This window comes from Aliagarivorans marinus DSM 23064 (assembly GCF_000429485.1).
Lineage (GTDB): Bacteria > Pseudomonadota > Gammaproteobacteria > Enterobacterales > Celerinatantimonadaceae > Aliagarivorans > Aliagarivorans marinus.
In genome coordinates, this window is sequence record NZ_AUBY01000023.1 from 1 (window position 1) to 56,244 (window position 56,244).

The following is a 56,244-nucleotide window of genomic DNA, read 5'->3' on the forward strand; positions in this document are numbered from 1 at the left end:
CCTGAGTGTTTCAGAGTATGTAGGCTTCGTGAAAGGAAGAACCGCGATTAGGTTGTTTGCGAAGTTTCCTTACTTGAGAAAGAAGAAACTGTGGGGTAATCACTTTTGGGAAAGAGGGTACTTCGTTGACTCCGTTGGGGCGAACGAAGACATAATCAGGCGGTATGTCAGGCATCAAGACAAGGTAGAGAAAGAAGAGCAAGAACGCCAGATGTCACTAGAAATGCAGTAGTATAGGTGAGCCCCCTTCTAGGGGGCCGTGTCAAAGCCACCTGCTCAGCAGGTGGATTTTTTACTGGGCGGAAAGCGTGTTCGCTTAGTAGTAGGAGTGCTCGCCCGCTTGGTGTTCGGTAATATCGCGCACGCCGGTTAGCTCACCCGGGAACATTTCCAGCAGCTGCTTCTCAATGCCCTCTTTAAGGGTCACATCGACCATCGAGCAGCCATTACAACCGCCGCCGAACTGCAGTACCACAACGCCTTCGTCGGTCAGCTCCAGCACGGTCACGTTACCGCCGTGGGCTGCCAGGTTGGGGTTAACCTGCGATTGAATCACGTACTCAACACGTTCGATCAGCGGCGCGTCGTCGTCGACCTTACGCATCTTAGCGTTAGGCGCTTTCAAGGTTAGCTGCGAGCCCACCTTATCGGTGACGAAGTCAATCTCAGCGTCTTCCAAGAACGGCGCGCTGGCGGTATCGATCATCGCATCAAAGCCGTTGAATGGCACCTTGATATCGTCTTGGTCGATGGAATCGGGTGGGCAGTAAGATACACCACACTCGGCATTAGCGGTGCCGGGGTTTACCACGAATACGCGGATCTGGGTACCTTCAGGCTGTTGCTCCAAGAGTTTGGCAAAGTGTTCCTGAGCTGTCTCAGAGATGGTGATCATATTTACCTCTAATACCTGAGTAGTTTACTTGGGTTTAATTGTACTGGTTTTGCCAGAGCAGGGCTAGCGAAGATTATTTAGGGGTACGGGCGATAGCCCATACCTCAACGCGCTGCACGCCGGCCTGCTTGAGCTGCTGTGCTAATACGTCTGCAGTACTGCAAGTGGTCACCACGTCATCGATCAGGATTACGGATTCAGGTAGGTCGCCTTTAAGTAAGCGGAAGCTGCGGCCCAATGCGCGGCGGCGGGCACGCCCCGAGAGCTTCACTTGGGCCTTGCCAAGGCGGTGACGGCGAAACAGGCTGCGCAGTGGTTGCCGGTGGTAGCGAGCAAGTTCGCGCGCCAGCAGTTCGCTTTGGTTAAAGCCGCGCCGCCACTGCTTCCAGCAATGCTGCGGTACGAAGGTGAATTCTATACGCTCACTTGGAAGGTGCTGAGCGCAGTGCTGCCACAACAAGTGGGCAAGCGGTCGAGCCAAGTGTTGTTGACCGCCGTATTTAAAGCGTTTGATCAGTGTATCCAAGGGCCACTGGTAATCACCCAGTACCCGCACCTTGTCGAAGTGGCGCGGGTAGCGTTGGCACTCGCCACAGATACCTGCTGTGCCCATCTCGATGGCGCAGCACTCGCAGCGCGCCAGTCGCTCCGGCTCTAGCAGTTTCAGGCAGCTATAACATATCCCCGCCGAGAGTTTCGCTGAGGCCCCATCCACAGGTTGATGACAAACGCTGCAGCGCAGCGCCGTCTGTAGATGATGATTCAAACTCAGCCTGAGGCTAGGTAACATAGATGTTTTCTCCTCTAGCATGCAGTGTAGATGACAGCGTTACATAGTGAAGTACAAGGAAGCGGGCCCGACTTAGTGTTGCTCCACGGTTGGGGCATGAACGGGGCGATTTGGCACAGTGTCGAAGCGCGTTTGGCCGAACATTATCGGATCCATATCGTGGACTTGCCGGGCTTTGGCCACAGCCCATGGGATAGCTCGCTGAGTCACCTCAGTGACATCGCCCTGCAGGTGCGCAACGTGGTGCCAGAGCATGCAGTATGGATGGGCTGGTCGCTCGGTGGATTGGTGGCCAAGCAGGCCTGCCTGGATTTCGGGTCGCAGATCCGCGCCCTTATCACTGTTGCCAGCAGCGCTCATTTTGTGGCGAAAGAGAACTGGCCGGGCATCAAGCCCGAGGTGCTTAAAGGCTTCTCGGCCGGGCTACAGGCGGATTTCTCGAAAACGCTGCGGCAGTTTTTAGCGATTCAGGCGATGGGCAGTGCCAATGCCAAGCAAGATATTAAGTTACTGCGCCAGCAGCTGGAGAGCCGCCCGCAACCGCAGCTGCAAGCTTTAGAGCTAGGGTTGAACCTATTGCAGGAGAGCGACCTGCGCGCTCGCCTCTCCGAGATTGTGGTGCCGTGGCTGCAGATCTTCGGCCACAGCGATAGCCTGGTGCCACGGCAAGCCCGCGAATCCCATGGCGCGCTGCATGGCAATATCGAGCAGTGCGTCCTGCGCGGCTCCTCCCACGCGCCCTTTGTGAGCGAACCTGAGCAGTTCTGCGTAGAGGTAAATACCTTCCTCAGATGGGTACTGGTTTAACACTAATCCACATAAGTAACGGAGCATTCTTGCTGGTTAAAATCATTGATGACAGCGTCAGCGCTTTTGTAATTAGCCCACTAGTTACTGCAAGCGCTTCCTCGTCCTCAATGATTTTCTCTGCGCAATAACTGATCAGTTACCTATCTGGATTGGTGTATAAATGAACATCTTGCTAGAATTAAAGGTCGGTAGGTTATTTTTCTGGAGGGCTTATGCGGGTTGATGCGGGAAGCAGTGGCTTTCAAATCATCCAGAAAGCCAGTCAAACGGTCACCCAATCAGCGCAGAATCTCGCTGAAGTGGCGGCTGGGCGCGAGCCTCAGCAAGGCGAAGTGGTTAAGTCCTTGGTCGATATGACCCAAGCCGAGCTCTACGCCAAGGCGGGCGCTAAGGTCATCCAGACCGAATCCGCCATGATGGGCAGCATACTGGATATCGAAGCCTGATGAATATTAACGTCACCTTACCCAATGTGTTTCCGAACACCCTGCAGGTGCCCACCGAGTCTGCTCGGCGCGACAACCTGCAACGGGAGGTGATTGCCCAGCCCAAAGAAAGCCAAGCCTACAACCGCGAGCGTGAGGTAGGCTCCGATCAAGACCGCTCCAAGCCCCGCCAAGTTCTGCAGCACACCCAACAAGAAGGTCAGCACGAGCGAATCAATCCGCGCGAGCAAGAGCAGCGTCAGGCTCAAGATCGCCAACAAGGCGAGCAACGCGGTGAACAGCAAGGCCAGCAAGAGCAACAAGGTCAGCAGCGCCAGCAAGGCCAGCAGCAAGGCTTTAGCGATACTGAGCAGCAGAAACTCGCCGAGCTAAAAGCCCGCGATCGCGAGGTGCGCACCCACGAGCAGCAACACCAAGCGGTGGGTGGCCAGTATGCCAGTGCACCGAGCTACGAGTTTGAGCGTGGCCCCGATGGTAAGCAGTATGCGGTAGGGGGCGAGGTCAGCATCAGCACCTCCGAGATCCCCAACGATCCCGAGGCGACCATCGCCAAGATGCAGCAGGTGGAGCGCGCAGCCCTTGCTCCCGCCCAGCCATCCAGCCAAGACCGCCAAGTAGCGGCTCAGGCCCGTGGAACCCAGATCGAAGCGCGCCAAGAGCTGCAAGCTATGCAGCGTGAGGAACAAGGCGAGCAGCTACAGCACTCACAAGCGCCGCGGCTGTTCCCCTCTGATGAGCAGCCGTCTACATTGGTTCCTGGATCGCAGCCGAGCGATGTCAGTGGCCTGCAGCCAGATGAGAAGCAGCGGGTATTAGCCGGAGAGTTACGCCAGCGCTATCCCGACCTCAGCGAGCAGATGCAGCAACGCCAGCAAAGTATCTCCCAGCGTTATCAAAGCACCGGGCAGTTCCGCCCAGAGAGCATCCTCTCCCTGAGCGCTTAGTCCTTACCCTCTCTATTTCCTTTTTGCGTTAGCAAAGGCATCGGCAAAGGCCGAGTTGAGCTGAGCCGGTTTGTTGCCGCCTGAGCGCTGGCCTTGATGGCGACTCGCCCCGCCATGTGGCTTGTTGCTGCGCCGTGGCTGGGCACTGGCATTACTGCCGCCGCTTTGCACTTCGTCGTCCATTCGCATACTCAGGCCGATGCGTTTGCGCGGCACGTCCACTTCCATCACCTTGACCTTGACCACATCGCCGGCCTTTACCACTTGGTGTGGATCCTTGACGAACTGATGCGACAGGGCCGAGATATGAACCAGACCATCTTGGTGCACGCCGATATCCACAAAGGCACCGAAGTTGGTGACATTGGTAACCACGCCTTCTAAGCGCATGCCGGTCTTGAGGTCTTTAAGGGTTTCTACTCCATCCTTAAACTCGGCGGTGGTGAACTCAGGGCGCGGGTCGCGGCCGGGCTTTTTCAGCTCGCTGATGATGTCTTTGACCGTCGGCAGACCGAAGTTGTCATCGGTAAACTGCTGGGGATCGAGCTTGTTCAGCACGCTGTCGTTGGCTACCAGTTGCTGGATGTCCAGCTGGCAGTGCGAGGCAATTGCCTTGACCACTGGGTAGGCCTCAGGGTGCACCGCCGAGCCATCCAGCGCATTGTTGCCGCCATTGATTCGCAAAAAGCCGGCACTTTGCTCGAAGGCTTTAGGGCCAAGGCGCGCTACCTTTTTGATCTGGCTGCGGTTGGCAAAGGCGCCGTTCTCGTCGCGGTAGGCCACGATATTGTCGGCGATGGTTTGGTTGAGGCCGGCCACCCGGCTAAGTAGCGGCGCGGAGGCGGTATTCAGATCCACCCCTACGGCGTTTACACAGTCTTCCACCACGGTATCTAGCTGTTGGCTTAGCTGAGTCTGGCTAACATCGTGCTGGTACTGGCCAACGCCGATGGATTTAGGGTCGATCTTCACCAGCTCGGCCAGCGGGTCTTGCAGGCGACGGGCAATCGATACTGCACCGCGTATGCTTACGTCCAGATCCGGGAATTCTTTGGCGGCCAGCTCCGAGGCGGAGTAGACCGAGGCGCCGGCTTCGCTGACCATCAGCTTTTTCAGCTTAGGGATCTGCAGCAGTGTCAGTAGCTCTTTGGCAAGCTTATCGGTCTCCCGAGAGGCGGTGCCGTTACCGATGCTGATCAGCTCAACATCGTGGCGTTTCACCAGCTCGGCAAGGGTCGCCAAACTGGCCTGCCATTGGTTTTTCGGTGCGTGCGGGTAGATGGTGGCCATATCAACCAGCTTACCGGTGGCATCGACCACTGCGACTTTCACTCCGGTACGCAGGCCGGGATCGAGCCCCATGGTGGCCTTGGTGCCTGCCGGTGCGGCCATCAGCAGATCGTTAAGGTTGCGCGAGAATACATCGATAGCGGCGGTTTCGGCGCGCTCGCGCAGTGCGTTTAATAGCTCGGTCTCCAGCGAGAGCTTGAGCTTCACCCGCCAGGTCCATTGCACTACGCTGGCCAGCCAGGCATCGGCGGGACGTTGCTGTTGGCGGATCCCGGTGTGCTCGGCAATCAGGTATTCCGCCGGGTGAGAAGCGCCTTCTTCGCCGATCACAAGGTTAAGCTGTAACACCCCCTCGTTGCGGCCGCGTAGCATGGCTAACGCGCGGTGCGATGGCACCTTGCTTAGCGCTTCGCGATAGTCGAAGTAGTCCTGGAACTTCTGGCCGTTTTGCTCTTGTCCGGGGACTACGCTGCTTTGAAGCTCACCGTCGCGATTGAGCAAGGCGCGTAAGCCTGCCAGCAAGCCGGCATCCATGGCAAAGCGCTCCATCAGGATAAACTTGGCACCGTCGAGGCAGGCCTTGCTGTCGGCGAATCCGGCTTCGGCATCGATAAACGATTGGGCTTCGCTTTCCGGGTTAAGCTCTGGCTGTGCAAACAGGCGATCCGCCAGCGGCTCTAACCCGGCCTCAATGGCGATCTGCCCCTTGGTACGGCGTTTCGGCTTATAGGGGAGGTACAGGTCTTCCAGCTCGGTCTTGCTTTCGCAGTCGCTGATTTGCTTTCGCAGCGCGTCGCTGAGTTTGCCTTGTTCATCGATGGATTTGAGGATGGTCTCGCGGCGTGCCTGTAGTTCGCGCAGGTAGCTGAGGCGTTGCTCCAGCTTACGTAGCTGGGTGTCATCCAAGCCGCCGGTCACCTCTTTACGGTAACGGGCAACAAAGGGAACGGTGGCGCCTTCATCAAGCAGCTGGGTGGCTGCGTTGACTTGTTGGGCCTTGGCGCCGATCTCCTCGGCGATGATCTTGGCGATGTCTTGCATGATGCTTATCTGTCTAAACCCTTCACTGGGCGGGGGCATCTATCATAGTGGCTTTGCCCGGCGCTGCAAGCCTGCTGCTTGGCTCTTGTTGTGTGCTTACACAAAAACTTCACCTAGTGACGAATAACCTGTGATAGCGTTTTCCCTTCAAAAGTCTGTCATTCGGCCTAAGCCATCCACCAGAAATCGGGGTTCTACGGGTAATTACCGCGTACTTATAAAATTATCTGTGGCTATATTGATCTTTTGGGGTAAACGTTTACACTTTGCGATAGTGATCACAGCGGCGAGCTTAGGTAGGCTGATAGAATTGGCCTCAATACTAGGGTACAGAGCCCTTGGAGGTCGTAGTTTTTGACCTTACTAATTAACAGGAGTGGACTGTGAAAGTTCTGGTAACGGGTGGAATGGGCTATATCGGTAGCCACACATGTATTCAAATGATTGAAGCCGGCATGCAGCCGATCATCGTGGACAACCTGTGCAACAGTAAAGCGACCGTGCTGGCGCGCGTCGAGAAACTGAGTGGCGTACAGCCGCTGTTCTATCAGGGCGATATCCGTGACCGCGAGTTGCTCAAGCGCATCTTCAGCGAGCACGACATCGACTCGGTGATCCACTTTGCCGGTTTGAAGGCGGTGGGTGAATCAGTGGCCAAGCCGCTGGAATACTACGACAACAACGTGCACGGCTCTTTGGTACTGGCGGAAGTGATGCGTGATGCGGGCGTGAAAAGTATCGTATTCTCCTCTTCGGCCACCGTCTATGGCGACCCGGAAGAGATCCCGATTAAAGAGACCACCGCAGTGGGCGCAACCACCAACCCTTACGGCCGCAGTAAGTACATGGTGGAAGAGTGCTTCCGCGATATGCAGCACGCCGACCCTGAGTGGAGCGTGACCTTGCTGCGCTACTTTAACCCGGTTGGCTCGCACCCATCAGGGGATTTGGGCGAAGACCCACAAGGTATTCCTAACAACCTTATGCCGTTTATCGCCCAGGTGGCGGTAGGTCGCCGTGAGCAGCTATCCGTGTTCGGTGACGATTACCCAACCGTAGATGGCACCGGTGTACGCGATTACATCCACGTGATGGATCTGGCCGACGGCCACGTTGCGGCCCTCAAAGCTGTAGGTGCCAAACAAGGTCTGCACATCTACAACCTGGGTACCGGCCAAGGCAGCAGTGTACTGCAGATGGTAGAGGCCTTTGCTCAGGCTAGTGGCCAGCCGATCCCTTATCAAATTTGTCCGCGCCGCCCCGGTGATATCGCCGAGTGCTGGGCAGACCCAAGTAAAGCTGAAGCCGATCTCGGTTGGAAGGCCACCCGCAGCGTTGCGGATATGGCCGCCGATACCTGGCGTTGGCAATCCAATAACCCTCAAGGCTATCCCGATAGCGAAGACTAGTTTTAGGTAGAAGTATGTCATTAGATACAGAGTTCGATGCGACAGAACATCCGCATCGCCGATACAACCCGCTTACCGGGCAATATGTACTGGTGTCTCCGCACCGGGCCAAGCGCCCATGGCAGGGGCAGGATGAAGCGCCAGAAGAGTCAGAAGCTAAGTCCTACGATAGCGAATGTTTCCTGTGTGCAGGTAACACCCGGGTATCTGGTGACGTAAACCCAGACTACAAAGGCACCTTTGTTTTCAGTAACGACTTTGCTGCCCTGCAGCAAGATACCCCCGACGTGCCAGAGAGTGGTGACCCGCTGTTTCGCGCTGAAAGTGCTCGCGGCCTGAGCCGGGTGCTGTGTTTCTCTGAAGATCACAGCCGCACCCTGCCAGAGCTGAGCGTACCCGCGATCCGTGGTGTTGTTGATACCTGGGACGAGCAAGTCTCTGAGCTGGGTAAAGACTACCTATGGGTACAGGCGTTTGAGAACAAAGGTGCGATGATGGGCTGTTCGCAGCCGCATCCGCATGGCCAGATCTGGGCCAACAGCTTCTTGCCAAACGAGATTGCCCGTAAAGACGTATTGCTGCGTGAATACTACGAGCAAAACCAGCGCAACCTGCTGGAAGACTACGTCGCTCGCGAGATGGAAGACGGTGCCCGCACCGTGGTGGAGACCGAACACTGGCTGGCAGTGGTACCGTACTGGGCGGCTTGGCCGTTCGAAACCATGCTGATGCCTAAAGCCACCGCGCGCCGTTTTGAAGACCTGAGCGAAGCGCAGCGCGACGACTTAGCGCTGGCACTGAAAAAGCTGACTTCACGCTACGACAACCTATTCAAGTGCTCATTCCCATACTCTATGGGCTGGCACTATGCGCCGTTTTTCAAAGATGGCGAAGGCATTGAACACTGGCAGCTGCATGCCTTGTTCTACCCACCACTACTGCGCTCAGCCAGCGTACGTAAGTTTATGGTGGGCTACGAGATGTTGGCAGAAAGCCAGCGTGACCTCACCCCAGAACAAGCTGCTGATCGCCTGCGTGCGGTTAGCGATGTGCATTACAAAGATCAATAGGTCGTATCATGAGCAAGCAACAACAACTGGTTAACGCTGTATCCAGCAGCTTTGAAAAAGCGTTCAGCTATGCCCCAGCCAGCCTGATCCAGGCGCCGGGCCGAGTCAACCTGATCGGTGAGCACACTGACTACAACGACGGCTTTGTACTGCCTTGTGCCATTGACTATCAAGCGGTCGTTGCGGCTAGCCGCCGTGATGACAAGGTGGTGCGTGTTGTATCGGTGGATTATGACGATGCCCAAGACGAGTTCCGCCTTGACCAAGAGATTGAGTTTGTCGAAGGCAAGATGTGGGCAAACTACATCCGCGGTGTGGTGAAGTGTCTGTTGGCCCGTGGCTACCAGTTCGCTGGCGCCGATATCTCGGTGAGCGGTAACGTGCCACAGGGCGCAGGCCTGAGCTCGTCCGCTGCGCTGGAAGTGGTGATCGGCCAAACCTTCAAGACCTTGTACAACCTGAGCATCAGCCAGCAAGAGATTGCCCTTAACGGCCAGCAGGCTGAGAACGAGTTTGTGGGCTGTAACTGCGGCATCATGGACCAGCTGATCTCAGCCGAAGGCAAGCAAGACCATGCCCTGCTGATCGACTGCCGTAGCTTGGAAACTCGCCCGGTAGCCATGCCTACCGATCTGGCGGTGATGATCATCAACTCCAACAAGAAGCGCGGCTTGGTAGACAGCGAGTACAACACTCGCCGTGAGCAGTGTGAAGAAGCCGCCCGCTACTTCAAGGTGAAAGCGCTGCGTGATGTGACCCTCGAGCAGTTGGAAGCCGCCAAGTCAGAGATCTCTGAGCTGGTGTACAAGCGCGCTCGCCACGTTATCACCGAGAACACCCGCACCGAGCAAGCCGCCGATGCGCTGGCCAAGGGTGACAAGGTTGTGATGGCGAGTCTGATGGCTGAGTCGCACGCATCGATGCGCGATGACTTTGAAATCACCGTTAGCGAGATCGATACCTTGGTAGAGATCGTCAAAGACGTAGCCGGCGAAGATGGCGGCGTGCGTATGACCGGCGGCGGCTTTGGTGGCTGCGTGGTATCGCTACTGCCACTGGATAAAGTCGAAGCTGCGCAGCAGGCTATCGAGCAACACTATTTTGCTAAGACTGGCTTGAAAGCCGACATCTACGTATGTCAGGCCAAAGACGGTGCTGGTGAAATCTAAAGCCTTGGGAGCTATACCCCAACCCTAATTAGCAATCCTAGTTGTTTACGCTACCCACTTTGGGTAGCGTTTTTTTTACCCATCGCTTTTTTGTTACCATGGCGGCGGAAATGTAACCGGGGGATACCTATGTATTTTGTTTGTTCAGATATTCACGGCGACGCTGCGGCGCTTAAGCTAGCCCTTGAGCGCTTCGAGCAAAGCGGTGCGCGTTATCTGTTGAGTCTGGGAGATTTGCTTAACCACGGCCCGCGTAATCCCTTGCCCGAGCATTATCGGCCTCTGGAATGTGCCGAGATGCTTAACCAGTATCGTAAGCAGATCATTGCTGTGCGCGGCAACTGCGACAGCGAGGTGGATCAAGCGCTGTGTGAGTTTCCGATACTCAGCGAGTACAACCAGCTGCTAGTGGGAGAGCGCCGCCTGTTCTGTTGTCACGGTCACACCTATAAAGCCGATAAGCTGCCACCGCTGAGCGAGGGCGATGTGTTTGCCTCGGGCCACACCCATGTGCCAGTGGCAGAAAAACAGCAGTCGCTGTACCTGTTTAACCCAGGTTCTATCTCGATGCCGCGCCAGCAGTGGGCCGCCAGCTATGGGCTGATTGATGAGCAGGGTATGCGCGTTTGCAGCTTGGAGGATGGCAAGGAGTTGCTGTCCTGCGCCTTTTAGTTTTAGGGCGATAGCTTGCGGGAAATAAAAAGGGCGCCACTGGGCGCCCTTATCGATCAACGTCGCGCTTAGAACGCGTAGATCAGGTTAATACCGCCGCCGCTCTCTTCACGCTTGCCAGCGCCAAGGTCGTTCAGGTTGTAGCGGTTAAGTTCGATAGAGGCAATCAGGCCATTGGCGATGGCGTATGACAGACCACCGGCTACGATGTCGCGGTTACCGTGGGCATTCACACGGGTATCATCGAAATCAATGCTCGAGTAGTAGAAGAACGGACGCAGACCGTTGCTCATGTTGTACTCAACCCAGATATCCCAGGCATCGGCATCGGCCCACTCGCCGTGACCGAAGTTGTACAGGTCGGCTTGATGGATCTTATCACCCATGGTGTAGGCACCGGCCACACGCAGGCCTGCCAGCTGGTATTCACCGGCAAAAGTCAGGGCGCGCTGCTTGTCGCCATCAATCAAGCCTTGGTTGTCGCTGCCGCTAACACGCACTTTGTTCTCAACAAAAGCCACACCCAAGCTCAGGCCAAACTGGCTGTCGTAGCTTAGTGAGGCACCGTAGTTGTTCTTGCGCGAGATATCACCGGTGTAGCCATCGGCGGCAAAGCCATAGTGAGCAGCAATGTTGAAATCGGCAACGCTCATGCGGTAGGCCATCAGGTTGTCACCACGACCGGTTGCGGCGAATGCACCGTCGGCACCTTCTGAGTAGATAGGCGTTGCATCTGGGTCGATGAGAATCATGTTGTCCATGTAACGGGCAACGTCGTGGTAGGCTGACCACTGCTTACCGAAGCTCAGGCGGCCCAGCTCTTCGTGGCTGGCTTCAACAAAGGCCAAGCGGTTACGGAAGTTGCTGCTGGACGAGTTTGGTGAGTTAGAGAACTGATCCCACTCAAATTTTCCACTTAGTACCCAGTTGTCACCCATTTGGCGGTGTGCTGCCAGGTTTAAAATGCTACGGTTCAGGCTTAGCTGAGTGTCATCGTGGTAAAACTGGTTGTGTGCGTCCAACACAAGTACGCCACCTAGTTCCAGACTGTTTTGCTCGTCTTGGTAGATGACTTGTGCGTGCGCTTGGCTAGCCAGTACTGCGCCGGCTACCACTGCAGAAAGTGCGTTAAGTTTCATGTTACTTAGTTCTTTATCTTGGTTTGTGGATGTGTTGCGGGGTTGTGTCCCGTTATTAAGCCATATATTGAACAATAAAACTACATAATGGCTATGTTTTAGTTGTGAGTGATGTCTACATCACTTTTGGCCGAGCAGGATCAGGTCCGTGCCTCTGGCAGCACCGTAGAGAGAAACACATAAGAGAGAGTGATTAATGCGTACGTCGATCGTGACCCGCGAGGGCTTTGAGCGGCTCAAACAAGAGCTGGACTGGCTGTGGAAAGAGGAACGCCCCGAGGTGACCAAGAAAGTGGCCTGGGCGGCTAGCCTTGGCGACCGCAGTGAGAACGCCGACTATCAATATAACAAAAAGCGCCTGCGTGAAATTGACCGCCGGGTGCGTTACTTGCGCAAGACACTGGAGAAGGTCAAGGTGGTCGACTATTCGCCTGTACAGGAAGGTAAAGTGTTCTTCGGTGCGTGGGTCGATATTGAAAATGAGCAGGGCGAGCAGCGCAGCTTTCGAATTGTTGGCTACGATGAGATCTTCGGGCGCAACGACTATATCTCGGTGGACTCGCCGATGGCGCGGGCGCTGCTGCAAAAGGAAGTGGATGATGAAGTGATCGTACGCACCCCGGAAGGCGAGAAAGAGTGGTGGGTGGTGGCGATCAGTTATAAGCGGGAGCAGTGACGCTCTATTTATGAATTATTTTCAAGTTGACCTAGGTGCAACTTAAATTTCGTTGACAATAAAAAGGCGGTTCCGCATATTTGGATGTATGGACGTCTATATGTCTTGTAAGACGCGTGCGGTAAATGGAGAAAGCAATGGGATATGCACAACACATCGAGTCACTAAACCAAAACCTCAGCGAACTGGGGAACGACATCAATGTCTCTTTTGAGTTTTTTCCGCCTACCACTGAGTCCATGGAAAACACCCTGTGGAATTCAATCGAACGCCTGCAAACCCTGCAGCCCTCGTTTGTCTCGGTCACCTATGGCGCCAACTCTGGAACCCGTGACCGCACCCATAACGTTATCAAGCAAATCAAAGAGCGCACCGGCCTGAATGCGGCGCCTCACCTGACTTGTATCGATTCCACCCCGGACGAGCTAAAGCAGATCGCTCAAGACTACTGGGACAATGGTATTCGCAACATTGTGGCCTTGCGCGGCGACCTGCCAGACGGTGCCAGCAAACCTGATATGTATGCCAATGATTTGGTCAGCCTGCTTAAAGGCGTGGCGGATTTCGATATCTCAGTGGCCGCCTACCCCGAGGTACACCCTGAGGCGAAGAGCGCCCAAGCTGACTTGCTGGCGTTAAAGCGTAAGATGGATGCGGGCGCTAACCGGGCGATTACCCAGTTCTTCTTCGATGTTGAGAGCTACCTACGTTTTCGCGACCGTTGTGCGGCGATTGGCATTGAAGGTGAGATTGTGCCGGGGATCTTGCCAGTGTCCAACTACAAGACCCTGTTGAAGTTCTCCTCGTTTGCTAACGTGAAGATCCCCAACTGGATGCATCAGCAGTTCCAAGGTCTGGACGATGATCAAACCACCCGCAACTTGGTGGGCGCCAGCATCGCCATCGATCAGGTGAAGGTGCTATCGCGTGAAGGGGTGAAGGATTTCCACTTCTACACCCTAAACCGCGCCGAGCTGAGCTATGCCATTTGCCACACTTTGGGTGTGCGTCCGCAAACTGCATAAGCCTCGAAAACTATTAAAAAGCCGCCTGTTGGGGCGGCTTTTTGACAACTGCGGTTAGCTCCGCCGACCTAAGCGCAGCAGCAACATACCTGCGCCTAATAGCAGCACGCTGGTAGGCTCTGGCACGCTGCTCGCTTCCAGATCAAACACCCAGCTGTCGCCATTACTGAACTCGATAACGATGTTGTCCAGCGCCCCCATAAAGCTATCACCCCAGGCTGAGCCGGTGGAAAAGGCGATCCCTAGTAGCTTCTCGCTGGCATAGTCGACCTCGGCCAGTGAGTTGACGCCATCGTCGCTATAGCCCGGGTCGAGCAACTCATCCCAAGTGGGGGCGGTGTAGCTGCCGGCGGCAGGATAGTCATAGACGCGTAGTTGGTTGGTACCGGCGTCGGTGCTCCAAGTGGTCCAGCTATCCGCAGTGCTATCGATATTGATGGCGTAAAAAGGATCGAGGTTAAGTCGGTTGCCGTACCAACCCGCGCCGTCGTTACTGCCATCGGCTTGGGTGTAGAGCGACAGGTAGAAGTCATTCTCCGAGCTGTTGTGGCTGATGGGTTTATTGGTATCAAAGCGCACCGCGCTGATATCGCCCAACATAATGCTGCTAGCGGGGTCGAAGTTCAGCCAGCCAAACGATTTTGCGCCGGGAGTGCCGAAGCTGGTGGCTTGCCACGAGCTATCGCCGATGGAACCGCCGGGCTGTGCTGCTACGTTGTCGAATAATGACGAATCGTCAAGGGTGGTAATGGTGGTGGCGAGACTTGGTAAACTGCAGGCCAAAATCCCAAGGACAACAAGTTTTCTTAGTTGTTTCATCTGCCTATCCTTAGTTAGATGGTTCTTCTCAGAGCTCGGATTCGAGCATCTTGCGTTATTCGTAAAGCAATACTTACACCAACTAAAAAAATGTTTTAAAACAGCGACTTTTACTGATTAATTGCGTTTTATGTAAAGCGGGCTGACAGTTAATACTCAATTACTGTGAGATAAGTCTCAGGAATACAGCGACATAGCAAAATCGGGAAAGGCGAAAACGAGGGCAAGCAACAGACGACAGTGGTCGGCTGTTGCTTATAGGCAGGGGAATAGTTGCTTAAGTAAAGAGGGCTTAGGCGGTCTCGGCCTCTTGCTCGGGCACCTCGGCGTTGGCCAAGTGCTTGATACAGGCTCGTAGCAGTTGGATCCGCGGCAGTACCCGTTCAATTGCGATGCACTCTTCCGGCGAGTTAAGGTTTTGCCCCACTGCGCCCAGACCATCGACACAGGCAAGGCCATGTGCGGCGACTAAGTTGGCATTGGAGCTCTTATCGCCACTGCGCCATTTAGTGGTTTGTCCGAGGTTCTCAGCGGCTTGCTCGAGCTCTTCACAGAAGCTTTGATTGCTGGCGTTATTAAAGGCCGGTTTGTAGGCCTTGCGATCTAACACGATGTGCATCTGTTCCACACTTGGTGACTGGCTCCACTGGCGCAGCTGTTGATCGAGCTGTTGGTAGTAGTGGTTACTGGTAAAGCGCAGCTCAAACTTCATCTGGCAATGCTCAGCAACTTGGTTAGTCTTCTCACCGCCGGCCACATAGCCAACGTTGACATCGATATTCGGCCATTGCTGTGCCAGTTGTTCCAGTTTGACCACCCACTGGCCCATCTCGCTGATGGCGCTGCATTTGCGTTTACCAACCTTAGCGGCGTGGGCTGATTGACCGGTGAAGTCCACCTGGTAGCGCGCCATACCGCGTCGCCCATTGATTAAGCAGCCGCCCATGGTACCGGTATCCAGAACCATGCAACGCTTGGCGCGCTTGGCCAGTTTATTCAGCATGGTGTGAGAGTAGCGCGAGCTGACATGCTTATCGGGACAGATCAGGATGGCGATGGACAACTCGGCCAGATCGCTGGGATCGGTGCTGCGTAGTGCGTGTAGCAGGTTGACTAAGCCGGCTTTGCTATCGGCGATGCCGGGGCCATAGGCAAACTCGCCTGCGATGGACATCGGGCGGCGAAAGGCGGTGCCCTCGCTGTAACTGGTATCCACGTGCCCGAGGATTAGCAGGTCGATGGGGCCGTTGTTTACTTGATTAGAAATCACCAAGCCCGGCCCGGCCTTGCCGCAACCATAACGTCGCACCTGCCAGCCGATGTTTTCGAACTTCTGCTGCACCAGCTGGGTAACACGTTCGATGCCGGTGATGTTATAGGTGCCGCAGTCGATATTGACCAGAGGGCGCAACTCGTCGAGGTATTCGCTGATATCAAACTTCATAGCATGTCCTTGCACTGAGATGAAATACTGAAGGACCGTTGCTGTTTGCGCGAAAGCGAGGTGGCGGCGAGTGCGGCCCGAAACAGCCTATAGTCCGTTTAGCGCCGTATAGATAAACGGTTGCACGGCTGCTGGCAGCGCGTGTCCGGTGCGGCGCAATTCTGCTTCCAGATATATTGAACTGCGTTGTTGATATCCATATAAAATTTGTGGACTTTTGATTTAGCGCAGTTTGCGAGGGGCAAAATCCTTAAGTCTGCGAGCGAGTCGACAAAATTACGTTTAATAAAAACAAAGAGGCCGTCACAAGGACGGCCTCTGGTTTCTCTGTAGCTAACTAAGTAGCCGCTCCGGCTTAACCGGTGTTACGCATACCTGCAGCGATGCCAGCGATGCTTACCATCAATGCTTGGTCAACCAGCGGGTGCAGCTCGTCGGCTTTACGCGAACGGTTCAGTAGCTCAACCTGCAGCACGTGTAGCGGGTCGATGTATGGTGCACGGGCCTTCAGGGCTTGTTCAACCCAAGGCTGTTCGGCCAAAAGCTTCTCAGCGCCAGTTAGGGTCAGCAGGTGCTCTTCTGCTTTAGCCAGACGCTCACGCAGATCCACACCCAGGCGATGCAGCTCAGGCTCAACCAGACGCTCTTCGTAGATCTCAGACAGCCAGCTGTCTGCTTTCACGAATACCATTTCCAGCATCGCCAGACGGGCTTCAAAGAACGGCCATTGGCGCATCTCTTTGAACACATCTTGCTTGCCATCTTCGATTAGCTGGCGCAGTGCGGTCTCGCTACCCAGCCATGCTGGCAATAGCAGACGGTTCTGTGACCAAGAGAAGATCCATGGAATGGCACGTAGGCTCTCTACACCGCCATCGGCACGACGCTTGGCTGGTCGACTACCCAGAGGCAGCTTGCCTAGCTCTTGCTCTGGCGTTGCTGAGCGGAAGTAAGGCACGAACTGCTCTTCACCACGTACTACGCCGCGGTAGGCATCACAGGAGGTCTCAGCAACCTGATCCATAATGTCGCGCCACTCTTGCTTAGGCTCGATTGGCGGCAGCAGGTTCGCTTCCAAAATCGCGCTGGCGTACAAGCTTAGGCTGTTCAGGGCCACTTTTGGCAGGCCGAACTTAAAGCGGATCATCTCGCCTTGCTCAGTCACGCGCAGGCCGCCTTTTAGCGAGCCCGGAGGCTGTGACAACAGTGCGGCGTGCGCAGGCGCGCCACCACGACCGATAGTACCGCCACGGCCATGGAACAAGGTCAGTTTGATCTGCTGGTTATCGCAGATGCTTACCAGCGCTTCCATCGCGCGGTATTGTGCCCAGGCCGCAGCTAGAACACCGGCATCTTTGGCTGAATCCGAATAACCAATCATTACGTGCTGGTGGCCATCAATGTAGCCGCGGTACCAGTCAACCGATAGCAGTTTGCTCATGGTGGCCGGCGCGTTATTCAAATCCTCTTCGGTTTCGAACAGCGGAGCAACCGGCAGACGGAACGGACAACCAGCTTCTTTAAGCAGCAGTTGTACCGACAGTACGTCTGATGGCTCGGCAGCCATAGAGATAATGTAGATACCCAGCGCTTCGCGGCGCTGCTTGGCGATCACCTTACAGGTGTCCAGTACCTCTTGTACTGACTCACTTGGCTCCCAGTCGCGTGGTAGCAGCGGGCGCTTAGAGTTCAGCTCTTGCAGCAAGAAGCTTTGCTTGTCGGTCTCGGTCCACTGTGCGTAATCGCCCAGACCCAGGTAGCGAGTGATCTCAGATACCGCTTCGGTGTGGCGAGAGGCATCTTGGCGGATATCCAGACGCAGCAGGTTAATGCCAAAGCACGAGATACGACGCAGCAGATCCAGCAGGGTGCCGTCGGCGATGATGCCCATACCGGCATCGTGCAGGCTGTCGTAGCACAGCTCCAGCGGCTCACGCAGCTGTTCGTTGCTCACGATAAGATCGCGTGCTTCGGTGTACTGGCCTTTCAGCTTGGCGGTCAGATAGTCGTGGGTTTCTTGTAGCTCGGCGCGCAGTACCTTCAGTACGGCACGGTAAGGCTCGTCGTGGTTGTCGGTTTGTGACAGCAGCGCTTCGCTGGCATCGCTCATCGACAGCTCTTTCACCAGGTGCTTCACCTCCTCCAGGTAAAGGTCGGTGGCTACCCAGCGGCTCGATAGCAAGACTTCTTCGGTCACCTTGGCGGTTACGAATGGGTTACCGTCACGGTCACCACCCATCCAAGAAGAGAAGATTACCGGAGCGGCATCCAGCGGCAGGCGCATATCAAAGCGCTGTTGCAGCTTGCTGTCGAACTGGCGGATAAACTCTGGCACGGCGTGCCATAGTGAGTTCTCGATAACCGCAAAGCCCCACTTCGCTTCATCGACTGGGGTTGGGCGGATCTTACGGATTTCGTCGGTGTGCCACGCTTGGTTAATCAGTGCTTCCAAGCGGGTTAGGATCTGTTCGCGCTCTTGTTCTGGCAGGTCCAGCTCCAGCCAATCCAAGCAATCGTTCATTTGTACGTGCTTGTTAATCAGCGTGCGACGGGTCACCTCGGTTGGGTGAGCAGTCAGTACCACTTCGATGCTCAGCTTAGACACCGCTTCGCGGATCTCGGCTTCGCTGAGGTTCTCGCCCTGTAGCTTCTGGAATAGCTCGTCGACGGGGTCGGCCACTGCCACGCCTTTATCGCAGTTGCGCGAGATGGTGTGGAACTGTTCAGCCACGTTGGCCAGGTTCAGAAACTGGCTGAATGCTCGGGTTACCGGCAGCAGCTCTTCATCGCTGAGGTTACGCAGCAGATCGACTAGCTGCTCACGAGCGGCATCATCGCCTTCATGAGACTTCTTAGACAACTGGCGAATGGCTTCAATTTTTTCTAGAAACTCTTCACCAAGATGACTTTTGATGGTGTTGCCCAGCAATTGACCAAGCAACTTAACATTACCGCGCAAAGACGCGTTCACTTCCTGAGTAGTCGGTTGACTCATTGTGTATCCCCAAGTTTTTGCTATCTAAGGTTATTTTTGAAATTTAATAACGTAAATAGCGGGTATTTTCGTGTCCCAACATACATAAACCGCATTTCGCAGTCAAAATTGATGAAACTTACTTACAGATATTTTGATAATAATCAAAGCTCAATATAGAACCAATTCAGTCCCTTAGTGGGACAAAGTATCGACAAATCTAAAAATATAATAATTCACTTTTAATGCATATTTAGCTGTGTATACTAGAGCCTATATTTTCACTATTCTGGTGCATTGTGACGGGTAATCGTGAACAATGTCCAGAGTATACGGGTTTAGCAAAACGGACTTAAACAATGTTAAAGGCAGCGGTTGTTGGAGCCAGCGGATATACCGGCGCTGAGCTAGCCAAATTCCTCAACAAACATCCTTATATAGAGCTAAGTGGCTTGTACGTATCGAAAAACAGTGCCGATGCCGGTAAGCCACTTTCGCAGTTACATGGTCAGCTATTGGGTCAGGTAGATCTTCCGGTTTTACCTCTCGATCCAGCAGATATCTCTGAGTTATTTGCTGATATCGACATAGTGTTGTTGGCAACCGCCCACGAGGTGAGCCACGACATCGCCCATGCATTTTTATCCGTTGGCTGCCAGGTGTTTGACCTAAGCGGTGCCTTCCGTGTTAATGACCCAGATTTTTATCAGCGTTTTTATGGCTTTGAACATCGCTACCCGGCCCTGCTAGAGCAGGCGGTGTATGGCCTGGCTGAATGGAATAGTGAATATGTTAATAAAGCGCAGCTGATTGCGGTGCCCGGCTGCTACCCCACCGCCTCGCTGATCGCGCTTAAGCCACTGGCCGAGGCGGGCTTTATTGTGGGTAAGCCGGTGATTAACGCCACCAGTGGCGTAAGTGGTGCGGGTCGCAAAGCATCGCTGACCAGCAGCTTCTGCGAAGTGAGTTTGAACCCTTACGGCGTGTTCAACCATCGTCACCAGCCGGAAATCGCCAGTCATTTGGGTAATCAGGTGATCTTTACGCCGCACTTGGGCAACTTCAAGCGTGGCATTCTCGCCACCATTAATGTGCAACTTAAAGAAGGCGTGACGCCGGAGCAGGTGAACGCGGTTTACCAACAAGCCTACGCCGATAAGCCGATAGTACGTTTGCTGGACGGCAGCTGGCCTGCCATCGACAAAGTGGCCAACAGCCCGTTTATCGATTTGGCGTGGGCTCAGCAGGAGCAAGACCTGATTGTGGTCAGCGCTGAGGACAACCTGCTTAAAGGTGCCGCTTCTCAGGCGATGCAATGCGTCAACATCCGTAACGGCTTTGCTGTTACCGAATCGCTGCTGTAAGGAGTTGTGATGTCTCCTTTAGTAATCAAAGTTGGCGGCGCGGTATTGGAGCAAGACCAACTGCTCTCGAATTTGCTACAAGGCCTAAAAGGACTGAATCGACCGTGGCTACTGGTACACGGTGGCGGGGTGGTGATCGAGCAACTACTTAGTGGCTTGGGCATGACTTCGAGCAAGGTTGATGGCCTGCGCGTCACCCCCGCTGAGCAAATCCCCTACGTGACCGGCGCGCTTGCTGGTACCAGCAACAAACTGCTGCTGGCCAGCTGTCTGAAACACGGCTATTCGGCATTGGGCCTGTGTCTGGGTGATGCTGGCATCTGCAAAGTGGCGCCTTTCGATGCGCGTTTGGGCCATGTTGCGGCAGCCGAGCCGGGCAATCCTCAGCTACTTAAGTTATTGTTGTCGCAGAACTATTTACCGGTTGTGTCATCAATCGGTGTGGGTCAGGATGGATTGCTGTATAACGTAAATGCCGATCAGGCTGCGGTAGCGATTGCCCAGTCGCTCAACGCTCAGCTGGTGCTACTCAGTGATGTGCCGGGCGTGCTGGATGGTGACAAAGCCTTGATTGCCAGCCTGAATCAACAACAGTCACAGCAACTGATTGCCGATGGGGTGATCACTGATGGCATGGCGGTTAAAGTAAACGCAGCGTTGGATGCAGCCCAAACACTGGGCCAGCAAGTGCTGTTGGCCTCTTGGCAACAGCCCGAGCTGCTGGCTGACTTCCTGTCAGGGACAGCTGCAACAGATAGTGCCGCCGGGACCTTAGTGGGTTAACGGCGCGGTAATTAAGGAAAGATGATGAGTGATTTTAATCATTTGCTGAGCCTGCAAGAGCTCAGCCAAGCACAGATACTAGAGCTGCTGGCACTGGCCAAGAAAATCAAGGCCAACCCTGCTGAGTACGGCCAAGCCTTGGCCGGCAAAAGCGTGGTCACCTTGTTCGAGAAGCCTTCGCTACGTACCCGCGTGACCTTCGATATTGGCATTAACAAGCTGGGTGGCCATGCGGTCTACCTGGACCAGCAAAACGGTGCCATGGGCGAGCGTGAGAGTGTCAAGGATTTTGCCTCCAACATTACCCGCTGGGCCGATGCCATTGTTGCCCGGGTGTTCTCTCACAAGACCCTGCAAACCTTGAAAGAGCACAGCTCGGTGCCGGTGGTGAACTCGCTGTGTGACCTTTACCACCCTTGCCAAGGGTTGGCGGACTTCCTGACCATTAGCGAGAACTACGACGATCTGAGCAAGGTCAAGCTGGCCTACTTGGGCGATGGTAACAATGTGACTCATTCGCTGCTGCTTGGCGGTGCGATCTTAGGGATGGAAGTGGCGGCGATTTGCCCGCTCGGCTCTAACCCAGATGCACAGATCGTCGACAAGGCCCGTCAGCTGGCGGCAGTGTCCGGTGGCAAGATCGTGGTGTCCGACAACATCGACGACATTCAAGGCTACGACGTGGTATACGGCGATACTTGGGTATCGATGGGCGATGACACCCCGCTGGATGCGGTGAAGCAACGCTTCCTGCCTTACCAGATCAATCAGGCGATGATGGATCGCTACGGCATCAAACACGTACTGCACTGCCAGCCGGCTCACCGTGAGTTGGAGATCACCTCCGAGGTAATGGACGGCCCGCAGTCACTTATTTTCGATCAGGCTGAAAACCGCATGCACGCTCAAAACGCCGTGCTGGTTAGCCTGCTTGCATAGAATACAGATAAAGGAATACACAACATGGCAATTCAAACTGAGAACACGATTAAAAAAGTGGTGCTGGCATACTCCGGCGGTCTGGATACTTCAGCCATCATTCCATGGCTAAAAGAGACCTACAACGACTGTGAAATTGTTGCCTTCTGTGCCGATGTGGGCCAAGGCGACGAAGAGCTGGAAGGCCTGGAAGCCAAAGCATTGGCCTCTGGCGCCTCTGAGTGTCACATCGTTGATCTAAAAGAAGAGTTCGTTAGCGACTACATCTACCCAACTATCACCACCGGTGCGGTATACGAAGGTACCTACCTGCTGGGAACCTCAATGGCCCGTCCGATTATCGCTAAGGCGCAAGTGGAAGTGGCCCGCAAAGTGGGTGCCGATGCGGTATGTCACGGTTGTACCGGTAAAGGTAACGACCAAATCCGTTTCGAGAGCTGCTTCGCCGCGCTGGCCCCTGAGCTGACTGTGATTGCCCCATGGCGTGAGTGGGACATGGTAAGCCGTGAAGACCTGCTGGATTACTTGGCCGAACGCAACATCCCAACCACTGCGTCAGCGACCAAGATCTACAGCCGTGATGCTAACGCGTGGCACATCTCCCACGAAGGTGGTGAGCTGGAAGACCCATGGAACGAGCCAAGCAAAGGCGTGTGGACCATGACGGTTGACCCGGTTGATGCTCCAAATGCGCCTGAGTACGTATCGCTGAAAGTCGAGCAAGGCCGCGTCGTGTCGGTGAACGACGAGGCGCTGAGTCCTTACGGCGTACTGATGAAGCTTAACGAGATTGCTGCTGCCCACGGCGTTGGCCGCGTTGACATCACCGAGAACCGTACCGTAGGTATGAAGTCGCGTGGTTGCTACGAAACCCCGGGAGGCACCGTGATTGTGGCGGCGCTGCGTGCCATCGAAGAGCTGGTGCTGGATAAAACCTCACGGGTTTGGCGCGACAAGTTGGGTCAGGAGATGGCGCATCTGGTGTATGATGGTCGCTGGTTCACCCCGCTGTGTAAGTCACTGGTTGCAGCATCCAGCGCCCTGGCGGAAGATGTGAACGGCGAAGTTGTGGTTAAACTGTACAAAGGCCAAGCGGTTGCGACGCAGAAGCGCTCACCAAACAGCCTCTACTCAGAAGAGTTTGCCACCTTCGGTGCCGATCAGGTTTACGATCAAAAACACGCAGAAGGATTTATCCGTTTGTACTCACTGGCTAGCCGCATTCGCGCACTCAATGAAAAGAGCTAGGCTGTAGAAACAAACGAGCAATACAAACCTCAGCCTGGTTAGTTTATACAGGCTGAGGTTTTCGCAATTTAATGGAGAGACACATGGCATTGTGGGGCGGACGGTTCAGCCAGGCAGCAGATACCCGTTTTAAGCAATTTAATGATTCACTACGCTTCGACTACCGCTTAGCAGAGCAGGACATCACCGGCTCGATTGCATGGTCGAAGGCACTACTCAGCGTTGGCGTACTAACCGAAGACGAACAGCTACGACTAGAGCAAGCCTTGGTTGAACTGGGCAAGCAGGTGGCTGAGAACCCCCAGCAGATCCTTGGCAGCGATGCGGAAGATATCCACTCTTGGGTGGAAGGTCAGCTGATTCAGCGGGTTGGCGACCTCGGTAAAAAACTGCACACCGGCCGTAGCCGTAACGACCAAGTCGCCACCGACTTAAAGCTGTGGTGTAAAGACCAAGGCTTGGTGCTGCTTGAGCACCTCGATAAGCTGCAACAAAAGCTGCTGGCTTTTGCCCGTTCCCAGCAAGACACCGTTCTGCCAGGTTACACCCACTTGCAGCGCGCGCAACCGGTGACCTTCTCTCACTGGGCGATGGCCTATGTGGAGATGTTCGAGCGTGATTACTCGCGTTTGCAAGATTGCCTGAAGCGTTTGGACAGCTGCCCACTAGGCTGTGGCGCACTGGCTGGTACCGCCTATCCGATGGACCGCCAACAGATAGCCAAAGACCTTGGCTTCCGCCGTGCCACCCGTAACAGCCTCGATACCGTGTCCGACCGTGACCACGTGGTTGAGCTGATCTCCGGCGCCTCGATTAGCATGATCCACCTAAGCCGGATGGCTGAGGATCTGATCTTCTATAACAGTGGCGAGTCGGCCTTCTTGGATCTCTCAGACCAGGTGACCTCAGGCTCGTCACTGATGCCACAAAAGAAAAACCCAGATGCGCTGGAGCTAATCCGTGGTAAAGCAGGCCGCGTTTATGGCTCGCTGTCAGGCATTATGATGACCCTTAAAGCGCTGCCGCTGGCCTACAACAAGGACATGCAGGAAGACAAAGAAGGTCTGTTCGATGCCCTCGATACCTGGGGCGATTGCCTGGCGATGGCCGAGCTGGTGCTCGATGATATGCAGGTACACGAAGAGGTCACCCGCGAAGCGGCGCTAGGCGGCTACTCCAATGCCACCGAGCTGGCCGACTACTTGGTCGCCAAAGGCATCCCATTCCGCGAGGCCCACCATATTGTAGGGATTGCGGTGGTGCAGGCCATTGAGAAGGGCGTGCCGCTCGAAGAGCTCGGCCTGAGCGACTTTAAAGCGCTGGCGCCTGAGATTGAAGATGATGTCTATCCGCACCTGTCGCTGGAATCGACGCTGGCCAAGCGTCAAGCCTTGGGCGGGGTCGCGCCTGAGCAGGTGGAGCATGCCATCAGCGAGGCCGAAACACGTTTGTCGCAACGCAGCATCAGCGGCTTGCGGGTGCGCTCGGCGCGGATGACCGATCTGGATACCATCGAGGCGATGGTCAACTACTGGTCGCAGGTGGGTGAAAACTTGCCGCGTAGCCGTCCAGAGCTGGTTCAGGCAGTCGGTGATTTTGCGGTGAGTGAACAGGGCGGCAAGGTAACTGGCTGTGCTTCGCTCTACTTGTACGATACTGGTTTGGCTGAGATCCGTTCGCTCGGGGTTGAGCCCGACTACCAGCGCATTGGTCAAGGCAAGGCGATGGTTGAGCACCTTATTCGCAAGGCGCGCAAGATGGAGATCGAGAAGCTGTTTGTGCTGACCCGGGTGCCCGAGTTCTTTATGAAGATGGGCTTTAGCCCGACCTCGAAGAACATGCTGCCGGAGAAGGTGATGAAGGACTGTGACGTTTGTCCTCGCCAGCATGCCTGTGATGAGGTGGCGCTGGAGTTTCATTTGGTGCAAGACGCCCAGCTGATCCACAAGCAGCAAGTGGCCTAAACACAGCCTGTAGCTAGCCCATACAAAAAGCCGCATCCGATGATGCGGCTTTTTTAATTCATATAGCTGGCGCTAGATGGAGGTGCTAGATACGTCTAAGCGACCCTTACTCACGGCACCGAAGATCCGCTCGCTATCCAGCACTGAGGCATAGGGCAGAGGATTGCTGCTGTGCTCCAGCACATAGTCGGTCAGCTTGTCTTTGACGATGCGTTGCAGCTCGTCAGAAGACCATGGCTTAGCCAGGTAGTAGTTCAGACCGCCACGGTTGATTGCGGCAATGGTGTCTTGCAACTCGGCCTGGCCGGTTAACAGGATCTTCTTCGCCGCCAACGTGGACTCTTGCTGGTTCAGGTCAATCAGAAAATCGATGCCCAAGTCGACCGGCATAATGTGGTCAGCCAGGATCAGGGCCAGTTGCCCGCCTTCTTTTAGGTAGTCTTCGATAACCGATTTGGCTTCAGCCACATTCTCGGCGCCGTCTACGGTGAAATGTTCGCGCAGTGGCGCCAAGTCATTCAGTACACTGTCTAGCACTTCGCGCTCGTCGTCGACACATAATACTAATAATTTTTCCATGCTAGTTACTCCGGGGAAAGAGGGTTTCCTTGTAAGGGTAAATGAATAGTAAAGCGGGTTCCTTGCGCTGGTTCAGATTCCAGACTAATGGTCCCACCATGTTGATTAATTATTTGCTGACAAACACTTAGACCAATTCCCAGGCCAAAGTTTCCTTCCCGTTTGGTGGTGAAGTTCAGCTCAAAGATGCGTTGTTGGATCTCCTGCGGAATGCCTGGGCCGTTGTCGGCGAATACCACCTCAATCACTGGCTCAGGGTCGCTGATGTAACGACTTTCTATATGTAGCTGACCGCCGCCTTCCATCGCATCTAAGGCGTTGGCGATGATATTGGTCCACACCTGTTGCAGGGCGATGGGGTAGCAGTGTAGCTCGGGCAACTCGCCCAGCTCGCATTCGTACTCATAGCGCTTGAGGCGGTTCTCCATAATGGCCAAGGTATCGGCAATGCCATCGTTGATCTGTGCCTGCACTGGGCGCTCGGAGTCTTGTCCGGCATAGTGCTTGAGGCGCTTAACCAGTCCGGCGATGCGCTCGCTACAAACGCTGATGTTACGCAGGAAGCCGCCGACTCGTTGGTAGTGCTCCAAGGTATCGAGCTGGGCAGACTTGAGCGGTTTGCGCGCGGGTTTGCCGCCGGGCCACAGGCTGTCGTTATCCAGACTCATCGAGACAAAGCGGCGGGCATCGCTGCCATTGGGGTAGCGATCGCCATGCTCCTTGGCTCGGCGACGTAGCTCGGCGGTCGACAGTGGCGGCGTGCTCAGGGCATGTTGCAGAATATTCATGCCTAGTTCGGCGCTATCGGCGGGTACAGAGCCGTTCAGCAGTGCCGGGAGCTGCTGGGAGATGGTGTCGCTGCCACGGGTGATCGCTGCCACCGGGTTATTCAACTCATGGGCAACCCCGGCAATCAGTTGGCCGAGCATCGCCATCTTCTCTTGCTCGATGAGCTGGCTGTGGGCGCTGTCGAGGGAGCTCAGGGTGTTTTGTAGCTCAACCTCGGTGCGAATACTCTTCTGCAGACGGCGGTTAAACATTCGCAGTAGCAGGTTGGTAAACATCGGCAGCAGCTCGCTGTCGGAATCGAGTACCTTGGCAAAGGTCGGGCGATCGAGCTTGATCACATCGGTGGTGTCGCAGGTGACGCCGGTGGTAAAGGCGCGCTCGCCGGTGACAAAGCTCATACCGCCGACAATCGATCCCTCGCCCATGCGGGCCACCTCCAGCTCGCCCTTACGCAGCACCACTTCGCCTTTGGCGATAAACCACAGAAAGTTATTGGCCTGGCCTTCTTCGGTAAGGGTGTGGTCGGTGCTGTAGCGGCGGCACAGGTGGTGTTCGTCGTTATCTTCAAAGAAGCGATACAGGGCGCTGATAAAGCGCTCCGATAACTGCTCATCTTCCATGGTAGTGTAATCGAAGAACACGCTACGAAAGCGCGAGACCTGAGCGGCAAGGCGCGCTTCCAGCCAGCGCTTGCGCTGCGAATCGCTGGTGCGGGTGCTTGGCCAGTATTGCTCAACCAGATCCAGCACCTGACCGGAATCGGGTTCACTTAAGATGCGCTGCAGGTTCGAGGTGTTAATGAGCAGGGTTAGCAGCTCTGCGGTGGGCTGGGGATCGCTCAGCGCAATCACCGGCAGGTCGCCGGGGAAGGTTTGCAGCAGCTCGAACAGCCACTGGGTGTGCTCGAGCTCGGCGCCGCGCAGATCTAACAGCAATAAGGCAATGGGGTGTTGCTGGTTTAACTCAACAAACTGCTGGTGATCGCAGGCCAGCGAGTGCTGCACCATATGCCAAGGGGCAGCACTGTTGGCCAGCCCGGGATCGAGCCGATGCTCACTCAGTACTAATAAGCAGGATGTTTGTTCTTCTTCCATACAACTAAACCAACAAACGAATAATTAAAGCAGTGTAAAACAAAGCGTTAGCGCTTACCGCAGCTGGGGCTCACCAATTTACCGAGCTTTGTGCTAGCGCAAAGTTTCATCGAGCTGTCGAAAAATAATACAGATTTTTGTGGGGGAGTGTTGTGTTCTAGGCGCGGCTGAGTATAATGTCGCAGCTCTCTTAAGAGCACCCGGTTCGCCGGGCAAAAGCAAAGGCGTTTTCTAACTACCTTGCTTTTTATTACAGTGCCTTCGATTTGAAGGCAAATGTTGTCGTCGCATGCACTACCATCCCCGGATCTCGGAATCGGATGCCGTTGGTGCATGTTAGGTTCTTTTTTTAGTTTGGAGCTCTGTCAATGCAGAACCAAAGAATCCGAATCCGCTTGAAAGCTTTCGATCACCGTCTGATCGACCAGTCAACTGCGGAAATCGTAGAAACTGCTAAGCGCACTGGCGCTCAGGTTCGTGGCCCTATCCCACTTCCTACTCGTAAAGAGCGTTACACCGTACTTGTTTCTCCGCACGTTAACAAAGACGCGCGTGACCAGTATGAAATTCGCACCCACAAACGTCTAGTAGACATCGTTGAGCCAACTGATAAAACCGTTGATGCTCTGATGCGCCTAGACCTTGCTGCTGGTGTAGATGTGCAAATCAGCTTGGGTTAATCCCAGGTCTGAACGATAAGAGGTTTTTACAATGATTGGTCTAATCGGACGTAAAGTTGGAATGACCCGCATCTTCACCGAAGAAGGTGTGTCTATTCCAGTTACCGTAATCGAGTGTGAGCCAAACCGTGTTACTCGTGTAATCAACGAGGAAAACGATGGCTACCGTGCTCTTCAGGTAACCACCGGCACCAAAAAAGCGAACCGCGTAACCAAACCAGAAGCTGGCCAATTTGCCAAAGCTGGTGTGGAAGCGGGCCGTGGCCTGTGGGAATTCCGTCTTGCTGACGGAGAAGGTGAGCAAATCAACGTAGCTGATGAGCTAAAAGTTGATCTGTTCAACGAAGTTAAACTAGTAGACGTTACTGGCACTTCTAAAGGTAAAGGTTTCCAAGGCGGCGTTAAGCGTTGGAACTTTAAAACCCAAGATGCTACCCACGGTAACTCTTTGAGCCACCGTGCTCCTGGTTCTATTGGTCAAAACCAAAGCCCAGGTAAAGTATTCAAAGGCAAGAAGATGGCCGGCCACATGGGTGCTGAGCGCGTAACTACTCAAAATCTTGAAGTAGTACGTGTTGATCTTGAACGTAACCTCATCTTGGTTAAAGGTGCCGTCCCAGGCGCAACCAACGGTGACGTTATCGTTAAGCCAGCTGTTAAAGCGTAACGTTAGGAGATAGTAATGGAATTGGTATTGAAAGACGCGCAAAGCGCTCTTGAAGTTTCCGAAACTACCTTCGGACGTGACTTTAACGAAGCGCTGATCCACCAGGTTGTAACTGCATACGCTGCAGGTGCACGCCAAGGTACTCGCGCTCAAAAGACTCGTTCTGATGTATCAGGTGGTGGTAAGAAACCATGGCGTCAGAAAGGTACTGGCCGTGCTCGTGCTGGTACTATCCGCAGCCCTCTATGGCGCAGCGGTGGCGTAACTTTCGCGGCTCGTCCACAGGACCACAGCCAGAAAGTTAACAAGAAAATGTACCGCGGCGCTATCCGCAGCATCCTGTCAGAGCTGGTTCGTCAAGACCGTCTGATCGCTGTTGAGAAGTTCGCAGTAGAAGCACCTAAGACCAAAGAGCTGGTTGCTAAGCTGAAAGAGTACGATCTGAACGACGTTCTGATCATCACTCCAGAAGTTGACGAGAACCTGTTCCTGGCCGCACGCAACCTCTACAAAGTAGACGTTCGTGACGTTGCTGGTATCGACCCAGTAAGCTTGATCGCCTTTGACAAAGTGTTGGTAACTGCAGACGCAGTTAAGCAAATTGAGGAGTGGTTAGCATGATCAGCGAAGAGCGTTTGTTGAAAGTTCTAGTAGCTCCACATATCTCTGAAAAGAGCACTATGTCTGCTGAAAACAATAACACTATGGTTTTCAAAGTTGTAAAAGATGCAACTAAAGCAGAAATCAAAGCTGCGGTAGAGAAACTATTCGAAGTTGAAGTTGTTGGCGTTACTACCCTGAACCAAAAGGGTAAAACCAAGCGTCACGGTGTTCGTTTCGGTCGTCGTAACGACGTGAAGAAGGCGTATGTGACCTTGGCTGAAGGCGCAGACATCGACTTCGCTGGCGGCGCTGAATAAGGGGAGTACTGAATAATGGCTATTGTAAAATGTAAGCCTACTTCTGCTGGTCGTCGCCACGTTGTTAAAGTGGTTAACAAAGACCTGCACAAAGGCAAGCCTTATGCGCCTCTGTTGGACACCAAGTCTAAGTCTGGTGGTCGTAACAACAACGGTCGCATTACCGTTCGTCACATCGGTGGTGGTCACAAGCAACACTACCGTTTGATTGACTTCAAACGTAACAAAGACGGCATTCCTGCGAAGGTTGAGCGTCTGGAATACGATCCAAACCGTAGCGCGCACATTGCACTTGTACTGTACGCAGACGGTGAGCGTCGTTACATCCTGGCTCCTAAAGGTCTGACTGCTGGTGATGCAATCCAGTCTGGTGTTGATGCAGAAATCAAGGTAGGTAACACCCTGCCAATGCGCAACATCCCAGTGGGTTCTACTGTTCACGCAGTTGAGATGAAGCCTGGTAAAGGTGCACAGCTAGCGCGTTCTGCTGGTGCTTACGCTCAAATCGTTGCTCGCGACGGTGCGTACGTAACCCTGCGTCTGCGTTCAGGCGAGATGCGTAAAGTTCTGGCTGATTGCCGCGCCACCCTAGGTGAAGTGGGCAACTCAGAGCACATGCTACGCAAGCTGGGTAAAGCTGGTGCTAACCGCTGGCGCGGTGTTCGTCCTACCGTTCGCGGTGTGGTTATGAACCCAGTAGACCACCCACACGGTGGTGGTGAAGGCCGTACCTCAGGTGGTCGTCACCCAGTTACTCCTTGGGGTGTACCTACCAAGGGTTACAAAACTCGTAAGAACAAGCGTACTGATAAATACATCGTACGTCGTCGTACTAAATAATTAAGGGGAATCGCCATGCCACGTTCTCTCAAGAAAGGTCCATTTATTGACCTGCACTTGTTGAAGAAGGTAGAGAAAGCGGTGGAAAGCGGGGACAAGAAACCATTGAAAACTTGGTCTCGTCGCTCAATGATCATTCCACAAATGATCGGTTTGACCATCGCTGTCCATAATGGTCGTCAGCATGTACCAGTATTCGTAACTGATGAAATGATCGGTCACAAACTGGGTGAGTTTGCACCAACTCGTACTTATCGCGGCCACGCTGCTGATAAGAAAGCGAAGAAGAAGTAAGGAGTAGATGATGGAAGCTTTAGCTAAACACCGTTTTGCTCGCACTTCTGCGCAAAAGGCTCGCTTGGTTGCTGATCAGATCCGCGGTCAGAAAGTTGAAGAAGCACTTGTAACTCTGCAATTCAGCAGCAAGAAAGCAGCTGCTCTAGTTAAGAAAGTACTAGAGTCTGCCATTGCTAATGCCGAGCACAACGAAGGCGCCGACATCGACGAGCTGAAAGTTGCCAAAATCTTTGTAGATGATGGTCCAACTCTGAAGCGCATTCGCCCACGTGCGAAAGGCCGTGCCGACCGTATTATCAAGCGTACCAGCCACATCACTGTGGTTGTATCTGATAGCTAGGAGATAAGCAATGGGTCAGAAAGTACATCCTAATGGTATTCGCCTAGGTATCGTTAAACCATGGAACTCCACCTGGTATGCCGATAAAGGTGAATATGCAGATAACCTGCACAGCGATTTCAAAGTGCGTCAGTTTCTTACTAAAGAGCTGAAAAACGCCTCTGTTTCTCGCATTACTATCGAACGTCCTGCGAAGAGCATCCGTGTGACCATTCACACTGCTCGTCCAGGTGTTGTAATCGGTAAGAAAGGTGAAGACGTTGAAAAGCTTCGCCAAAAAGTGAACAAGCTTGCCGGCGTACCTGCGCAAATCAACATTGCCGAAGTACGTAAGCCAGAGCTTGACGCTAAATTGGTTGCCGACTCTATCTCTAGCCAGCTAGAGCGTCGTGTAATGTTCCGTCGTGCGATGAAGCGCGCAGTTCAAAACGCTATGCGCCTGGGTGCCAAAGGTATCAAGGTTGAAGTTAGCGGTCGTTTGGGCGGTGCTGAAATTGCGCGTTCTGAGTGGTACCGTGAAGGCCGTGTGCCTCTACACACTCTGCGTGCAGACATCGATTACGCAACTTCAGAAGCGTTGACTACCTACGGTATCATCGGCGTTAAGGTATGGATCTTCAAAGGTGAAATCCTGGGCGGTATGCCTGTAGCTGCTGCTCCTGAAGCTCCTGCTAAGCCTAAGCGCAACAAGCGCAACGCTAAATAGGAGAAACGGGAATGCTACAACCAAAACGTACTAAATTCCGTAAGCAACACACTGGTCGTAACCGCGGTCTAGCGAAAGGTCAAAAAGTATCTTTCGGTGACTTCGGCCTTAAAGCGACTGGCCGTGGCCGTCTGACTGCTCGTCAAATCGAAGCAGCGCGTCGTGCTATGACTCGTCACATTAAGCGTCAAGGTAAGATCTGGATTCGCGTATTCCCTGACAAGCCAATTACCGAGAAACCTCTTGAGGTTCGTATGGGTAAAGGTAAGGGTAACGTTGAGTACTGGGTAGCCCAAATCCAGCCAGGCAAAGTCCTGTATGAGATGGACGGTGTATCTGAAGAGCTTGCACGTGAAGCATTTGAGCTAGCGGCACGTAAACTGCCAGTTAGCACTACTTTTGTAACGCGGACGGTAATGTAATGAAAGCGAACGAACTGAAAGATAAAAGTGTAGAAGAGCTAAAAGCTGAACTTCTGAACTTGCTACGTGAGCAATTCAACCTGCGCATGCAAGCAAGCACTGGTCAGCTAGCCCAAACACATTTGCTTAAAAATGTACGTCGCGACATCGCGCGCGTGAAAACTATTCTGAATCAGAAGGCAGGTGCGTAATGAGCGAAACTATCCGTACATTACAAGGTAAAGTTGTTAGCGACAAAATGGACAAGTCTATTACTGTTGCTATCGAGCGTAAGGTGAAGCACCCAATTTACGGTAAATTCATCAAGCGTACTACCAAACTGCACGTTCATGATGAGAACAACACCGCCGCTCAAGGCGATGTGGTAAGCATCAAAGAATGTCGCCCTATGTCTAAAACCAAGTCTTGGACTCTGGTTGACGTAGTAGTGAAAGCTTAATTTAAGCTTCGTGCATTTTGAAAAAGCCCCGCTCTGCGGGGCTTTTTTTTGCTTATTTGTTAACTTGGAACGCTCCCTGTGTTTCAGCATGTTTGTCGTGGTTATATGGGGGTTGGCCACAGTTTCTATGGTCTCACCGAAGATAGACAATACGTAATCGCCTTAAATTCTCCGCAGTTAACGTATTACTAACATTATCTGAAACCGGTTACATTTCTGTGCTTCTCCTCACAGAAGTTATTATTTTGGAAGCTAAACTAAAACCCATGTTCAATTAATCAGCGAACCACAAGGCTGGATACAACTTGGCATTTATTGCGACTCAGTTTGATTGCGGCCAGTTTGTTACGGAAAGAGTAATGGGAATCGATAACACATCAAGGAAGGCACTCTCAGGGTTGTTTAGCGCAGCGCTTACGTTGGCATTGGTCTCTTGTGCGAGCACAGAGCCTTCAGCACAGGCTGACAACGTGCCCTCTGCGTCGCAGCCAAGCAGTGAGTCAGATGCTATGCATTTTAGCTTTACCCCCCCAAGCGGTAAGACCCTGTTCTTTATGGGGCAGGATATCGATACCCTGCATGAGTTTGTCGCTGATACTGGTGTCGAGCCGGCGGCCGTTACCGCATACGCTTCAGCCGATTTGACCGGCGTTTTCCATCGCTTCCCAGAATCTCACGGTTCACTGGACCTGCCTTCTTATGTGCAAGATTATCCCGACGCGACACTGGCAATTGGTCTGTGGATGAAATCGACCTATGTGCGTATTGCCAATGAAGAGCCTGGCGCGATTAAAAACGTGGAGCGCCTGATTGATCACCTTAAAACCTTGGAGCGCCCGGTACTGCTGCGTATTGGTTACGAAGCCGATGGTTATTGGAACGGCTATGCACCTGAGAAGTATCGCGAAGCCTTTCAAGTTATCAGCCGCATTATCCAGGAGAAACAAGCCTACAACGTGAGTAGGGTGTGGCAGATTGCGGCCTACTGCGCCGCTATGGACGGCAGTCATGGTTCGTTCCAGGAGCGCTCTAACACCTACTTTGGTGAAGACTACGATGCGTGGTATCCCGGCGATGAGCACGTTGACTGGGTGGCGTTCTCTTACTTCTCTCAGCCGCGTGATTGCCTAACTGAAACCACTCAGAAAGCGGCGGGTGGTTTGCCAGAGGGTTTTGGTCATCTGTCTGATGTCGATGCTGAAGGCAATAGCCTGGCGATGGACAACGTCATCAATTATCTGGCAAGTAAGAACAAACCAATCTTTATCGCCGAAGCCAGCCCCAAGTATTACTGGATAGAGAAGGGCGAGTACAAGCCTGATGCCAACAGCCATATTGAAAACCTGCAAGCGGTCTCTGCTGAGGATATCTGGCAGGGGTGGTACGAGCCGTTCTTCGCGTTCCTGGAGCGCCATCAAGAGAGTATCCGCGCGGTGTCGTACATCAATATGCATTGGGATGCCTGGACCGGTTGGCGCTGCGACTTGCGCAACCAAGAGGCGGTGCGCTTGGGCCAGACCTGCCAAGACGGTGTTTGGGGCGATGCGCGGGTACAAGCATCTGAGCTTATCCAGCAGCGCTTCTTCGAGCGATTGGATAACGGCCGCTATATCTATCGTTTAGATGAGGGAAACTTTGCCCAGCTCAAAGATTGGGACAAGGTTCAGGAACTAAACCAAATAAAGTAAATCGAATAGATTAAGCCATGTCTAAAAACACTGCCAAAGAGATGGTGAAACCGAGTCGAGTAACGGGCCGTGAGACAGCCCGTAACACGACAGAGATTGAACATGCCAAACTGACGGTCTACCACCGTGGAAAGGCTTCAGTCTTTGCAATTAAGCGTTCATTTCGTAGTAAGCAGCACGGTGAGCAATCCTCTCACCCTTCCTTGGCTTGACAGCCTTTTACCCGCGCGTAGCGCGGGTTTTTTTTGCCTTTAAAACACTATTAAAGCCCGCTTTTTTGTAACGAAAATTCATAATTTATATACCTTAAAAAATAGCCGATCCAGATCGCAAATACGACGCTGATAACTTGTCGCTAAGTTCATCACTGCCTATTCTGAAACCGGTTACATAATTGATCGCGTTTAGCGACTGTGTCAGCTTTTGAGGACGGGCCGCAACAGGCCAACAGGGAGTCGTCCGGGTTATTACTGCGATATGCAATGCGCACCAGGCAATAAAGGGACTTGTGATGGATCTAGAACGTTTAAGCCAACAATTTTGGCAACAAGGCTATCTGTTGATTGAGGACTTTTTTCCCCAACAGTTGATGGATCAAGCCAATCAGGCCATCACCGAATACTTCGACGTAGACCCTGCGTTTTGGCATAACGATGAGTTTTTGGAGAAAGCCAAAACCGAGGTGATCCCTTGGTTTCCTCAGAACGACAATCATCAATTGTTTGATCAAATTGAGCAGTTCCCAGCCTTTTCGGATATCACCCAACAGATCCTCGGTGACGAGTGGGAAAACCTCTATTGCATGGTGATGTTTTCCAAAGCGGGCACGCGCGGACAAGCCTGGCACCAGGACTGTGCCCCAGAGATTGTCCATCAGTTCAATCTTAACCGTTTGATTTACACCGAGGACATTAAGCCTGAGGTGGGTGGTGAAGTGGTGATCGTGCCCGGCAGTCATCGCCTGGGACTGTTACCCGCGGGTGACCCGGAAGCGGCGATGGAGCAACAGTTGGTGCTTAGGCCTCGCAAGGGCAGCTTGATTTTGCTACATGGCCATACCTGGCATCGGGTACTGCCCATCCATCAGGGCTATCGCTTCTCAACCAACTATCGGGCCATCCCGAAAGGGACGCCACAAGACATTACCGACGTTTGTGTGTATCGGAACATGCGTTATCACTTCGGACTGAATCAAGTCATTGAAGAGCGGAAAATCTGATAAATAGCACACATTCTGGAGAAATAGCCATGAAACTGATATCAAGGTTGCTTGCAGCTACGGCGCGCTATTTAATGCATGCAGCAGTAACCAGTTTCATGGAGTAGACAAAAAGTGAGCAATAAGAAAGTCACGATCAGAGACGTCGCCGCTAGGGCAGGCGTGTCTCGTGCGACGGTTTCACGGGTGTTGAATGATTTCCCCGGTGTGAAGCCCGCGCTCCGAGAGCGGGTCAATCAGGCGATGGATGAGCTTGGTTTTGCCCCGAATTACTTCTCTCAAGCGCTCGCCAAAGGCCGGTCTAACAGTATCGGTTTGATGGTGCGCTCTTTGGGGGGCTACTTCTTCGGCAGCATCATGGTTGAAGTCGAAGAGGTATTAACCAAGAAAGGTTTCCACTGCATGGTGTGCAGTGGCAGCGGTAAGTATGAAGCAGAGCGGGCAGCGGTGGACTTTATGCTGTCTCGCCAGGTGGATGCGATGATCTTGAGCACCGACTGTTTGTCGGACGAGGAGCTCATCAAGATCAACCAGAGCGGTACCCCAGTGGTGTTGATCTCCCGCGATATTGAGGAGATCCGCGACCAGTGTATCCGCTTCGATGATGCAACCGGCGGCTATAACGCCACCCAACACCTGATTGAGAATGGCCACCGTGACATTGCCACCGTCACCGGGCCGATGACCAATCGCGATGCACGCAGTCGCCTGCAGGGCTATCGCAAGGCCTTAGAGGATAACGATATCCCCTATCGCCCCGAATTAGTTTTGGAGTCGAATTTTCAGGTGCCGGGCGGCAAGCAAGCCACCGAGAAGTTATTGGCCGCTGGGCATAAGTTCAGCGCGGTGTTTTACGGAAGCGATGAGATGGCGATCGGTGGCGTGCAGGCGCTGAATCAAGCCGGTCTGTCGGTTCCAGACGATGTCTCAGTGATTGGCTTTGAGGATGTCCCTCTGAATGAGTTCCTCAAGCCACAGATGAGCTCGATGCGAATTCCGGTGTCAGATATTGGCCATTTGGCGGCCATGCGGGCGTTAAGCCTGGTTGACCAGGAACCCTTGGATTCCGCACTTGAAGTACAGGTAGAACTGATGGAGCGAGAATCTGTGATAGCCACGTAAGCTAGCGGTCTTCACTCTCCAGAGTAGGGGCTGCTAATGATAGGAACTAATCAGATGGAACTTAAAAAACTTAGCCTAGCCCTACTGCTTGTTGGTACCACCGCTGCAGCACAAGCCGCCACGACGATTCGTTATGACTGCTGGCCAAACCATGACAAAACCGCCGTCGACAAAATCGATGAATTCTATGCTGCCAACCCAGATATCAAGGTAGAGGTTCTCTCTAACAACTGGGTTGACCACCACAATAAACTGACCACTGCTCTAGCCACCGGCGACGGTGCCGGTGACTTGGTATGTATCGACGTTGAGAAGATCGGCGCGATCGTAAACCAAGGTGGCTTTACCGACCTAACCTCTGCCTTTGGCGCCGATAAAGACGCCGACAAGTTCGTAGACTTTGCCTTCGCTCAGGGTAAAGGTACCGACGGCAACGTGTACGCGCTGCCATTGAACATCGGCCCGGGCGTGATGTACTACCGCCGCGAGCACATGCAAGACCTTGGCTTCAAGCCAGAAGAAGTGACCAAAGACTGGGATGCGCTGATCGACTGGGGTGTAGAGCTGAAGAAGAAAGGCGTTCCTCTGGTTGGTCACGCGGGTTCGATTGCCCAAACCATTATCAACACCGAAGTTGAAGAAGGTAACAGCATCTACTTCGACGCCGATGACAAGCCAATCGTGACCAGCGAGCGCTTTGTCAAAGCCTTTACCTACGCACAAAAAGCCCGTGAGCTGGGTCTTGATGGCCGCTTTGGCGACTGGAGTTCAGAGTGGTTTGAAGGTCTTAAGCAAGGCAGCTTCGCTATCCAGTTCTCTGGTGCGTGGCTGGCGGGTTTCCTCGAGTCATGGATTGCCCCAGACACCGCCGGTAAATGGGGTGTAGAAGGCCTGCCTGCCGGTTTCTACGGCTCTTGGGGCGGTACCTTCCTGGCGATTCCTGCCCAAAGCGAAAACAAAGAAGCGGCTTACAAGCTGGCTCAATGGCTGACCCAAGACCGCGACATCGTACTGTATGAGTTCGATACCAACGCTGCCTTCCCAGCGCTGCGCGCCACCTTCGATGCGCCGATGTTTGATGAAGAGATGGCTTTCTTGGGCGGTCAGCAAGCACGCCTGCTGTGGAAGGACATCGCAGAGAACATCCCTTCAGTGAAGCCTTCGAAAGCGGACAATATTGCTCGTGCAATCATCCTAGAGCAGGCGCTGCCTTCAGTGGTTGAAGAAGGTAAAGATGTCAAAGTTGCTCTGGCGGAAGCTGAAAAGCTGATTGTACGCCGTATGCGCAACCTGTAATCGCTGTTGTTGTCTGTAAGCGGGGGCCGCTGGTCCCCGCTTGATTCTCAGGAAGAGTACTATGTCTCGGTCACTAAGTTCAGGCGCGATTGCGAACGTCAAGAACCCGCAACGTAAGCAACGTCGCTCCTTCAATCAGATCAGTGCCAAACTGGCGCCTTATGGGTTCCTCACCCCGTTTATCGTGCTGTTTTTCGTATTTTCGGTGTTTGGCTTTGTTTTCTCGCTTTATCTCTCATTCCACCAATGGAACCCGGTAGCCGGTATGGCTTCCATGAGGTTTGTGGGTTTTGAGAACTACACCTTCTCGCTCGGAGAGCCCGATTTCTACAAATCGCTATACAACACCATCTGGCTTGGCCTTGCCTCAGGGCTTAGCCAGCATTTGGTGGCGATCCCCATGGCTTACCTGTTGGTAAGCCTTGGCTCCAAATTCCGTCACTTTATGACCTCGGCGTTTTTCCTGCCGTTTATTACCTCCACCGTGGCGGTGAGCCTGATTTTTGTAAACATGTACTCCGCCAATGTCGGCATCATCAACAAGGCGATTGTTGCGTTGGTCAACTTGCCGGTGATTAACTGGTTTATGGACTGGGTTAACGCCTTTATGCCACTGCGCTGGCTGGAGGACCGCACCCTGATCAAGCCTGCCATTGCAATCTTGCAGTTCTGGAAGTTTGTCGGTTTCCACTTGGTTATCTACATCTCCGGCATCCTGACTCTCAGCAAAGAGGTAGAGGAAGCGGCGATCCTCGATGGCGCTAACTGGCGTCAGCGCTTTTGGCATGTGGCATTGCCGCACCTGCGTCCGTTTATCTTCTTCGGCGTCACCCTGACCATCATCGGTAGTCTGCAGATGTTTGAAGAACCCTTCATCATCACCAATGGCACCGGTGGTATCGGTAACTCCGGTCTGACAATCTCAATGTTCCTCTACAAAGTCGCGTGGGAGTGGCTGGATATGGGCTGGGCATCGGCGATGTCGTGGCTGCTGTTCTTGATTATTGCAGCGGTGACCGCGGTGCAGTTCTTTGTATTTGGTAAGAAAGGGTTGGGAGAGCACTAATGACAACGATGAGTTTATCTAAGATGTTCACCCGCGATGAGTATGATGAGCGCTCGCTGCCGCGGCGCGTATTTGGTGGCATAGGTACCCTATTTTTCTACGCGTTCTTGCTGCTATGTGCCTTTCTCAGTGTGTTTCCATTTATCTGGTCGGCCATTTTATCGACCCGGACCCGCTCCGAGATCTTCTCCTCTGAGCTGAGTCTGCAACTGGGTAATGCGCTGTTTGAGAACTATGAGTCGCTGATTGATACCCTGCCGTTCTGGAACTCGATGTTTAACAGTATCTATGTGTCAGGCCTTGGCACCGTGGTGTCGATACTGTTCTGCTCGATGGGGGGCTATGCCTTTGCGGTCTATCAGTTCCGCGGTAAAGGGGCGATCTTTGGCACCATGGTGGCATCGATGATGGTGCCGCCCATTTTAGGGCTGATTCCCTACTACATGATCATCCAGTATCTGGGCTTGTTGAACACGCGCTTGGCTCTATGGCTGCCGTTTACTGCAACCCCGTTTGCGATCTTCTTGGTGCGTCAGTATGTGATTGCCTCCATCCCAAGGGAGCTGATTGAGTCAGCCCGCATCGACGGTGCGGGCGAGTTCTCGATCTATTTCCGCATCGCGCTGCCGCTGATGAAGCCGGTGCTGGGTACGGTGGCTATCGTTCAGTTCGTATTCTTCTGGAATAACTTCCTGGCACCGCTGATTGTTACCTCCAGCCAAGATATGTATGTGGTGACCTTGGCGCTGCGCACGGTGCAGGGCCTGCCCAATACGCCGTGGGGGGCGGTGATGCTCGGAACAACCATATCGATTATGCCGATTGTCACCTTCTATCTGTTTGCTTCAAGGCAGATGATTGCGGGTCTAACCAGCGGGGCTGTAAAAGGCTAGCACTCTCATATCAAAGCAAGCCTAAGAATAAAGCCATACCTTTGGGGATGGCTTTACTTTTTTGACCGATTCTTCGACAATCCGCCGCGGTTTTTGTGTGGAAGTAGTCGATGTTTGAATTCCCTTTGTTGAGTGTGGCGGCCCTAAGTTTCGTAGTGATTTTCGCTGCGGAGTTCGGCGATAAAAGCCAGATCGTTTGCATGACTTTGGCTGCGCAGCATCGTCCACTACGAGTGTTCCTAGGCGCAGCATCGGCGTTTGCTTTATTAAATTTACTTGCGGTCACCTTAGGCGCGAGCCTCGCTAGTTGGTTGCCGGAGACCCTGATTAGCGTGCTTGCAGCGGCATTGTTTGGCTATTTTGGGGTTCAGAGTTTACGCAATGCGGATGAGGATGACGAAGAGCTCGATTGCAGTCAAACCAAGCCGGGGCGAAGTGTTTTCCTGTCTACCTTTAGTATGATCTTTGTGGCAGAGCTGGGTGATAAAACCCAGATAGCCACTGCCACCATGAGTACTACCGAGTCGCCATTGGCGGTGTGGCTGGGCGCAACTTTAGCCTTAATCGCCACCTCTGCCATTGGTGTGGTGGTGGGCAACAAGTTGATTGCTCGCGTCAACCCTCTGTGGTTACACCGAGTGAGTGGGGCGCTATTTTTGCTGATGGCCGTGCTCACCGTGTTGGAAATCTTGTTGTGATTTCTAGCTGACTTCCTTTTAGCGTCTTTACGCTATTTCGTTAAAGTATTGCGGGATCCGGCGGAACAAACCAACGATTCGTGATCCTGATCGCTCCTGCAAGTTTTCACTATTGTCCCTTCAAAAAGCGTAATAGCTACCAAATCCCACTCTGGCATTGTAGTAACACCTGAAACCGATGCCATGGGCTGTTCCTCGCATCGGTTGTTCGCTTACCTCAACTGAACGAAGGACATCGATCTTATGAGTTCACTACTCGCTCAACTGAAACAATACACCACGGTTGTAGCTGATACCGGCGACCTGGATACCATGCGCAAGTTCTCTCCAGAAGACGCTACCACTAACCCATCTTTGATCGTAAAAGCCTTGGGTCTGCCTGAATACTCAACCTTGCTGGCAGACGTTGCTGCATGGGCCAAAACCCAAAGCAATGACCAAGCAGAGCAAATTGAAATGGCCGCCGACAAGCTGGTTGTCACCATTGGCTGTAAAGTTCTGGAGCTGGTGCCTGGCCGTATCTCTACCGAAGTTGACGCGCGTCTGTCGTTCGATACCGAAGCGAGTATTGCCAAAGCGCGTCGCCTGATTGAGCTGTATGAAGCCGCTGGCGTAAGCAAAGATCGCGTACTGATCAAACTGGCGTCTACCTGGCAAGGCATCCGCGCCGCCGAGCAGCTGGAAAAAGAAGGCATCAACTGTAACCTGACCCTGCTGTTCTCATTCGCTCAAGCGCGTGCTTGTGCTGAAGCAGGCGTATTCCTGATTTCTCCGTTCGTTGGCCGTATCTTGGATTGGTACAAAGCCAAAGACGCTAACGCTGATTTCGCTGGCGCGAAAGATCCCGGCGTTATCTCAGTGACCGACATCTACAACTACTACAAAGAGCACGGCTACAACACCGTAGTGATGGGCGCAAGCTTCCGTAACATCGGTGAGATCGTTGAGCTGGCCGGTTGTGACCGTCTGACCATTGGCCCTGCGCTGCTAGAAGAGTTGGACAACACCGAAGCTGAGCTGGAAGTGCGTCTACAAGACAAAGGCGTAACGACCAACCGCCCAGAGCCCATGACTGAAGCTGCCTTCTACTGGGCACACAACGAAGATGCCATGGCCACCGAGAAGCTGGCTGAAGGTATCCGCGCGTTCGCCGTCGACCAGGAAAAACTGGACGCGATGCTGATTGAAGCGCTTAACGCTTAATTTTTTGAATACAGGAACATAGAAGATGACTCATCCTCGTCAACGTTTCGCTAATGCTATCCGCGCTTTGAGCATGGACGGCGTACAGCAAGCTAAATCAGGTCACCCAGGCGCCCCAATGGGCATGGCTGACATCGCCGAAGTACTGTGGCGTGACCACCTGAACCACAACCCAGCCAACCCTGCGTGGAGCAACCGCGACCGTTTCATTCTGTCGAACGGCCACGGCTCTATGCTGTTGTACTCGCTACTGCACCTGAGCGGCTACGCGCTACCCATCGAAGAGCTGAAAAACTTCCGTCAACTACACTCTAAGACTCCGGGTCACCCAGAGTACGGTTACGCGCCGGGCGTTGAGACCACCACTGGCCCTCTGGGCCAAGGTATTGCGAACGCAGTAGGTATGGCGCTAGCAGAGAAAATGCTGGGCGCTCAGTTCAACCGTGAAGGCCATGATATCGTTGATCACTACACCTACGCCTTCATGGGCGATGGCTGTTTGATGGAAGGTATCTCGCACGAAGTATGTTCACTGGCCGGTACTCTAGGCCTGAACAAGCTGGTTGCCTTCTGGGATGACAACGGCATCTCTATTGACGGCCACGTTGAAGGTTGGTTCACCGACGACACCCCTGCACGTTTCGAGTCTTACGGCTGGCACGTAATCCGCGGTGTAGACGGTCACGATCCAGAAGCGATCAACGCTGCTATCGAAGCGGCGAAAGCAGAAACGGCTAAGCCTACTCTGATTTGTACCAAGACCATCATCGGTTTCGGTTCACCTAACAAGTCTGGTTCTCACGACTGTCACGGCGCCCCACTGGGTGACGAAGAAATCAAGGCAGCGCGCGAGTTCCTGGGCTGGGAGCACCCTGCATTTGAAATCCCTGCTGACGTATACGAAGCATGGGATGGTAAAGGCAAAGGTGGCGAGCAAGAGAAAGCTTGGGACGCTAAGTTCGAAGCGTACAAAAAAGCGCACCCAGAGCTGGCTGCTGAATACGCACGTCGCGTAACTGGCGAGCTACCAGAGAACTGGAAAGCTGAAACTGCAGCGCTGCTAAGCCGTCTGCAAAACGAGCCTGCGAACATTGCTAGCCGTCAAGCCTCTAAGAACACTCTGGACGTAATCGGTAAGATTTTGCCAGAACTGCTGGGTGGCTCTGCTGACCTTGCGCCATCTAACCTAACCTTCCACGCCAGCTCTAAGTCTGTGACTGGAGAAGATGCCTCTGGTAACTACATCCACTACGGTGTACGTGAGTTCGGTATGAGCGCCATGCAGAACGGTATCGCTCTGCACGGTGGTTTTGTTCCTTACAGCGCTACCTTCCTGATGTTTATGGAATACGCGCGTAACGCAGTACGTATGGCTGCGCTGATGAAGCAGCGTTCTATCTTCGTTTACACGCACGACTCTATCGGTCTGGGTGAAGATGGCCCGACTCACCAGCCGGTTGAGCAAGTAGCTAGCCTACGTCTGACTCCAAACATGGAAACCTGGCGTCCTTGTGACCAAGTTGAGTCAGCGGCTTCTTGGATCAATGCGGTTGAGCGTGTTGACGGCCCAAGTGCACTGATCTTTTCTCGCCAAGGTCTGGCTCAGCAAAAACGTAGTGCCGAGCAGCTAGAGCAAATCAGCCGTGGTGCTTACATCCTGAAAGACAGCGCGGCTGCGCCTGAGCTGATTCTGATTGCAACCGGTTCTGAAGTTGAGCTGGCTGTTGAAGCTGCCGCTAAGCTGACTGAGCAAGGCAAACAAGTTCGCGTTGTGTCTATGCCTTGTAGTGAGCGTTTCGACAAGCAAGATGCAGCTTACCGTGAAGCGGTACTGCCAAGCAGCGTGCGCGCACGTGTAGCCATCGAAGCACTGTCTGCAGACTTCTGGGGCAAGTACGTTGGCCTGGACGGTGCAACTGTAGGTATGACTACCTTCGGTGAATCTGCGCCAGCCGGTGAGCTGTTCAAGATGTTTGGCTTCACGGTTGAAAACGTGGTTGATACTGCGTTGACTGTGCTGGCCAAATAAGCCAGTTTTCACCAGTGTTAGAAGGCAAGCCTGCGGGCTTGCCTTTTTTGATCCTGCGACCGATTGGATGAATGAACGCAGTGAGTTTGAGCAAGCCTTGCCATAAGCTTGATTTTAGCTTTATGAAAACCACTGTTAAACACAGGGTTAAACACTTGTAAATAACCATAACAAAACCAGATATCTTAAAGATCGGGCGATTAAAACGGGAGTTAGCGCACGAAAAGCAAATAGCTGAAATTGGTCGCCACTTTTCATAATTGGCAACGTTCTCACGGGGGTGAAAAATGGCTCCACACAACGGGAGAGTTGGCTCTCCACAACGATTAACCACCAAGGAGCACGTTCAGATGTCTCAATATTTTGCTGATTTTGACAAGGTCAAGTTCGAAGGGCCAGAGTCTACTAACCCGCTAGCTTTCCGCCACTATGACGCCAACAAAGTTGTACTGGGCAAAACCATGGCTGAGCACCTGCGCTTTGCTGCTTGCTACTGGCACAACTTCTGCTGGAACGGTTTTGATATCTTCGGTGAAGGTACCTTTGACCGTCCATGGTTCAAAGCTGGCAGCGAGATGGATGTGGCTAAAGCGAAAGCCGATGTTGCGTTCGACCTGTTCACCAAGCTGGGCGTGAACTACTACTCGTTCCACGATGTTGACGTAGCCCCAGGCGGCAACTCAATCCGTGAGTACAAAGAAAACATGGCCGTGATGATGGACGTGTTGGCTAAGAAACAAGAAGAAACTGGCATGAAGCTAATGTGGGGCACCGCGAACGCGTTCTCTCACAAGCGTTACATGTCTGGTGCGGGCTCTAACCCGAACCCAGAAATCTTCGCTTACGCAGCTGCACAAGTATTCACTGCCATGAATGCCACTAAAGCACTGGGCGGTGAGAACTACGTACTGTGGGGCGGCCGTGAAGGTTACGAAACCCTGCTGAACACCGACCTGCGTCAAGAACGTGAGCAGCTAGGTCGTTTCTTCCAGATGGTTGTCGAGCACAAGCATAAGATTGGCTTCAAAGGCACCCTGCTGATCGAGCCTAAGCCTGCTGAGCCTACCAAGCACCAGTACGACTACGACACTGCCACTGTATACGGCTTCCTGAAGCAATTCGGCCTGGAAGACGAAGTGAAAGTAAACATCGAAGTTAACCACGCTACCTTGGCTGGCCACTCGTTCCACCATGAGATTGCCACTGCGATTTCTCTGGGTCTGTTCGGTTCTATTGATGCTAACCGCGGTGATGCACAACTAGGTTGGGATACTGACCAGTTCCCGAACAGCGTTGAAGAGTGGACCCCAGTAATGTACGACATCCTGCGCTCTGGCGGTTTCACCACCGGCGGCCTGATGTTCGATACCAAACTGCGTCGTCAATCTATCGATGCGGCAGACTTCTTCCACGGTCACGTTGGCGGCATGGATACTTGTGCTTTGGCACTTGAGAAAGCAGCTGCACTGATTGAAAGCGAAGAGCTAAGCAAGAAAGTTGCAGAGCGCTACGCTGGTTGGAGCGGCGACTTCGGTAAAGCGATTATGACTGGCGACCACAGCCTGGAGTCTATCGCGAACTACGCCTTCGACAACAACATCGACCCACAACACGTGTCTGGTCAACAAGAGCTGCTAGAGAATATCGTTAACAAGCATATCTTTAAGTAAGTACTTGCTATCGCGATAACAAAGAGCTGGCAGTTGCCAGCTCTTTTTGTATCTGCGGTTTACTTGTGTTTGCTTTGACTGAGCCGCCTACTGCGGTTGGATGCCCCGGCCTCTGGCTTTTCCGGAAGCGGCGCTCGCTCGTACAGTAAGTGCTTTATCGCCAGTATCGGGTGGTGCAGCAGCATACGTGGCCCGGCGTAACGCATAATGGCCTGCATATGTTGCTTCGGCTCGGGCTTATAGCAGTGGATGGGGCAGCGGTTGCAGGTGGGTTTAGCCTCGCCGTAGGGGCAACGGTCCAGGCGCAGCTTCGCGTATTCAAGTAGCGCGGCGCAATCGGTGCAAGGGCCAGATGTGCAAAGGCCAGATCTGCAAGGGCTAAGCGTGCTGCGATGCTGCTGCCGGCAGTAGATCTCCACCATGGCTCGCACGGTTTCAAACTCACGCAGCAACCTACCGTAGAGTATCAGTTGTTGTGGCATATCTTCGTTATTCGCTATCTGCTGTGAATAGCTTAACAAATTCGCCTGACAGGCATAGACTCGCAGATCACGACTTGGTCAGCGGAGCAAACCAATGAAAATCGAACATATCGGCCTGTGGGTGCACGACCTTGAGGTGATGAAGGCCTTCTATGAGCGCTACTTTGGGGCAAGCGCCGGAGAGCGTTATCACAATCCCGCTAAGCAGTTTCAATCCTACTTTCTCAGTTTTCCGCCTTCTCCGGGCGCTTCGTCCTCAGCAAAAGGCGCTCGGCTGGAGCTGATGCACCGACCGGGTTTGGCAACTGGGCAAGAAGATGCAGTGGGGTGGGCGCACCTAGCCATCGAGTTGGGTAGCAAGCTGGCGGTGGACCAACTCAGCCAGCGGCTGGTGGATGATGGCTACACCTTGGCCGATGGCCCCAGAACCACCGGCGATGGCTACTATGAAGCCGTCGTGCTCGACCCAGAGGGCAACCGCTTGGAGCTGTGCGAGTAGCCCGCTATTCCGCCAGTTAGCGCTAATGGCGTGCGGGGCTAGGATTTCAGTTTGTTGACGATAAATAGCAGCAGCACCGCACCGACCACCGCGGTGACCAACGAGCCGACCAGGCCGCTGCTGCTCAATCCCAGCAAGGAGAACAGCAGGCCACCTAACACCGAGCCTATCACCCCGACCACAATGTTCCCCAGCACGCCAAAGCCCGAGCCCTTCATGATCTTACCCGCCAGCCAGCCGGCCAGCGCGCCGATAATCAAAAACAGTACCAAACCCATGGTTTTCTCCTCGTTGCTAATTTGTTATGTGCTCGGATGCTAAGTGCCCGGCAAAACTCATTGAATAAAATTGGCGACAAAAAACTTTTGTGACTAAATTGTCATTAATGTTTTTTCGGAGTGCTCCATGACTCGATGCCACGCATTAACTCTCGCACTATTGGGTGTGCCTAGCTTGCACTGCGCCGCTGAGCAAACCGTGCCACTGATGCTCGCTACTAACTATAGCCAAGGGCGCGATGTTAGCGGGCTGTGGTACAGCGAGAAATACGACGGTATCCGCGCCTTCTGGGATGGCCAACAGATGTTGAGCCGTAGTGGTTTACCGCTGGCCATACCCGATAGCCTGCTGGCCGAGCTGCCCAAGCAGCAATTGGATGGTGAACTGTGGCTGGGCCGGGGCCAGTTTGAAAGCCTGTTGGGCTTGGTGAAGCGCGGCCAGCCGGCTGACCCCGACTGGCAGACACTGCGGTTTATGGTATTCGACAGGCCGGATTTCCCCGGCGACTATCAGCTGCGCTATCAGCAGCTGCCCGCGCTGCTAGCGGATGTGAGCTGGGCGGAAGTGGTGCAGTACCAAGCGGTGGCTGACCCGGACTTTCTGCGCAAACAGCTGATGAGTGTTGAGCAACAAGGCGGTGAAGGGCTGATCATTCGCGACCCGCAAAGCCTGTATATTCCGGGGCGTTCACAAGGCTTTATCAAGTACAAAACCTATCAGGACGGCGAGGCGAAGGTGGTTGGCTATAGCCCGGGAAAGGGCAAGTACCAAGGGATGCTGGGGGCATTGATCGTAGAAGCGGCCGATGGTCGGCGCTTTAAACTGGGCAGCGGTTTTAGCGATGAGCAGCGGCGCAATCCCCCAAGGTTGGGTAGCTGGGTGGAATATCACTACAACGGATTAACTGGCAACGATACGCCGCGTTTCGCGCGATTTGTGCGTGATCTAAGCGAACTTTCCACGCGCTGATTCTCACGCGCGACAGTTCCACTTTGTAAGCCAGCCTTGTCGGACTGGCCGCATCTTTATTGTCAAAAAATAAAATGTTTTTTGTCACTTATCTATACTTTACCAATTACTCAGTTAAACGTTTACGGAATGCGCTTCAAGGAACGAATCGCCGCATTAGTCATGCTGCTGCAATTTGGGCTGCTCGCTACCGCATTGGCCCAAGCATCAATCACTTACTCGATTGCCCTAACGGTTGCGAGTGTGCTGCTGTTAATCCTTTTGCTGCGTCAACAAGAGCGGGTCGCTTGCCCGGTCAATCACGATATGCACTTGGTGCCGGATGCCATCTTGCTGGTTAATCAGCAGGGGCGGATCTGCTACGCCAATCCTGCGGCCGAAACCCTCCTGCAATGTAAACAGGCCGAACTTAAAGGGCGGGTGGTCGAAGACTTCGTTCCAGAGCACATCAAGAAGCATCATAAGAATCTGCGCAATATGTTCTTAAACTCCAGCGAGCGGGAGCAGGTACGCGCCTTGGTCACCTTGATGAACCACCATAACCAGCGGGTCGATTGCGAGTTGTTCCTGTCGCGCCAAGAGATCAACCATGAAGTGTTCGCGGTGGCATCGCTGCGCACCACCGAGCAGCATCAGCAGCTTGCCCGGCAACTCAAAGAGATGGAGAAGCGCTTCCTCGATACCTTCGATAGCGTCGCCATCGGCATGGCCCATGTCTCGTTAGGTGGCCATTTTGTCAGGGTCAATAAAGCGCTCTGTGAATTTCTTGGTTACCCCTCGGAAGAGCTGCTAACCATGAGCTTTCAAGAGGTTACCCACCCCGATGATTTAGATACCGATCTCAAGCGCGTGAATCGTCTGCTCAATGGTGAGATCACCTCCTACAAGCTGGAGAAGCGCTATCGCCACCGCGAAGGGCATTATCTATGGGCGCGCCTGAGTGTGTCGCTGATCCGCGATGAGCTAAACCACCCCCAGTATTTTGTGTCAGCCATCGAGAACATTGCCGAGCGTAAACAGGCCGAGGCTCTGCTGCATCAATCGGAGCGAAAATTCCGCACTATGCTGGAGTCGCTGTCCGATGACACGGTGGTGTGGATGACCAGCCCCGATCGCAAACGGGTGCTGTATGTGAATCCGGGCTTTTTTAAGGTGTTTGGCCGCAATGCCAATACCCTGTACACCGGCCCGCTTAGTTACCAAGAGCTGGTCCACCCGGAAGACATCAGCAAGCTGCAGCAGGTGGTGCACGACCCGGCTAGCACCGACTGGGGAGTGGATTACCGAATCAATCGCGAAGATGGCCAGCTGCGCTTTATTCGCGAGACCTGCTTTGCGGTGTATGACGAACACGGTGAGCTGAACTGTCTGGTGCACACCGCTTTGGATCGCACCCACGACAAGATGGTGCAAAACCTACTCGATGACTCACTAAAACAGCTCAAGCGTGCCTACGAAGAGCTGGCCGACTCTGCAGAGCGTGACGGCCTGACCAATGTGCTTAATCGCAGCGCCATTGTTAAGCGCATCGAGAACGAGTTTCTCTATCATCAGCGCAGCGGCCATCCTTCTTGTCTGGTGTTTATCGATTTAGATCGCTTCAAGCAACTCAACGACCGCTATGGCCACGGGGTGGGGGATAAGGCCTTGGAGCTGCTGGCGGGACACTTGCGCGACAACCTGCGTCAAACCGACGAGATTGGCCGTTATGGCGGGGATGAGTTCATCTTGTTGCTGCGCAACACCGAGATTGCTGAGGCCAAGCTGTTTGTTAATCGCCTGGCGCTGGAGCAGCTCTCGCTCACCGAGCTGACCGGCGATCAGCTCAAGCTTGGCCTATCGCTGGGGCTGTCCGAGCTGGGGCCGCATATCAAAAGCGTGGAGCATTGGATTAATCACGCCGACGAGTTGATGTATCAACACAAGGAGATTGGCCGCCAGGATCTCACCCGCTAGCCGTTCTCCTTAGATCACTCTCGCCTAGTATCGCTGAGCTAACCGAGCGCGCGGTCCCAGTCTTTCCACACCACCTGATAGCCTTTGTCTGCCACTACCTCGGCGATATCGTCGGGGTGGCGGCCATCGTCAATTTCAAACTGCTCTAAAGCGCGCTCGGTGGCATCGCTATAGCCGCCCGGCTGGGTGCTGGAGTAGGCGCTCATGGTAGTGATCCCCAGCGGAAACACGTGGTCGCGGAAGTGGGCTGACTCGCGGGTCGATAGCGAGAGCTCCACGTCGGGGTTAAACAGCCGATAGGCGCAGATAAGCTGTACCAGCTGGCGATCACTCATCACTGATTTAGGCTGGAAGCCGCCTTCGCACGGGCGTAGGCGCGGGAAGGAGATGGAGAAGCGGGTGCGCCAAAAGCGTCGCTCCAAATATTGCAGATGAGCGGCCACATAGAACGAGTCGCTGCGCCATTCATCCAAGCCCAGTAGCGCGCCAATGCCGATCTTGCGGATACCGGCTTCGCCCAAGCGCTCGGCGGTGGCCAAGCGAAAGTCGAAATCGCGCTTCTTGCCTTTGGGGTGAACCTCGGCGTAGCGCGGGCGCTTGTAGGTCTCTTGATAGACCATCACTGCATCCAGCCCCATGCCAATCAGCTCTTGGTATTCATGCTGTTCTAGCGGCTGCACCTCCATGCTGACATGGTTAAAGTACTGCTTGACCATGGGTACCGCCTGGCGGAAGTAGTCCATGCCGACCTTGCGCTCGCTCTCTCCGGTCACCAGCAGGATATGGTCGAAGCCAAGGTCTTTGATCGCTTCCAGTTCTGACTTGAGCTGATCCATATCCAAGGTGACCCGACGCAGTTTGTTGCCCATGGAAAAACCACAGTAGTCGCACACGTTGCTGCACATATTGCTCAGATACAGCGGGATATACAGCTGCATGGTTTTGCCAAAGCGCTGCTGGGTTAGCGCATGGCTGCGCTGGGCCATCTGTTCCAGATAGGGCTCGGCGGCGGGGCTAATCAGCGCCTTAAAATCCTGCAGATCCAGCTTGGATTTGGCCAGCGCCTGCTCGACTTGGGCGCTGGAGATACTGTTGATCTCCAGCTGTAGCGCAGCATCATCAAACTGGCTGAGGGTATCGGCAAAGCTCATTGCTTTCTCCTTGTCGCTGCGGCTTACAGGCCATCTAAGAACGAGGTCAGTGGGCTGGAGGCTTCCGCCGATTGACGCTGTGCGCCCAAGCCCGCTTCAAAGGCGGTACGCCCGGCCTCAACTGCTTGGGCAAAGGCACGCGACATGGCGATGGGATCGCCGGCAACCGCCATGGCGGTGTTTACCAGTACCGCATCCGCACCCAGCTCCATGGCCCAAGCGGCATGCGATGGTGCGCCGATACCGGCATCGACCACCACTGGCACGCGGGCCTGCTCGATAATAATCTGCAAGAACTCATGGGTCGCCAGGCCCTTGTTGGTACCAATCGGTGCGCCCAGCGGCATCACCGCGGCGCAGCCCACCTCCTCTAAACGCTTACACAGCACTGGGTCGGCATGCACATAAGGCAGTACCACAAAGCCTAGTTCTACCAGTTTTTCGGCGGCCTTCAGGGTTTCAATGGGATCGGGCAGCAAGTACTTAGGATCGGGGTGGATCTCCAGCTTAAGCCAGTTAGTTTGCAGCGCTTCGCGTGCCAGCTGGGCGGCGAATACCGCTTCTTCGGCGTTACGTGCGCCGGAGGTGTTGGGTAGCAGGTTTAGCCCGGCGTCTACCAGCGGTGCCAGGATGTCATCTTGGTTGTCGTTGACATCGACACGTTTGAGCGCCATGGTCACCAGCTCCGAGCCAGAGGCCTTGATGCTCTCGGCCATCACTGCGGAGTTGGCGTACTTACCGGTGCCGGTAAACAGGCGGCTGTTAAAGGTTTTGTCGGCAATGGTTAACTGGCTCATGGCTTATCCTCCGGCGATTGCGCGAAATACTTTTACTTTGTCGCCATCGCTTAGGCAACGCTCATTCCAGGCGCTCTGCGGCACAATTTCACCGTTCACCACCACCGCAATACCCTGGGTATTGCTCTGCTGCTCGGCCACTAGCTCCGCCAAGCTTTTATCCGCAGGCCAGCTCAGCCCTTGGTCGTTAAATTCAATCTGATTCATTACTACGTTCTCAGCTAACTATTTTCTAACTTAGGGTGCCGAATGGGCTTGGCCGCACACCGGGCAGCTGGGGTCTTGCTGCATCTTGATATGCATCCATTCCAAATGTTGGGCGTCAAAGCTGGAGAAGCGCCCTTGGGCGGCGCTGTCCATGCTACAGATCAGTTTGATGGTTTCCAGCGCCTGCAAGCTGCCGATGGTGCCGACCACCGGACCGAGGATCCCGGCATTGGCGCAGTTGAGTTGTTGCTCTTGGGCATTGGGGAACAGGCAGTGGTAGCAAGCCTGCTCGGGGCGGTTAAACGGGAATACCATTAGCTGGCCGCTAAAGGCGACCGCCGCGCCACTTACCAGCGGTTTGCCCGCCTTTACGCAGGCCTGATTAACCGCATAGCGGGTGGCCAGGTTATCCGAGCAATCCAGCACCACATCGGCCTGCGCCACTTCCATGCCCAGTAGCATCTCATCCATTCGGCGGTTCACCGCGCGGATCTGAATCAGCGAATTAAGCGCCTCCAGCTGGGATTTGGCGGTTAGCACCTTACTCTGGCCGATATCTTGCTCGCGATATAGCACCTGGCGCTGCAGGTTGGAGCTGTCGATCTCATCGAAATCGGCCAATACCAGATGGCCGACGCCGGCTCCGGCCAAGTAGGTAGCAGCCGGTACGCCCAGTCCGCCCATGCCGATGACCAGCACGTGGGCATCTTTAAGCTTGAGCTGGCCTTGCTCGCCGATCTGCTCCAGCAGCAGATGGCGGCTATAACGAAGACTTTCCTGATCACTGAGTGACATGTGCACTTCCTTGTCTAGCCTTGAGGCTGCTCAACGATGGCCTGCAGTGCATCGACTGCCGCCTGTGGGTCTTGGGCTTCGGTAATCGCCCGAACCACCGCCACACTGCCTACCCCGCATTGCCATACTGGGGTGGCGCGTTCGATATCGATCCCGCCGATGGCCACCAGCGGGTAGTCGTCCACCAACTTGGCGTAGCGCTTAAGGCGCGGCAGGCCTTGAGGGGCACTTGGCATATCCTTGGTGGTGGTCGGGAAGATATGGCCCAGCGCGATATAGCTCGGGTTAAGCTGTGCGGCGCGTAGCAGCTCAAAGTAGCCGTGGGTGCTAATGCCGATCTTCAGCCCGGCCTTGGCGATGGCATCCAGGTCGGCCACTTCTAGATCTTCCTGACCAAGATGTACGCCGTAGGCGCCGTGCTTGATCGCTAAGCGCCAGTAGTCGTTAATAAACAAGCGGGCCTGATGCTGCTCGCCCAGCTCGATGGCGCGGATAACGTCTTGCTCTACCTGCTCGTCTGGTAGGTCTTTGATGCGCAGTTGCAGGGTTTTTATGCCCATCTCAAGCAGTCGCTCAATCCACTCGACGCTATCGACGACCGGATAGACGCCAAGTTGCAAGGTATCGCAGCGCGGAAACTCCACGCGCTCCGGCCAGCTATCGCGAATACCAAACTGTTGGCCCAGCTCGGTTTGTGCGCTCTCCACATGGGGGAAGTCGGCGCGGTCTTCCGGCCAACCGCAGTGGGCTAGGTTACCGCGTCCTTTAAGTTGTTTTAGGCCCTGATAGACATAGGCCTTGGCCAAACACAGCGCATCTTCCATGGCATAGTCATGGGCCAAAGCGCTAGCCAGCGCGGCCGCCAAGGTGCAGCCAGTACCGTGGGTATGTGGCGCAGCAAGGCGCGGGCTGCTTAGCAGGATTTCGCGCTCACCATCGGTAAAGAAGTCCACTGCCAGATCGGTACTCAACTCACTGTGACCACCCTTGGCCCACACCGCTTTTACGCCTTGCGCCAGCAGCCCTTGGCAGGCTTCACGCAAACGCTCCGGGGAGTTCAACTCAAGGCCGGATAGCTGCGAGAGTTCACAGGCATTGGGTGTCAGTACATCGGTTTGCGCTAGTAGTTCAGGGAGGGTTTGCAGCAGGCCACTGTCGGCCAAGCTGGCACCGGAGCTGGCCACCAGCACCGGATCCAACACCACCAACGGTGGCTGCGCCCACTCCCGCTTGTACTCGGCGAGTTTGGCGGCAATCAAGCTCACTAGCTCGGCGCTGCCAATCATGCCGATCTTGATGACCTTGGCCGGGCAACTGACAGCCAGTGCATCCAGCTGGGCTTCCAACAATGCCGGGCTTGCGCCCTGCACCATGGTCACCTGCTCGACGTTTTGCGCAGTAATCGCGGTCACCGCGGTGGCGCAGTCCACGCCGAGGTCGTGGGCGGTCAGCAGATCGGCTTGCAGACCAGCACCCGCGCAGCTGTCGCTGCCGGCAATGGTCCAGATTTGTGGGCGGGTTGGCGCGGTGGCCTGCATAGTTAACTCCTGTTACTTCACTGGCGAGTGATAGATTTCACTGCCACTGGCGAGAAACTCTTGGGACTTCTCGGCCATACCTTGTTGGATTGCCTGCTGAGGCTGCAAATCTGCCAGCGGCTCGTCCAATAGTTTAATTTCCAGGTCGGCGGCATAATCGCGCACCTCCTGGGAGATTTTCATCGAGCAGAACTTCGGCCCGCACATCGAGCAGAAGTGTGCCACCTTAGCGCTCTCTTGCGGCAGCGTCTCATCGTGGTAGGCGCGGGCGGTGTCGGGGTCGAGCGCCAGATTGAACTGGTCTTCCCAGCGGAACTCAAAGCGCGCTTTACTCATGGCGTTATCGCGGATCTGCGCGCCGACGTGCCCTTTGGCCAAGTCGGCGGCGTGCGCGGCAATCTTGTAGGCAATCATACCCTGCTTTACGTCATCTTTGTTAGGTAAACCCAGATGCTCCTTCGGGGTCACATAACACAGCATGGCGCAGCCAAACCAGCCGATCATCGCCGCGCCAATACCGGAGGAGAAATGGTCGTAGCCGGGAGAGATGTCGGTTACCAACGGGCCCAAGGTGTAGAACGGCGCTTCATGGCACAGCTCCAGCTGCTTATCCATGTTCTCTTTGATCATCTGCATCGGGATATGCCCCGGGCCTTCGATGATCACTTGTACATCGTACTCCCAGGCGATCTTGGTCAGCTCACCGAGGGTTTGCAGCTCGGCAAATTGCGCCTCATCGTTGGCATCGGCGACCGAGCCTGGGCGCATGCCATCGCCCAGCGACAGCGAGACATCGTAGGCGGCACAGATCTCACAGATATCGCGGAAGTGCTCGTACAAAAAGCTTTCTTGGTGGTGGGCCAGACACCACTTGGCCATGATTGAGCCACCCCGGCTAACGATGCCGGTGGTGCGCTTGGCAGTCATTGGCACATAGCGCAGCAGCACCCCGGCGTGAATGGTGAAGTAATCAACCCCTTGTTCGGCCTGCTCAATCAGGGTGTCGCGGAACACCTCCCAGCTCAGGTCTTCGGCGATGCCGTTTACTTTTTCCAGCGCTTGGTAGATCGGCACGGTGCCAATCGGCACCGGCGAGTTGCGGATGATCCATTCACGGGTTTCGTGGATGTAGCGCCCGGTCGATAGGTCCATCACCGTATCAGCGCCCCAACGGCTGGCCCACACCAGCTTCTCCACCTCTTCCTCGATGGATGAACTCACCGAGGAGTTACCGATGTTGGCATTCACCTTCACCATAAAGTTGCGGCCAATGATCATCGGCTCGGCTTCCGGGTGGTTGATGTTACAGGGGATAATTGCGCGGCCCTTGGCCACTTCCTCGCGTACGAACTCCGGGGTGATCTGCTCGGGCAGGGCTGCGCCGAAGCTGTTGCCTTGTTGCTGCTGGGCCAGTAAGTCTTCGCGGATCTTCTCGCGCCCCATATTCTCGCGGATCGCGATGTATTCCATCTCTGGGGTAACGATGCCGGCGCGGGCATAGTGCAACTGAGTCACGGTCTTGCCCAGCTTGGCTTTACGTGGGGTTGGCAGGTGCTCGAAGCGGATATGATCGAGGCCTTCATCGGCCAAACGCTGCTGAGAGAAGTTAGAGCTCAGCGCGCTCAGCTGCTCGCAATCGCCACGCTCTTCGATCCAGGCTTGGCGCAGCTTGGGTAGGCCTTTGCGCACATCCAACTCGCAGCGCTCATCGGTGTAGATACCCGAGGTGTCGTAGACACGCACCGGCTCATTGGCCTCGAATTCAGGGTTCTCTTTGCTGCCACCCACTAAGCTGTCGCTTAGGTTAATCTGGCGCATGGCGACTTGGATATCATCGCGGCTGCCTTGAATGTATATCTTCTCGGAATTGGGAAAGGGTTGCCCCTGAAGGTTTTGGATGTAGCGTTCTGCGCTTGCGCGTTGTTCACGTCTTGACATGACTGGCCTCGGTTCCTTGTTTGCATTTTTAAATGACGATTAAAACAATGAGGCTTGTCGGATAT

General features: G+C 54.2%; 57 protein-coding genes. 40 read left to right on the plus strand and 17 right to left on the minus strand.

Annotated features, from left to right (window positions below; genetic code table 11):
* Positions 1-232: IS200/IS605 family transposase (tnpA, locus tag G461_RS0110815; RefSeq protein WP_026971857.1), on the plus strand; the 232-nt coding region annotated here is incomplete at its 5' end.
* 84 nt (positions 233-316) lie between these two features.
* Here the strand turns inward: tnpA and nfuA are convergent.
* Positions 317-895, minus strand: a complete 579-nt coding sequence (nfuA, locus tag G461_RS0110820; protein ID WP_026958360.1) for a Fe-S biogenesis protein NfuA — start codon at positions 893-895, stop codon at positions 317-319.
* Between the two features lie 73 nt (positions 896-968).
* Positions 969-1,685 (minus strand): ComFC family protein, encoded by a 717-nt coding sequence (locus tag G461_RS0110825; protein ID WP_157360289.1) that lies wholly within the window; start codon positions 1,683-1,685, stop codon positions 969-971.
* Positions 1,686-1,715: 30 nt separating this feature from the next.
* Between G461_RS0110825 and bioH the strand changes: the two genes are divergently transcribed.
* The 3 genes from bioH (at position 1,716) to G461_RS0110840 (ending at position 3,885) form a co-directional block, all read left to right on the plus strand.
* Positions 1,716-2,492 carry a pimeloyl-ACP methyl ester esterase BioH gene (bioH, locus tag G461_RS0110830; RefSeq protein WP_026971859.1) on the plus strand — a complete coding sequence of 259 codons (777 nt, stop codon included), beginning with the start codon at positions 1,716-1,718 and terminating at the stop codon, positions 2,490-2,492.
* Between the two features lie 215 nt (positions 2,493-2,707).
* The gene (locus tag G461_RS0110835) at positions 2,708-2,941 is read left to right on the plus strand and encodes a hypothetical protein (protein ID WP_026958357.1); all 234 of its coding nucleotides are present in this window, start codon (positions 2,708-2,710) and stop codon (positions 2,939-2,941) included.
* A complete protein-coding gene (locus tag G461_RS0110840) occupies positions 2,941-3,885 on the plus strand; it encodes a putative metalloprotease CJM1_0395 family protein (protein ID WP_026971860.1) in 945 nt (314 codons plus the stop codon). Before G461_RS0110835 ends, G461_RS0110840 begins: the two co-directional genes overlap by 1 nt.
* A 12-nt stretch (positions 3,886-3,897) precedes the next feature.
* On the opposite strand, the gene G461_RS0110845 is transcribed toward G461_RS0110840, so the two are convergent.
* On the minus strand, positions 3,898-6,216 hold the full coding sequence (locus G461_RS0110845; protein WP_026971861.1) for a Tex family protein: 2,319 nt from the start codon (positions 6,214-6,216) through the stop codon (positions 3,898-3,900).
* 383 nt (positions 6,217-6,599) lie between these two features.
* On the opposite strand from G461_RS0110845, the gene galE reads away from it, so the two are divergent.
* The 4 genes from galE to yfcE all read left to right on the plus strand — a co-directional run bounded on the left by galE (position 6,600) and on the right by yfcE (position 10,536).
* Positions 6,600-7,625 (plus strand): UDP-glucose 4-epimerase GalE, encoded by a 1,026-nt coding sequence (galE, locus tag G461_RS0110850; RefSeq protein ID WP_026958354.1) that lies wholly within the window; start codon positions 6,600-6,602, stop codon positions 7,623-7,625.
* Between the two features lie 14 nt (positions 7,626-7,639).
* A complete protein-coding gene (locus G461_RS0110855; RefSeq protein ID WP_026971862.1) occupies positions 7,640-8,695 on the plus strand; it encodes a UDP-glucose--hexose-1-phosphate uridylyltransferase in 1,056 nt (351 codons plus the stop codon).
* 8 nt (positions 8,696-8,703) lie between these two features.
* Positions 8,704-9,864 carry a galactokinase gene (gene galK / locus G461_RS0110860; RefSeq protein ID WP_035480070.1) on the plus strand — a complete coding sequence of 387 codons (1,161 nt, stop codon included), beginning with the start codon at positions 8,704-8,706 and terminating at the stop codon, positions 9,862-9,864.
* A gap of 129 nt (positions 9,865-9,993) precedes the next feature.
* On the plus strand, positions 9,994-10,536 hold the full coding sequence (gene yfcE / locus G461_RS0110865) for a phosphodiesterase (protein ID WP_035480071.1): 543 nt from the start codon (positions 9,994-9,996) through the stop codon (positions 10,534-10,536).
* A gap of 68 nt (positions 10,537-10,604) precedes the next feature.
* Here the strand turns inward: yfcE and G461_RS0110870 are convergent, their stop codons facing one another.
* Positions 10,605-11,675 (minus strand): porin, encoded by a 1,071-nt coding sequence (locus G461_RS0110870; protein WP_026971865.1) that lies wholly within the window; start codon positions 11,673-11,675, stop codon positions 10,605-10,607.
* Between the two features lie 196 nt (positions 11,676-11,871).
* Here G461_RS0110870 and greB point away from each other — a divergent pair, with 196 nt between their 5' ends.
* Together greB and metF are read left to right on the plus strand one after the other, a co-directional pair.
* A complete protein-coding gene (gene greB / locus G461_RS0110875) occupies positions 11,872-12,351 on the plus strand; it encodes a transcription elongation factor GreB (RefSeq protein WP_026958349.1) in 480 nt (159 codons plus the stop codon).
* Between the two features lie 137 nt (positions 12,352-12,488).
* The gene (gene metF, locus G461_RS0110880; RefSeq protein ID WP_026971866.1) at positions 12,489-13,376 is read left to right on the plus strand and encodes a methylenetetrahydrofolate reductase; all 888 of its coding nucleotides are present in this window, start codon (positions 12,489-12,491) and stop codon (positions 13,374-13,376) included.
* Between the two features lie 54 nt (positions 13,377-13,430).
* Here metF and G461_RS0110885 read toward each other — a convergent pair whose 3' ends face one another.
* The 3 genes from G461_RS0110885 to ppc all read right to left on the minus strand — a co-directional run bounded on the left by G461_RS0110885 (position 13,431) and on the right by ppc (position 18,634).
* A complete protein-coding gene (locus G461_RS0110885) occupies positions 13,431-14,195 on the minus strand; it encodes a PEP-CTERM sorting domain-containing protein (protein ID WP_026971867.1) in 765 nt (254 codons plus the stop codon).
* A 292-nt stretch (positions 14,196-14,487) separates the two neighbouring features.
* Positions 14,488-15,639: a M20/M25/M40 family metallo-hydrolase gene (locus tag G461_RS23975; RefSeq protein ID WP_051333508.1), complete on the minus strand. Its 1,152-nt coding sequence runs from the start codon at positions 15,637-15,639 to the stop codon at positions 14,488-14,490.
* Between the two features lie 355 nt (positions 15,640-15,994).
* A complete protein-coding gene (ppc, locus tag G461_RS0110895) occupies positions 15,995-18,634 on the minus strand; it encodes a phosphoenolpyruvate carboxylase (protein WP_026971868.1) in 2,640 nt (879 codons plus the stop codon).
* A 338-nt stretch (positions 18,635-18,972) separates the two neighbouring features.
* Here ppc and argC point away from each other — a divergent pair, with 338 nt between their 5' ends.
* The 5 genes from argC (at position 18,973) to argH (ending at position 24,911) form a co-directional block, all read left to right on the plus strand.
* Entirely contained in the window at positions 18,973-19,977 is a 1,005-nt protein-coding gene (argC, locus tag G461_RS0110900) for an N-acetyl-gamma-glutamyl-phosphate reductase (RefSeq protein ID WP_026971869.1), read from the plus strand.
* A gap of 9 nt (positions 19,978-19,986) precedes the next feature.
* Entirely contained in the window at positions 19,987-20,760 is a 774-nt protein-coding gene (argB, locus tag G461_RS23980) for an acetylglutamate kinase (RefSeq protein WP_051333509.1), read from the plus strand.
* Between the two features lie 24 nt (positions 20,761-20,784).
* Complete coding sequence (locus tag G461_RS0110910; protein ID WP_026971870.1) at positions 20,785-21,699, plus strand: ornithine carbamoyltransferase; 915 nt, start codon at positions 20,785-20,787, stop codon at positions 21,697-21,699.
* Positions 21,700-21,723: 24 nt separating this feature from the next.
* Positions 21,724-22,947 carry an argininosuccinate synthase gene (locus tag G461_RS0110915; protein ID WP_026959675.1) on the plus strand — a complete coding sequence of 408 codons (1,224 nt, stop codon included), beginning with the start codon at positions 21,724-21,726 and terminating at the stop codon, positions 22,945-22,947.
* An 83-nt stretch (positions 22,948-23,030) separates the two neighbouring features.
* Positions 23,031-24,911: an argininosuccinate lyase gene (gene argH / locus G461_RS0110920; protein ID WP_026971871.1), complete on the plus strand. Its 1,881-nt coding sequence runs from the start codon at positions 23,031-23,033 to the stop codon at positions 24,909-24,911.
* A gap of 72 nt (positions 24,912-24,983) precedes the next feature.
* Here argH and G461_RS0110925 read toward each other — a convergent pair whose 3' ends face one another.
* Positions 24,984-25,490 carry a response regulator gene (locus tag G461_RS0110925; protein WP_026959673.1) on the minus strand — a complete coding sequence of 169 codons (507 nt, stop codon included), beginning with the start codon at positions 25,488-25,490 and terminating at the stop codon, positions 24,984-24,986.
* 5 nt (positions 25,491-25,495) lie between these two features.
* Positions 25,496-27,373 (minus strand): ATP-binding protein, encoded by a 1,878-nt coding sequence (locus G461_RS23985; RefSeq protein ID WP_035480074.1) that lies wholly within the window; start codon positions 27,371-27,373, stop codon positions 25,496-25,498.
* 368 nt (positions 27,374-27,741) lie between these two features.
* On the opposite strand from G461_RS23985, the gene rpsJ reads away from it, so the two are divergent.
* The 22 genes from rpsJ (at position 27,742) to xylA (ending at position 45,568) form a co-directional block, all read left to right on the plus strand.
* Positions 27,742-28,053, plus strand: coding sequence for a 30S ribosomal protein S10 (gene rpsJ / locus G461_RS0110935; protein WP_014290685.1), 312 nt, complete (start codon positions 27,742-27,744; stop codon positions 28,051-28,053).
* 31 nt (positions 28,054-28,084) lie between these two features.
* Positions 28,085-28,720 carry a 50S ribosomal protein L3 gene (rplC, locus tag G461_RS0110940; RefSeq protein ID WP_026959671.1) on the plus strand — a complete coding sequence of 212 codons (636 nt, stop codon included), beginning with the start codon at positions 28,085-28,087 and terminating at the stop codon, positions 28,718-28,720.
* A 15-nt stretch (positions 28,721-28,735) separates the two neighbouring features.
* The gene (gene rplD, locus G461_RS0110945; RefSeq protein ID WP_026959670.1) at positions 28,736-29,341 is read left to right on the plus strand and encodes a 50S ribosomal protein L4; all 606 of its coding nucleotides are present in this window, start codon (positions 28,736-28,738) and stop codon (positions 29,339-29,341) included.
* On the plus strand, positions 29,338-29,640 hold the full coding sequence (rplW, locus tag G461_RS0110950) for a 50S ribosomal protein L23 (protein ID WP_026959669.1): 303 nt from the start codon (positions 29,338-29,340) through the stop codon (positions 29,638-29,640). The genes rplD and rplW overlap by 4 nt, the downstream gene beginning before the upstream one ends.
* Before the next feature lie 15 nt (positions 29,641-29,655).
* Entirely contained in the window at positions 29,656-30,480 is an 825-nt protein-coding gene (rplB, locus tag G461_RS0110955; protein WP_026959668.1) for a 50S ribosomal protein L2, read from the plus strand.
* A gap of 15 nt (positions 30,481-30,495) precedes the next feature.
* A complete protein-coding gene (gene rpsS, locus G461_RS0110960) occupies positions 30,496-30,774 on the plus strand; it encodes a 30S ribosomal protein S19 (RefSeq protein WP_026959667.1) in 279 nt (92 codons plus the stop codon).
* A 10-nt stretch (positions 30,775-30,784) separates the two neighbouring features.
* A complete protein-coding gene (gene rplV / locus G461_RS0110965) occupies positions 30,785-31,117 on the plus strand; it encodes a 50S ribosomal protein L22 (protein ID WP_026959666.1) in 333 nt (110 codons plus the stop codon).
* Positions 31,118-31,127: 10 nt separating this feature from the next.
* Positions 31,128-31,823, plus strand: a complete 696-nt coding sequence (rpsC, locus tag G461_RS0110970) for a 30S ribosomal protein S3 (protein WP_026959665.1) — start codon at positions 31,128-31,130, stop codon at positions 31,821-31,823.
* An 11-nt stretch (positions 31,824-31,834) separates the two neighbouring features.
* Positions 31,835-32,245 carry a 50S ribosomal protein L16 gene (gene rplP, locus G461_RS0110975; RefSeq protein ID WP_026959664.1) on the plus strand — a complete coding sequence of 137 codons (411 nt, stop codon included), beginning with the start codon at positions 31,835-31,837 and terminating at the stop codon, positions 32,243-32,245.
* Positions 32,245-32,436 (plus strand): 50S ribosomal protein L29, encoded by a 192-nt coding sequence (gene rpmC, locus G461_RS0110980; protein WP_026959663.1) that lies wholly within the window; start codon positions 32,245-32,247, stop codon positions 32,434-32,436. Before rplP ends, rpmC begins: the two co-directional genes overlap by 1 nt.
* Complete coding sequence (gene rpsQ, locus G461_RS0110985; RefSeq protein ID WP_026959662.1) at positions 32,436-32,684, plus strand: 30S ribosomal protein S17; 249 nt, start codon at positions 32,436-32,438, stop codon at positions 32,682-32,684. The genes rpmC and rpsQ overlap by 1 nt, the downstream gene beginning before the upstream one ends.
* A gap of 509 nt (positions 32,685-33,193) precedes the next feature.
* A complete protein-coding gene (locus tag G461_RS0110990; RefSeq protein ID WP_026971872.1) occupies positions 33,194-34,372 on the plus strand; it encodes a glycoside hydrolase family 26 protein in 1,179 nt (392 codons plus the stop codon).
* 17 nt (positions 34,373-34,389) lie between these two features.
* Positions 34,390-34,584 (plus strand): hypothetical protein, encoded by a 195-nt coding sequence (locus G461_RS26080; protein WP_157360290.1) that lies wholly within the window; start codon positions 34,390-34,392, stop codon positions 34,582-34,584.
* A gap of 299 nt (positions 34,585-34,883) precedes the next feature.
* Positions 34,884-35,591 carry a phytanoyl-CoA dioxygenase family protein gene (locus G461_RS0110995; protein WP_026959660.1) on the plus strand — a complete coding sequence of 236 codons (708 nt, stop codon included), beginning with the start codon at positions 34,884-34,886 and terminating at the stop codon, positions 35,589-35,591.
* A 114-nt stretch (positions 35,592-35,705) separates the two neighbouring features.
* Complete coding sequence (locus G461_RS0111000; RefSeq protein ID WP_026971873.1) at positions 35,706-36,713, plus strand: LacI family DNA-binding transcriptional regulator; 1,008 nt, start codon at positions 35,706-35,708, stop codon at positions 36,711-36,713.
* Positions 36,714-36,767: 54 nt separating this feature from the next.
* A complete protein-coding gene (locus G461_RS0111005; RefSeq protein ID WP_026971874.1) occupies positions 36,768-38,009 on the plus strand; it encodes an ABC transporter substrate-binding protein in 1,242 nt (413 codons plus the stop codon).
* Positions 38,010-38,070: 61 nt separating this feature from the next.
* Positions 38,071-39,075 carry a carbohydrate ABC transporter permease gene (locus G461_RS0111010; protein WP_051333511.1) on the plus strand — a complete coding sequence of 335 codons (1,005 nt, stop codon included), beginning with the start codon at positions 38,071-38,073 and terminating at the stop codon, positions 39,073-39,075.
* Complete coding sequence (locus G461_RS0111015) at positions 39,075-39,968, plus strand: carbohydrate ABC transporter permease (protein WP_026959656.1); 894 nt, start codon at positions 39,075-39,077, stop codon at positions 39,966-39,968. Before G461_RS0111010 ends, G461_RS0111015 begins: the two co-directional genes overlap by 1 nt.
* 110 nt (positions 39,969-40,078) lie before the next feature.
* Positions 40,079-40,666 carry a TMEM165/GDT1 family protein gene (locus G461_RS23990; RefSeq protein WP_035480077.1) on the plus strand — a complete coding sequence of 196 codons (588 nt, stop codon included), beginning with the start codon at positions 40,079-40,081 and terminating at the stop codon, positions 40,664-40,666.
* A gap of 243 nt (positions 40,667-40,909) precedes the next feature.
* Positions 40,910-41,869, plus strand: a complete 960-nt coding sequence (gene tal / locus G461_RS0111025) for a transaldolase (RefSeq protein ID WP_026971875.1) — start codon at positions 40,910-40,912, stop codon at positions 41,867-41,869.
* 25 nt (positions 41,870-41,894) lie between these two features.
* Complete coding sequence (gene tkt / locus G461_RS0111030) at positions 41,895-43,898, plus strand: transketolase (RefSeq protein WP_026971876.1); 2,004 nt, start codon at positions 41,895-41,897, stop codon at positions 43,896-43,898.
* A gap of 350 nt (positions 43,899-44,248) precedes the next feature.
* Complete coding sequence (xylA, locus tag G461_RS0111035) at positions 44,249-45,568, plus strand: xylose isomerase (protein WP_026971877.1); 1,320 nt, start codon at positions 44,249-44,251, stop codon at positions 45,566-45,568.
* 59 nt (positions 45,569-45,627) lie between these two features.
* Here xylA and G461_RS0111040 read toward each other — a convergent pair whose 3' ends face one another.
* Positions 45,628-46,050 (minus strand): nitrous oxide-stimulated promoter family protein, encoded by a 423-nt coding sequence (locus G461_RS0111040; protein WP_035480079.1) that lies wholly within the window; start codon positions 46,048-46,050, stop codon positions 45,628-45,630.
* Between the two features lie 94 nt (positions 46,051-46,144).
* Between G461_RS0111040 and G461_RS0111045 the strand changes: the two genes are divergently transcribed.
* Positions 46,145-46,549, plus strand: a complete 405-nt coding sequence (locus G461_RS0111045) for a VOC family protein (RefSeq protein ID WP_026971879.1) — start codon at positions 46,145-46,147, stop codon at positions 46,547-46,549.
* A 38-nt stretch (positions 46,550-46,587) separates the two neighbouring features.
* Here the strand turns inward: G461_RS0111045 and G461_RS0111050 are convergent, their stop codons facing one another.
* The gene (locus tag G461_RS0111050; RefSeq protein WP_026971880.1) at positions 46,588-46,827 is read right to left on the minus strand and encodes a GlsB/YeaQ/YmgE family stress response membrane protein; all 240 of its coding nucleotides are present in this window, start codon (positions 46,825-46,827) and stop codon (positions 46,588-46,590) included.
* A 127-nt stretch (positions 46,828-46,954) separates the two neighbouring features.
* Here G461_RS0111050 and G461_RS0111055 point away from each other — a divergent pair, with 127 nt between their 5' ends.
* Entirely contained in the window at positions 46,955-47,797 is an 843-nt protein-coding gene (locus G461_RS0111055) for a DNA ligase (protein ID WP_026971881.1), read from the plus strand.
* A 129-nt stretch (positions 47,798-47,926) separates the two neighbouring features.
* Positions 47,927-49,753: a PAS domain S-box protein gene (locus tag G461_RS0111060; RefSeq protein WP_084429154.1), complete on the plus strand. Its 1,827-nt coding sequence runs from the start codon at positions 47,927-47,929 to the stop codon at positions 49,751-49,753.
* 38 nt (positions 49,754-49,791) lie between these two features.
* On the opposite strand, the gene thiH is transcribed toward G461_RS0111060, so the two are convergent.
* The 6 genes from thiH to thiC are packed head-to-tail and all read right to left on the minus strand — an operon-like array spanning position 49,792 to position 56,179.
* Complete coding sequence (gene thiH, locus G461_RS0111065) at positions 49,792-50,904, minus strand: 2-iminoacetate synthase ThiH (RefSeq protein ID WP_026971883.1); 1,113 nt, start codon at positions 50,902-50,904, stop codon at positions 49,792-49,794.
* Between the two features lie 23 nt (positions 50,905-50,927).
* A complete protein-coding gene (locus tag G461_RS0111070) occupies positions 50,928-51,701 on the minus strand; it encodes a thiazole synthase (protein ID WP_026971884.1) in 774 nt (257 codons plus the stop codon).
* Between the two features lie 3 nt (positions 51,702-51,704).
* Positions 51,705-51,908, minus strand: coding sequence for a sulfur carrier protein ThiS (gene thiS, locus G461_RS0111075; protein ID WP_026959645.1), 204 nt, complete (start codon positions 51,906-51,908; stop codon positions 51,705-51,707).
* A gap of 30 nt (positions 51,909-51,938) precedes the next feature.
* A complete protein-coding gene (locus tag G461_RS0111080; RefSeq protein ID WP_026971885.1) occupies positions 51,939-52,703 on the minus strand; it encodes a HesA/MoeB/ThiF family protein in 765 nt (254 codons plus the stop codon).
* A 14-nt stretch (positions 52,704-52,717) separates the two neighbouring features.
* Positions 52,718-54,241 (minus strand): thiamine phosphate synthase, encoded by a 1,524-nt coding sequence (gene thiE, locus G461_RS0111085; protein WP_026971886.1) that lies wholly within the window; start codon positions 54,239-54,241, stop codon positions 52,718-52,720.
* Positions 54,242-54,253: 12 nt separating this feature from the next.
* Positions 54,254-56,179, minus strand: coding sequence for a phosphomethylpyrimidine synthase ThiC (gene thiC, locus G461_RS0111090; protein ID WP_026971887.1), 1,926 nt, complete (start codon positions 56,177-56,179; stop codon positions 54,254-54,256).
* Between the last annotated feature and the right edge of the window lie 65 nt (positions 56,180-56,244).

Bases quoted from the DNA above. Each gene is read 5' to 3' on its own strand.
- nfuA (WP_026958360.1), bottom strand. From the start codon at position 895: ATGATCACCATCTCTGAGACAGCTCAGGAACACTTTGCCAAACTCTTG.
- G461_RS0110825 (WP_157360289.1), bottom strand. From the start codon at position 1,685: ATGTTACCTAGCCTCAGGCTGAGTTTGAATCATCATCTACAGACGGCG.
- bioH (WP_026971859.1), top strand. From the start codon at position 1,716: ATGACAGCGTTACATAGTGAAGTACAAGGAAGCGGGCCCGACTTAGTG.
- G461_RS0110835 (WP_026958357.1), top strand. From the start codon at position 2,708: ATGCGGGTTGATGCGGGAAGCAGTGGCTTTCAAATCATCCAGAAAGCC.
- G461_RS0110840 (WP_026971860.1), top strand. From the start codon at position 2,941: ATGAATATTAACGTCACCTTACCCAATGTGTTTCCGAACACCCTGCAG.
- G461_RS0110845 (WP_026971861.1), bottom strand. From the start codon at position 6,216: ATGCAAGACATCGCCAAGATCATCGCCGAGGAGATCGGCGCCAAGGCC.
- G461_RS0110855 (WP_026971862.1), top strand. From the start codon at position 7,640: ATGTCATTAGATACAGAGTTCGATGCGACAGAACATCCGCATCGCCGA.
- galK (WP_035480070.1), top strand. From the start codon at position 8,704: ATGAGCAAGCAACAACAACTGGTTAACGCTGTATCCAGCAGCTTTGAA.
- yfcE (WP_035480071.1), top strand. From the start codon at position 9,994: ATGTATTTTGTTTGTTCAGATATTCACGGCGACGCTGCGGCGCTTAAG.
- G461_RS0110870 (WP_026971865.1), bottom strand. From the start codon at position 11,675: ATGAAACTTAACGCACTTTCTGCAGTGGTAGCCGGCGCAGTACTGGCT.
- greB (WP_026958349.1), top strand. From the start codon at position 11,872: ATGCGTACGTCGATCGTGACCCGCGAGGGCTTTGAGCGGCTCAAACAA.
- metF (WP_026971866.1), top strand. From the start codon at position 12,489: ATGGGATATGCACAACACATCGAGTCACTAAACCAAAACCTCAGCGAA.
- G461_RS0110885 (WP_026971867.1), bottom strand. From the start codon at position 14,195: ATGAAACAACTAAGAAAACTTGTTGTCCTTGGGATTTTGGCCTGCAGT.
- G461_RS23975 (WP_051333508.1), bottom strand. From the start codon at position 15,639: ATGAAGTTTGATATCAGCGAATACCTCGACGAGTTGCGCCCTCTGGTC.
- ppc (WP_026971868.1), bottom strand. From the start codon at position 18,634: ATGAGTCAACCGACTACTCAGGAAGTGAACGCGTCTTTGCGCGGTAAT.
- argC (WP_026971869.1), top strand. From the start codon at position 18,973: ATGTTAAAGGCAGCGGTTGTTGGAGCCAGCGGATATACCGGCGCTGAG.
- argB (WP_051333509.1), top strand. From the start codon at position 19,987: ATGTCTCCTTTAGTAATCAAAGTTGGCGGCGCGGTATTGGAGCAAGAC.
- G461_RS0110910 (WP_026971870.1), top strand. From the start codon at position 20,785: ATGAGTGATTTTAATCATTTGCTGAGCCTGCAAGAGCTCAGCCAAGCA.
- G461_RS0110915 (WP_026959675.1), top strand. From the start codon at position 21,724: ATGGCAATTCAAACTGAGAACACGATTAAAAAAGTGGTGCTGGCATAC.
- argH (WP_026971871.1), top strand. From the start codon at position 23,031: ATGGCATTGTGGGGCGGACGGTTCAGCCAGGCAGCAGATACCCGTTTT.
- G461_RS0110925 (WP_026959673.1), bottom strand. From the start codon at position 25,490: ATGGAAAAATTATTAGTATTATGTGTCGACGACGAGCGCGAAGTGCTA.
- G461_RS23985 (WP_035480074.1), bottom strand. From the start codon at position 27,373: ATGGAAGAAGAACAAACATCCTGCTTATTAGTACTGAGTGAGCATCGG.
- rpsJ (WP_014290685.1), top strand. From the start codon at position 27,742: ATGCAGAACCAAAGAATCCGAATCCGCTTGAAAGCTTTCGATCACCGT.
- rplC (WP_026959671.1), top strand. From the start codon at position 28,085: ATGATTGGTCTAATCGGACGTAAAGTTGGAATGACCCGCATCTTCACC.
- rplD (WP_026959670.1), top strand. From the start codon at position 28,736: ATGGAATTGGTATTGAAAGACGCGCAAAGCGCTCTTGAAGTTTCCGAA.
- rplW (WP_026959669.1), top strand. From the start codon at position 29,338: ATGATCAGCGAAGAGCGTTTGTTGAAAGTTCTAGTAGCTCCACATATC.
- rplB (WP_026959668.1), top strand. From the start codon at position 29,656: ATGGCTATTGTAAAATGTAAGCCTACTTCTGCTGGTCGTCGCCACGTT.
- rpsS (WP_026959667.1), top strand. From the start codon at position 30,496: ATGCCACGTTCTCTCAAGAAAGGTCCATTTATTGACCTGCACTTGTTG.
- rplV (WP_026959666.1), top strand. From the start codon at position 30,785: ATGGAAGCTTTAGCTAAACACCGTTTTGCTCGCACTTCTGCGCAAAAG.
- rpsC (WP_026959665.1), top strand. From the start codon at position 31,128: ATGGGTCAGAAAGTACATCCTAATGGTATTCGCCTAGGTATCGTTAAA.
- rplP (WP_026959664.1), top strand. From the start codon at position 31,835: ATGCTACAACCAAAACGTACTAAATTCCGTAAGCAACACACTGGTCGT.
- rpmC (WP_026959663.1), top strand. From the start codon at position 32,245: ATGAAAGCGAACGAACTGAAAGATAAAAGTGTAGAAGAGCTAAAAGCT.
- rpsQ (WP_026959662.1), top strand. From the start codon at position 32,436: ATGAGCGAAACTATCCGTACATTACAAGGTAAAGTTGTTAGCGACAAA.
- G461_RS0110990 (WP_026971872.1), top strand. From the start codon at position 33,194: ATGCATTTTAGCTTTACCCCCCCAAGCGGTAAGACCCTGTTCTTTATG.
- G461_RS26080 (WP_157360290.1), top strand. From the start codon at position 34,390: ATGTCTAAAAACACTGCCAAAGAGATGGTGAAACCGAGTCGAGTAACG.
- G461_RS0110995 (WP_026959660.1), top strand. From the start codon at position 34,884: ATGGATCTAGAACGTTTAAGCCAACAATTTTGGCAACAAGGCTATCTG.
- G461_RS0111005 (WP_026971874.1), top strand. From the start codon at position 36,768: ATGGAACTTAAAAAACTTAGCCTAGCCCTACTGCTTGTTGGTACCACC.
- G461_RS0111010 (WP_051333511.1), top strand. From the start codon at position 38,071: ATGTCTCGGTCACTAAGTTCAGGCGCGATTGCGAACGTCAAGAACCCG.
- G461_RS0111015 (WP_026959656.1), top strand. From the start codon at position 39,075: ATGACAACGATGAGTTTATCTAAGATGTTCACCCGCGATGAGTATGAT.
- G461_RS23990 (WP_035480077.1), top strand. From the start codon at position 40,079: ATGTTTGAATTCCCTTTGTTGAGTGTGGCGGCCCTAAGTTTCGTAGTG.
- tal (WP_026971875.1), top strand. From the start codon at position 40,910: ATGAGTTCACTACTCGCTCAACTGAAACAATACACCACGGTTGTAGCT.
- tkt (WP_026971876.1), top strand. From the start codon at position 41,895: ATGACTCATCCTCGTCAACGTTTCGCTAATGCTATCCGCGCTTTGAGC.
- xylA (WP_026971877.1), top strand. From the start codon at position 44,249: ATGTCTCAATATTTTGCTGATTTTGACAAGGTCAAGTTCGAAGGGCCA.
- G461_RS0111040 (WP_035480079.1), bottom strand. From the start codon at position 46,050: ATGCCACAACAACTGATACTCTACGGTAGGTTGCTGCGTGAGTTTGAA.
- G461_RS0111045 (WP_026971879.1), top strand. From the start codon at position 46,145: ATGAAAATCGAACATATCGGCCTGTGGGTGCACGACCTTGAGGTGATG.
- G461_RS0111050 (WP_026971880.1), bottom strand. From the start codon at position 46,827: ATGGGTTTGGTACTGTTTTTGATTATCGGCGCGCTGGCCGGCTGGCTG.
- G461_RS0111055 (WP_026971881.1), top strand. From the start codon at position 46,955: ATGACTCGATGCCACGCATTAACTCTCGCACTATTGGGTGTGCCTAGC.
- G461_RS0111060 (WP_084429154.1), top strand. From the start codon at position 47,927: ATGCGCTTCAAGGAACGAATCGCCGCATTAGTCATGCTGCTGCAATTT.
- thiH (WP_026971883.1), bottom strand. From the start codon at position 50,904: ATGAGCTTTGCCGATACCCTCAGCCAGTTTGATGATGCTGCGCTACAG.
- G461_RS0111070 (WP_026971884.1), bottom strand. From the start codon at position 51,701: ATGAGCCAGTTAACCATTGCCGACAAAACCTTTAACAGCCGCCTGTTT.
- thiS (WP_026959645.1), bottom strand. From the start codon at position 51,908: ATGAATCAGATTGAATTTAACGACCAAGGGCTGAGCTGGCCTGCGGAT.
- G461_RS0111080 (WP_026971885.1), bottom strand. From the start codon at position 52,703: ATGTCACTCAGTGATCAGGAAAGTCTTCGTTATAGCCGCCATCTGCTG.
- thiE (WP_026971886.1), bottom strand. From the start codon at position 54,241: ATGCAGGCCACCGCGCCAACCCGCCCACAAATCTGGACCATTGCCGGC.
- thiC (WP_026971887.1), bottom strand. From the start codon at position 56,179: ATGTCAAGACGTGAACAACGCGCAAGCGCAGAACGCTACATCCAAAAC.